Origin of the sequence: Bacillus sp. AFS055030, assembly GCF_002574545.1 — a bacterium.
Classification (GTDB): domain Bacteria; phylum Bacillota; class Bacilli; order Bacillales; family Bacillaceae_G; genus Gottfriedia.
Map to the genome: position 1 here is coordinate 1 of NZ_NUGT01000033.1, position 41,258 is coordinate 41,258.

The 41,258-nt window shown below is 30.9% G+C and carries 42 protein-coding genes and 1 pseudogene; 35 read left to right on the forward strand and 8 right to left on the reverse strand.

The window, feature by feature from the left end:
- Positions 1-217: 217 nt before the first annotated feature.
- Entirely contained in the window at positions 218-466 is a 249-nt protein-coding gene (locus CN925_RS13720; RefSeq protein ID WP_098846787.1) for a DUF2564 family protein, read from the reverse strand.
- 131 nt (positions 467-597) lie between these two features.
- Positions 598-795 (reverse strand): cold-shock protein CspD, encoded by a 198-nt coding sequence (gene cspD, locus CN925_RS13725; RefSeq protein WP_098846788.1) that lies wholly within the window; start codon positions 793-795, stop codon positions 598-600.
- Positions 796-1,091: 296 nt separating this feature from the next.
- On the opposite strand from cspD, the gene CN925_RS13730 reads away from it, so the two are divergent.
- The 4 genes from CN925_RS13730 (at position 1,092) to CN925_RS13745 (ending at position 4,631) form a co-directional block, all read left to right on the forward strand.
- Entirely contained in the window at positions 1,092-1,322 is a 231-nt protein-coding gene (locus tag CN925_RS13730) for a hypothetical protein (protein ID WP_286138349.1), read from the forward strand.
- A 163-nt stretch (positions 1,323-1,485) separates the two neighbouring features.
- Positions 1,486-3,651, forward strand: a complete 2,166-nt coding sequence (locus tag CN925_RS13735; RefSeq protein ID WP_098846790.1) for a DNA topoisomerase III — start codon at positions 1,486-1,488, stop codon at positions 3,649-3,651.
- Positions 3,652-3,730: 79 nt separating this feature from the next.
- Complete coding sequence (locus tag CN925_RS13740) at positions 3,731-4,108, forward strand: hypothetical protein (protein ID WP_098846791.1); 378 nt, start codon at positions 3,731-3,733, stop codon at positions 4,106-4,108.
- Positions 4,109-4,262: 154 nt separating this feature from the next.
- Positions 4,263-4,631 (forward strand): DUF3979 family protein, encoded by a 369-nt coding sequence (locus CN925_RS13745; protein ID WP_098846792.1) that lies wholly within the window; start codon positions 4,263-4,265, stop codon positions 4,629-4,631.
- Here CN925_RS13745 and CN925_RS13750 read toward each other — a convergent pair.
- A complete protein-coding gene (locus tag CN925_RS13750; RefSeq protein WP_098846793.1) occupies positions 4,628-5,677 on the reverse strand; it encodes a YkvI family membrane protein in 1,050 nt (349 codons plus the stop codon). The genes CN925_RS13745 and CN925_RS13750 overlap by 4 nt on opposite strands.
- 206 nt (positions 5,678-5,883) lie before the next feature.
- On the opposite strand from CN925_RS13750, the gene CN925_RS13755 reads away from it, so the two are divergent.
- Positions 5,884-7,167 carry an MDR family MFS transporter gene (locus CN925_RS13755; RefSeq protein ID WP_098846794.1) on the forward strand — a complete coding sequence of 428 codons (1,284 nt, stop codon included), beginning with the start codon at positions 5,884-5,886 and terminating at the stop codon, positions 7,165-7,167.
- A 42-nt stretch (positions 7,168-7,209) separates the two neighbouring features.
- Here CN925_RS13755 and CN925_RS13760 read toward each other — a convergent pair whose 3' ends face one another.
- Entirely contained in the window at positions 7,210-8,148 is a 939-nt protein-coding gene (locus CN925_RS13760) for a metal ABC transporter substrate-binding protein (RefSeq protein ID WP_098846795.1), read from the reverse strand.
- A gap of 298 nt (positions 8,149-8,446) precedes the next feature.
- Positions 8,447-9,181: a CDP-diacylglycerol--serine O-phosphatidyltransferase gene (gene pssA, locus CN925_RS13765; RefSeq protein ID WP_098846796.1), complete on the reverse strand. Its 735-nt coding sequence runs from the start codon at positions 9,179-9,181 to the stop codon at positions 8,447-8,449.
- A gap of 370 nt (positions 9,182-9,551) precedes the next feature.
- Between pssA and CN925_RS13770 the strand changes: the two genes are divergently transcribed.
- The 11 genes from CN925_RS13770 to CN925_RS13820 all read left to right on the forward strand — a co-directional run bounded on the left by CN925_RS13770 (position 9,552) and on the right by CN925_RS13820 (position 21,059).
- Positions 9,552-11,183 carry a peptide ABC transporter substrate-binding protein gene (locus CN925_RS13770; RefSeq protein ID WP_098846797.1) on the forward strand — a complete coding sequence of 544 codons (1,632 nt, stop codon included), beginning with the start codon at positions 9,552-9,554 and terminating at the stop codon, positions 11,181-11,183.
- Positions 11,184-11,952: 769 nt separating this feature from the next.
- Positions 11,953-13,587 carry a peptide ABC transporter substrate-binding protein gene (locus CN925_RS13775; protein WP_098846798.1) on the forward strand — a complete coding sequence of 545 codons (1,635 nt, stop codon included), beginning with the start codon at positions 11,953-11,955 and terminating at the stop codon, positions 13,585-13,587.
- Positions 13,588-13,703: 116 nt separating this feature from the next.
- Positions 13,704-14,348: an undecaprenyl phosphate transporter UptA gene (gene uptA, locus CN925_RS13780; protein WP_098846799.1), complete on the forward strand. Its 645-nt coding sequence runs from the start codon at positions 13,704-13,706 to the stop codon at positions 14,346-14,348.
- 69 nt (positions 14,349-14,417) lie between these two features.
- Positions 14,418-14,603 (forward strand): hypothetical protein, encoded by a 186-nt coding sequence (locus CN925_RS13785; protein WP_098846800.1) that lies wholly within the window; start codon positions 14,418-14,420, stop codon positions 14,601-14,603.
- A gap of 176 nt (positions 14,604-14,779) precedes the next feature.
- Positions 14,780-15,721, forward strand: coding sequence for a magnesium transporter CorA family protein (locus CN925_RS13790; RefSeq protein ID WP_098846801.1), 942 nt, complete (start codon positions 14,780-14,782; stop codon positions 15,719-15,721).
- Between the two features lie 69 nt (positions 15,722-15,790).
- On the forward strand, positions 15,791-16,672 hold the full coding sequence (locus tag CN925_RS13795; protein ID WP_098846802.1) for a permease: 882 nt from the start codon (positions 15,791-15,793) through the stop codon (positions 16,670-16,672).
- A gap of 12 nt (positions 16,673-16,684) precedes the next feature.
- The gene (locus tag CN925_RS13800; protein ID WP_098846803.1) at positions 16,685-17,557 is read left to right on the forward strand and encodes a TIGR03943 family putative permease subunit; all 873 of its coding nucleotides are present in this window, start codon (positions 16,685-16,687) and stop codon (positions 17,555-17,557) included.
- A gap of 401 nt (positions 17,558-17,958) precedes the next feature.
- Positions 17,959-18,264, forward strand: coding sequence for a hypothetical protein (locus CN925_RS13805; RefSeq protein ID WP_098846804.1), 306 nt, complete (start codon positions 17,959-17,961; stop codon positions 18,262-18,264).
- 199 nt (positions 18,265-18,463) lie between these two features.
- Positions 18,464-19,591: a stage II sporulation protein P gene (gene spoIIP, locus CN925_RS13810; RefSeq protein ID WP_286138350.1), complete on the forward strand. Its 1,128-nt coding sequence runs from the start codon at positions 18,464-18,466 to the stop codon at positions 19,589-19,591.
- A gap of 170 nt (positions 19,592-19,761) precedes the next feature.
- On the forward strand, positions 19,762-20,145 hold the full coding sequence (locus tag CN925_RS13815) for a DUF3888 domain-containing protein (protein WP_098846805.1): 384 nt from the start codon (positions 19,762-19,764) through the stop codon (positions 20,143-20,145).
- Positions 20,146-20,288: 143 nt separating this feature from the next.
- Positions 20,289-21,059 (forward strand): oxalate:formate antiporter, encoded by a 771-nt coding sequence (locus CN925_RS13820; RefSeq protein ID WP_098846806.1) that lies wholly within the window; start codon positions 20,289-20,291, stop codon positions 21,057-21,059.
- A 151-nt stretch (positions 21,060-21,210) separates the two neighbouring features.
- Here the strand turns inward: CN925_RS13820 and CN925_RS13825 are convergent, their stop codons facing one another.
- On the reverse strand, positions 21,211-21,561 hold the full coding sequence (locus CN925_RS13825; RefSeq protein WP_098846807.1) for a permease: 351 nt from the start codon (positions 21,559-21,561) through the stop codon (positions 21,211-21,213).
- A 183-nt stretch (positions 21,562-21,744) separates the two neighbouring features.
- Here CN925_RS13825 and CN925_RS13830 point away from each other — a divergent pair, with 183 nt between their 5' ends.
- The 3 genes from CN925_RS13830 (at position 21,745) to CN925_RS13840 (ending at position 25,518) form a co-directional block, all read left to right on the forward strand.
- On the forward strand, positions 21,745-23,424 hold the full coding sequence (locus CN925_RS13830; RefSeq protein ID WP_098846808.1) for a formate--tetrahydrofolate ligase: 1,680 nt from the start codon (positions 21,745-21,747) through the stop codon (positions 23,422-23,424).
- 333 nt (positions 23,425-23,757) lie between these two features.
- The gene (locus CN925_RS13835) at positions 23,758-24,285 is read left to right on the forward strand and encodes a hypothetical protein (protein WP_098846809.1); all 528 of its coding nucleotides are present in this window, start codon (positions 23,758-23,760) and stop codon (positions 24,283-24,285) included.
- Complete coding sequence (locus CN925_RS13840) at positions 24,286-25,518, forward strand: DEAD/DEAH box helicase (protein WP_098846810.1); 1,233 nt, start codon at positions 24,286-24,288, stop codon at positions 25,516-25,518.
- 37 nt (positions 25,519-25,555) lie between these two features.
- Here CN925_RS13840 and CN925_RS13845 read toward each other — a convergent pair whose 3' ends face one another.
- Positions 25,556-26,500, reverse strand: a complete 945-nt coding sequence (locus tag CN925_RS13845) for an MBL fold metallo-hydrolase (protein WP_098846811.1) — start codon at positions 26,498-26,500, stop codon at positions 25,556-25,558.
- A 167-nt stretch (positions 26,501-26,667) separates the two neighbouring features.
- Between CN925_RS13845 and CN925_RS13850 the strand changes: the two genes are divergently transcribed.
- From CN925_RS13850 to CN925_RS13905, 12 genes and pseudogenes are all read left to right on the forward strand, one after another.
- Complete coding sequence (locus CN925_RS13850) at positions 26,668-27,150, forward strand: glutathione peroxidase (protein WP_098846812.1); 483 nt, start codon at positions 26,668-26,670, stop codon at positions 27,148-27,150.
- Between the two features lie 490 nt (positions 27,151-27,640).
- Positions 27,641-28,288 (forward strand): HD domain-containing protein, encoded by a 648-nt coding sequence (locus CN925_RS13855; RefSeq protein WP_098846813.1) that lies wholly within the window; start codon positions 27,641-27,643, stop codon positions 28,286-28,288.
- The gene (locus tag CN925_RS13860) at positions 28,285-30,174 is read left to right on the forward strand and encodes an ABC-F family ATP-binding cassette domain-containing protein (protein ID WP_098846814.1); all 1,890 of its coding nucleotides are present in this window, start codon (positions 28,285-28,287) and stop codon (positions 30,172-30,174) included. Before CN925_RS13855 ends, CN925_RS13860 begins: the two co-directional genes overlap by 4 nt.
- Positions 30,175-30,338: 164 nt before the next feature.
- Positions 30,339-30,728 (forward strand): single-stranded DNA-binding protein, encoded by a 390-nt coding sequence (locus tag CN925_RS13865; protein WP_180232960.1) that lies wholly within the window; start codon positions 30,339-30,341, stop codon positions 30,726-30,728.
- Between the two features lie 55 nt (positions 30,729-30,783).
- A complete protein-coding gene (locus tag CN925_RS13870) occupies positions 30,784-31,941 on the forward strand; it encodes a conserved virulence factor C family protein (RefSeq protein WP_098846816.1) in 1,158 nt (385 codons plus the stop codon).
- Entirely contained in the window at positions 31,938-32,366 is a 429-nt protein-coding gene (locus CN925_RS13875; RefSeq protein ID WP_098846817.1) for a BrxA/BrxB family bacilliredoxin, read from the forward strand. Before CN925_RS13870 ends, CN925_RS13875 begins: the two co-directional genes overlap by 4 nt.
- Positions 32,367-32,408: 42 nt before the next feature.
- Positions 32,409-33,194 carry a class I SAM-dependent methyltransferase gene (locus CN925_RS13880; RefSeq protein WP_098846818.1) on the forward strand — a complete coding sequence of 262 codons (786 nt, stop codon included), beginning with the start codon at positions 32,409-32,411 and terminating at the stop codon, positions 33,192-33,194.
- A 35-nt stretch (positions 33,195-33,229) separates the two neighbouring features.
- A pseudogene (thyA, locus tag CN925_RS13885) lies at positions 33,230-33,727 on the forward strand (thymidylate synthase); the annotation flags it as partial.
- A gap of 273 nt (positions 33,728-34,000) precedes the next feature.
- A complete protein-coding gene (gene thyA / locus CN925_RS13890; protein ID WP_483295198.1) occupies positions 34,001-34,300 on the forward strand; it encodes a thymidylate synthase in 300 nt (99 codons plus the stop codon).
- Complete coding sequence (locus CN925_RS13895) at positions 34,297-34,779, forward strand: dihydrofolate reductase (RefSeq protein WP_098846819.1); 483 nt, start codon at positions 34,297-34,299, stop codon at positions 34,777-34,779. The genes thyA (CN925_RS13890) and CN925_RS13895 overlap by 4 nt, the downstream gene beginning before the upstream one ends.
- A gap of 110 nt (positions 34,780-34,889) precedes the next feature.
- A complete protein-coding gene (locus tag CN925_RS13900) occupies positions 34,890-35,546 on the forward strand; it encodes an FMN-dependent NADH-azoreductase (RefSeq protein WP_098846820.1) in 657 nt (218 codons plus the stop codon).
- 145 nt (positions 35,547-35,691) lie between these two features.
- The gene (locus CN925_RS13905; RefSeq protein ID WP_098846821.1) at positions 35,692-36,399 is read left to right on the forward strand and encodes a lysophospholipid acyltransferase family protein; all 708 of its coding nucleotides are present in this window, start codon (positions 35,692-35,694) and stop codon (positions 36,397-36,399) included.
- Positions 36,400-36,585: 186 nt separating this feature from the next.
- Here CN925_RS13905 and trhA read toward each other — a convergent pair whose 3' ends face one another.
- Complete coding sequence (gene trhA, locus CN925_RS13910; RefSeq protein ID WP_098846822.1) at positions 36,586-37,212, reverse strand: PAQR family membrane homeostasis protein TrhA; 627 nt, start codon at positions 37,210-37,212, stop codon at positions 36,586-36,588.
- A gap of 210 nt (positions 37,213-37,422) precedes the next feature.
- Here trhA and iadA point away from each other — a divergent pair, with 210 nt between their 5' ends.
- The 4 genes from iadA to CN925_RS13930 all read left to right on the forward strand — a co-directional run bounded on the left by iadA (position 37,423) and on the right by CN925_RS13930 (position 41,206).
- Complete coding sequence (gene iadA / locus CN925_RS13915; protein ID WP_098846823.1) at positions 37,423-38,589, forward strand: beta-aspartyl-peptidase; 1,167 nt, start codon at positions 37,423-37,425, stop codon at positions 38,587-38,589.
- 149 nt (positions 38,590-38,738) lie between these two features.
- The gene (locus CN925_RS13920) at positions 38,739-39,785 is read left to right on the forward strand and encodes a BMP family lipoprotein (RefSeq protein WP_098846824.1); all 1,047 of its coding nucleotides are present in this window, start codon (positions 38,739-38,741) and stop codon (positions 39,783-39,785) included.
- Positions 39,786-39,944: 159 nt separating this feature from the next.
- Entirely contained in the window at positions 39,945-40,130 is a 186-nt protein-coding gene (locus CN925_RS13925) for a twin-arginine translocase TatA/TatE family subunit (RefSeq protein WP_098846827.1), read from the forward strand.
- Positions 40,131-40,363: 233 nt separating this feature from the next.
- Positions 40,364-41,206, forward strand: coding sequence for a DegV family protein (locus CN925_RS13930; protein ID WP_098846825.1), 843 nt, complete (start codon positions 40,364-40,366; stop codon positions 41,204-41,206).
- The last annotated feature ends 52 nt before the right edge of the window (positions 41,207-41,258 follow it).

Consider the following 41,258-nt stretch of genomic DNA (forward strand, 5'->3'; position numbering starts at 1 on the left):
TAAACTAGCGAAAAATAGAAAGATACTTCCTCATAACACGTTCATGAGGAAGTAAACTAGCAAAAATTAGAAAGTTCTTTACTCATGAAAGGTTTTAGTGGAAATCAACCAAAAATTAGCGTAGTTGAAAAGCTCATATGTCAACACACTGAAAAGAAGGTACTATTTTAAGTACCTTCTTTTAGTGTGTTGACAATTGTGCTAAAAACTTGATTTTTTAGAATATCTTTGCTTCTCTTATTTGTTGCTCGATATGCATTAAGTCTTCTTCTTGTTTCTTTAAAAACTCGTCATCTAGATCAGTTGCAAGGCCTTTCATTTTTTCCAGTTGTTCTCTTGCTTGATTTACAGCAGTAGTTGCATCTGTTAATTGTTGCTCGTCCATACTCATTGTTGCATAGCCTACAAGCCTCTCTGCAGCTTTAACTTTCATTTCTACATCTTCAAAATTATTAAAGTTTGACATAAACACCCTCCTTATTTCACTTCGTAGTATTCCCAAATAAAATAGGAATCATGAAAAGAGAGAGGATTTTTTTCTCTTTATAAAAATAAAAAAGGACTGATCAATCAGTCCTTTATGTAGTCAAGTTTATATTATAGCTTTACTACGTTAGCAGCTTGAGGTCCACGGTTACCTTCAACAATGTCAAAAGAAACTTCTGCACCTTCTTCTAAAGATTTGAATCCTTCAGTTTGGATTGCTGAGAAATGTACGAATACATCGTCTCCACCTTCAACTTCGATGAATCCGAAACCTTTTTCATTGTTGAACCATTTTACTTTTCCTTGCATTTTTCTTTTCCTCCTAAAACATTGCACATGAAGCGCGAAAAAATTTCCATTTATTAATCTTTTTATAATAAATGTTGAAATTAATATACAACTATTAAGAATATAAGTCAAGTAAGCGCTTAATATCAAAATAAACATTCAATTGACTTAAATATTTCACAAATAAAATAAAAAGTTAATATAAATTTGTGAAATTATTCACAAATATAAAAGTACATGATATACTACAACCATAGTAAGTCATTTAAATTACTATAAAGAATCAATCTTGATTTCACTTTAAAAGAGACGGAGAGATGAATATGATTCATTGCGAATGGATTGAATTTAAAATTGAAAATGATTTAATGACAGAGGAAAAATTTGAAGAAATGATGAATGATACATTTCAAGCAATGATGGTTGACGAAAATAACTTTCCTCAATATATATGGACGGCTAACTATGTTGTCATTGTAACAAAACGAATAAAAATATTAGAAGAAGTAGAGTTTATTCAAATACCACGTAATCCAGTATGTAGTTAAGAGCAAATCATCAATAGCAGCAAAGGCAGGATCAAGAGAAGGAATTCTTTTGGCACTGCCTTTTTTTCGTTCCTTCGTGCTTTCCCTACCATTACATAAGTTATATAATAACTATATCTAGCAAATAAAGTTACAAAAATTAGTTTAAATTGTGAGGAAGAAAATGAAATTAATTATTGCCGAAAAGCCTGATCAAGGTTTAAAGCTCGCAGCTCCTTTTAAGTTCCAAAAGAAAAAAGGGTTCTTAGTCATTCAACCGAATGAGTTTTTTCCAAAAGGTGCTTATTTAACTTGGGCTATTGGGCATTTATGTGAGCTATTATCACCTGAAGAATATGATGAAAAATGGAAAAAGTGGTCATTGAATACTTTGCCAATTATACCTAATCGCTTTGGGCATAAAGTTTCAAAAGGGAAGTGGGATCAATTTTCAATCATTAAGAATTTAGTTCACCTAGATGAAGTTACTGAAATAATACTTGCTGGTGACTGTGAGCGTGAAGGAGAACATATTGTTCGCCTTATTTTAAATTTAGCCGGAAATAAAAAGCCAATGAAAAGGCTTTGGATTTCCTCATTAACAGAAAATGCCGTTAAAAAAGGATTTAGTCAACTATTGGACGAAAGTGAAACAAAAAGCTTGTTCTTTGAGGCATATAGTCGAGCATGTGCTGATTGGTTAGTTGGAATGAATGCATCAAGAGTCTATTCATTACATTTACAAAAAAAAGGAATTCAGGATGTATTTTCGTTAGGAAGAGTTCAAACTCCAACACTCGCGCTCATCGTCAAAAGAGAACTTGAGATTGAAAGGTTTAATTCCGAACCTTATTGGGAAGTTTTTGCTACATTCTTGTTTGATAAGCAAAAATTTTTTGGAAAATGGCATAAAGAATCAGAGTCTAAAATTATGTCAAAGGAATTAGCTGAAAAAATTGCTGCTTTTTGTGAAAACAAAAACGTTAAAATTACTGATATTGAGCAAGAAAGAAAAGAGTTTCAACCACCTTTTCTTTATAATTTATCGGCACTACAAGCAGATGCAAACAGTAAATATAAATTTTCACCACAAAAAACACTCGAAATTGCACAAAAACTTTATGTAAAAGGGAATATTTCATACCCACGTTCTGACTCAAGTTTTATTACGAAAGAAGAAGCCATGATGCTCCCAGATATATTGAAGAAACTTGAAAATATTGAGCAATTTTCAAAATTCTTCCCTCTGCCAAATCAGTCTATATTAAATAATAGTCGCTTCGTTAATGAGAAAAAAGTCACTGATCACTATGCGATCATTCCTACTGAGCAAGTCCCAAATATCCATAAAATGAATGATGAGGAAATGAAAATATATGAACTAATTGTAAATCGTTTAATTAGTGCACATTATCCTAATTCAATTTTTGACTATACAACAATTCATACGCTAGTAGACGGTCGAGCAACTTTTATTTCAAAAGGGAAAGTAATGGTTCAAGAGGGTTGGCGTAAAGTCATATTTGAGAAAACAAAAGAAAAAAATGCAGAAGAACAAAATTTACCTGTTGTTGAAATTGGCCAAGAAGGAATTGTTAAAAAAGTAGAGGTAAAAGAAAAGAAAACTCAAGCACCTAAAAGATATACTGAAGGACAATTAATAACATTAATGAAGTCTGCGGGAAAACATATTGATAATCCAGAATTAACGAAAATACTAAATAAAACTGAAGGATTAGGTACAGAGGCAACTAGGGCTGGTATTATAGGTACTTTAAAAAATAGAAAATATATTGATGTTAAAAAAAATCAAGTTTTCGCGACGGATAAAGGGAAACTTATTATCTATGCTTTAGGAGAAAATATTTTAACTTCACCTGAAATGACTGCAAAATGGGAGCAGAGATTAAGTGAAATTGGAGAAGGCAAAGCGAGTAGCCTTGAGTTTATGGAACAAACTAAAAAGTTAACTGAAAAAATAATTCTTGATGCATATGAAAATGAGAAGTTATGGAATTTTTCAGAGTTTAAAATTGAAGAGATGCAAAATTCGAAGTTTGGTCCAAAGAAAAGATCAACTAGTGTAGGAAAATGTATTAAATGCGATGGTAAAATGGTCGATAAAGGATCGTTTTATGGGTGTGATCAATTCCAAAAAACAAAATGTGATGTTACAATTTCAAAAAAAATATTAGGAAAAACAATAACAAAAGCGATAATGAAACAGTTATTAAACGGTGAGACTACAGAGGTTATAAAAGGATTTTCAAAAGATGGCAAAGAATTTGAAGCTTCTTTAAAATTTAATGAGGACGGAAAGATACTGTTTATCCAAAATTCCATAAAATAAATGAGCATAATGTAAATTAATTAGTCAATTCTATTTTTTATTGCATATAATTATATACAATGATAATAGGAGGATTAAAGTGAAGGAATTCTATAGCAATGAACAAGTTTTTCTAACTGGTGGAATTGTTCCTTCCGTTTATTCATTATGTATAGATTGTAATCGGAAAATTGTACATGTTCTTGACTTGGATCGGGTAGGTACAAGGCCAGTATATGTATCATTTTCTAACAGCTTTGCAGAAAATATTTTTGAGCAAATAAGCTTAACAACGTTAGGAAGTTACTTAGAATACCAATATTTGATTTATACTACAGAAGGTGTAGTAACAAAATGGAAAAATAATGAACTAGTAGCGTTAACTAATTTAGATGAATGTAAGCCGGAATTCATTAGTTTAATGAAAGAAAGAAGAAATACTTGGTCTAAATATAAAGCTTTATCTAATCGAAAATAAAAAGAAGGATTACTCTTTTAAATAAGGAGTAATCCTTTTCAATTTGAAAACTAAAATTTTCAACCTAACAAAATCTCTAGAAGTGGCATATTCCTGTCATTTCCTGTCTTAATTTGTTAAACTATCAACATATTCTAAATTAGAAGGTGATAATATGATTTGTTTTTTAGAAAATACCTTTCAAATAAAATTAGAAAAAAATGATAAAGGTGATTACCCGATTATCGTGACTGACGAAGGAATCTTTAGCGAAATGAGTCAAAAAGATAAACCGAATAGTTATGTTAAGTTTATTATTAATGAATATGATGAGTTAACGATTGATTGGTATGTTGAAAATGAAAATCGCTTTTCCGTAAAAAGTCTACAAGTACATCAAATGATCTTAATAAATGATCATGATGAACATTCCATTCAGTTTGTATTAGAACGTTGGCAAAGTAGGATGTTTAAGATTCAATGGAAGCCAAAGTTACACATTGAATTTGGTCTTTATTATGAAGTTTGCGATGATTGCGATTAAGGTGATTTTTTAGGTTTTAATAAAGTTAAGATGACAAGAAAACTAATCCAGCCGATAAGTGGATAAAGGAATGTTAATAATGGTCCATAGCCAATGATGCTAATAAACAGGCAGCATAATAATAATAAGATAACGACTATATTAGTATTCAATCGGATATATGAATTAATTTGTCTAGACATCCCATATATGTTTCCAACTAATGTGGTAAAAATTTCAGCTAAAATAACCATTAGGAAAAAGTAATAGAAAATTGGATGGATTTTTTTAATTACTTCAACCATTGGAATTTCATATTGTTGAAAATTGGTTACACCTGATACGTTCAGATGAATTAGTAATAAAATAGTGCCTAATATTAAACCGCCTAATACCCCACCTTGAACAATTGAAGATTTTTCTTTGCACTCAAAACCAATAGGTACTAAAACGGCCTGGGCTAGCGCCATATTTAAACAAACATAGGTTATTGGTTTTGTAAACACTGTAAAGTTAAGCATATTAATAGAAGGTAGAATATGTTCAAGTTTTATTTCATGCATTTTAAATGGTAAATGTGAATTGATGAAAACTGCGACGATAAAAGCACACATAATTGGGACTACTGTATTATTTAGGCTGAATAAACCACTTGTCCCTTTTCTTAAAACAATAAAAGTCAAAACGATAAAAAATAATGATCCAATAAAGGAATCAAAGTGTAAGTAATTTTTAAATACAGCTCCAGCACCTGACAACATGACACTTGTAACGCCAATTAAAACAAAAAATAATAGCCCATTAATAATATTTCCCCCGAGTTCTCCAAACAATAGTACATTAAATTGCTGAGCAGAATTTAATTTATATGTATGAGCTATTGTCATAATTTTAGTTCCAAACCAACAAAATAATACAGTCGCAAAAAGAATCCCCATTGCACCATATACTCCGTTAATTGAAAAGAACTCTACAATTTCCTTACCCGTAGCAAAACCTGCTCCAATCACTGTTCCGACATATGTAAAGGCTATATTTCGGGCTTCTTTACTAAAGTTGAATTTCATAGGAAGTCCTCCTAAATGTAGTACTAAATTGTATGATACATCTTAGGAAAATAGACATGCTCCCTAAGTAAAAGTTTATAAATGGACCAATTAAATGAATTTATTGTTTTTGATTTCCTAGAAGAGAGAAGACCCCATTTAAAAAAATTCATTTTACGCATTTTTTTTATTATGTTAAAGTGAGTAGGTTAGGGGGGCGGGGCATCATGAATATACTTAAATGGAATTTTAATATGAAGATTAGGCTGGTTGCTGAGTTTTTCTTTGGATTATTCTTTTGGATGTATTTACCTTTTTTAGCAATTTATTTTGCTGAAGAATTAGGTAAAGTGACAGCAGGGATCTTACTAATGTGCTCTCAAGCAGTTGGGGTATTTGCAAATTTAATCGGTGGTTATTTGGCTGATACATATGGCCGAAAAAAAATGATGGTGATTTCAGCTTTTATTCAAGCGGGAGGAATGATCTTGCTAACAATTGCAAATTCACCTATTTTAAATTCTCCATGGTTAACTTTTTTTGGTTTTGCAATTATTAGTGTCACAGGGATGTTATACAATCCTGCAAGTTCGGCTATGGTAGCTGATACAGTTGAAGATAAAGACGAAAGAAACTTAGTCTTTGCTGTGTTTTATACGATGATAAACATTAATGTTGTAATCGGACCTATTATCGGTGGGATTTTATTTTTTAAAGCAAGGTTTTTATTATTTAGTATATCTTCATTCATCTTTTTAAGTGTCGCATTTATGATTCTACTATTAATAAAGGAGTCACTACCAGACTCCATAAGACAGGTAAAAGAAGCTTCTGTTTCAAAAGTTTTAATTAATCAAGTAAAGAATTATCGTATTATTTTTACCGATAAGGTATTTTTCTTATTTGTTGCTGCTGGTATATTAATCTCTCAAACTTTTACTCAATTAGATTTATTACTAGCGGTTTATATAAAAGAAAGTATTCCTATCCAAACACTATTTAGTTTTGGTGATTTTACATTAAAGACAAATAGTGAAACGTTATTTAGCTGGGTCATAGCCGAAAATGGTTTAATCGTGGCTTTGTTTACAGTTTTAATAACGAAATTTGCCAATAAGTTTAATGAAAGATTTTTATTTTTTGCATCGTCTGTTTGTTATGCTTTATCTATGTTGTTATTTGGGTTCACACTAAGTGCATATGTTATTTTTATAGCAATGGCACTCTTTACTTTGGGTGAAATTTTAGTCGTAGGTAATCAGAATTCATTTATTGCAAAAATTGCTCCTGAAAATCAACGTGGACAGTATTTCGCAGCAGCAGGCTTAAGATGGTCACTTGGACGAACTATTGCACCACTAACAATACCATTAGCTGGGCTGATTGGATATAAATGGACATTTAGTATCATTACGATCCTAGCCTTGTGTGGCGCGTATTTATTTGAATTGATGTTTAAAGAAATCAAAAGAAAATCCGAACCAACTTCTGCTAAAACAAAGGTTGGATAAATAATGTAAAAGAGGACTCAAAAAAATTTTGAGTCCTCTTTTTTAACGGTTATTTAATGTCTTATCTAATGTGTTTATATTTTCTTGCATTAAGTCAAAATAATCTTTATGCTTCTTTAAATCATCTTCTGAAATAGTTGCTAAGTGGCTAAGTCTTAAGATTTTAGCATGTGTTTCATTTTTTACAACAGATGCTACTTTTGGAGTAGCAAACGATTCGAATAAAATATATTTGACATGATGTTGTTTAACGAAATCAACGACTTTCTTTAAATCCTTTTGTGAAGGCTCTTGAGAGGGGGAAAGTCCTGTAATTGGGATTTGTTCAATTCCATAATGTTCTTCCAAATATCCATAAGCTGCATGTGAAACAACAATATCCTTACGTTCAGAATGTAAAACTAAATTTCTTAATTCACGATCAAGTTCATCAAATTGACTTTCAATTTGTTGATAATTTGCTTCAAAGTACTGTTTGTTTTTTGGCATTAATTTAATTAATTCATCCTTAATATTTTGTGCTTCAATCTTTGCGCGAGATGGATCTAACCAAACGTGGGGATCAACGTCATTATGGTCTTCATCCGCCTCAATTTCTTCTTCGTTTGACTTTATTAATTCAATATTTTTTGTAGCCTCTAAGATCGAAACATTATTATTTTTAAGTGTATCACTGATTTTATCTGCAAAAGGTTCCATACCTGCACCATTGTAAACAAATAAATCAGAGTTTGCGATTTTCACAATTTGTTTAGAAGTTGGTTCAAAATCATGAGTATCAACACCAGTAGGGTATATGGAATGAACGTCAACGTATTTACCACCAATTTTTTCAGTAAAATCTTGTAAAGGGTAAATGGTTGTATAAATCGTCAGTTTATTTTTATTTTTAGTACTTTGCATTTGCGTTTCTTTATTGCAAGCTGATAGAACCGCACTTGTTAATAGCAATGTCGTAATTGCTAATTTCTTAAATTTCATTTTTTTCTCTCCCTAAAAAATTAATCATTTTTAGTATTTAATAATGAGGTTGTTTATAAACGAAAAAAGTTAAAATTGTTTAACTAATTCGTAATCATTCCTTTTTATGTAATAAAAAAAATAGAACATCTTTATCCAACTACATTAATTAACTTCTCAAAATCGTAATAAATACGATTTAATCCTTTGTCATTATAGAACAGTAATTATGAATGTGCAAGAAAAATGCGATTCGAAAGGATTAATAGATAAAAAAAATATGCATTGATGAAAAGTATTCATCAATACATACTAGTTATTATGATTTTCTTTTTAAACGGAATTTACGTGGTTTTTTATTTTCATTACCTGCTTGCTTCTTTTTACTTTTGAAAAACTGAAAGAAAATAAAGAAGATGTATAGCGGAATGGCTATATAAATAAAGAATGGCCATTGTTCTTTTTTAGCATGCCATACAAGATATAATGCGTATCCTAAAAAAACCGTAATAATGGTCGCATATTTAGGGATTGGGATATCTTTAAAACTTGGAATTTTAATTCGACTAACCATTAAGAATGCCAATGCTACAAAAACTGTAATAATGACAATTTGCGGTATTCGACTTCCAAATAATGTTAAAAAGGCAACAAGACCACCAGCTGCTGTAATCGGTACACCAGTAAAATACTTCAATGATGTCGAAATAGGTGTTACGTTAAATCGTGCTAATCTATACGCACCAAACAGTGGGAATAAACCAGCAATTGCTAAACCAAAGATTCCTTCGGTTGAAAATTGGGTACAAAATACCAAATAGGAAGGTGCAACTCCAAAAGTAACAATATCAGCTAATGAGTCTAATTCTTTTCCTAATTGTGATTGGACTCCTAAAACTCTAGCAACTCGACCGTCCATACTATCAAGCATCATTCCTATTAAAATAAGAATTGCTGCATTTCTAAATTCTCCTTTAGCTGCAAAACCGATCGATAGAAATCCACAATATAAATTCCCTAGAGTAAAAAGGTTTGGGATACTTTTTCTTATCATACATTCACTTCCTATAATTGATGGTAAAAAATATATATGTATAAATTCAATAAGATATATTATAACCCAAAATTTAGTAAGAATGGGAACTAATAATAAAGTTCATAAAATGTTTGCGAAAATCGACAATAAATTACAATAAAAAATATGTGAATAGTAATACAATCATTTTGAACTACACTAAAAATAATAAAAAGTGTGTAAATTGAACTAAGATTTAAAGGGATTTTTAATAGAAAATAAATTAAATATTAAAAAAATACTTTTTTTTCCGAAAAGTTTGTAGTATATTGAAAAAGTAATAGGTGATTTTTCAGAAAAATAAGTAAATTATAAACATGAATAATCACTAATATTTGGAGGTGCTCTAATGAAGCGTAGATTAGCAACAACTGTTTCAAGTTTATTAGTACTAAGTACAGTACTAGCGGCTTGTGGCAAAGACACAGAAAAAACAGCAACTAATTCTCAGAAAGAGACGAAGCAAACGTTAAAATTAACTACAACGACTGAGATTCCTTCTATGGATTCAGCAAAAACTACTGATTCAATGTCATTCGAAGTTTTAAACAATGTAAATGAAGGTTTACTACGTTTAGGTGAAGGTGACGATGTAGTAGATGGGGTTGCTAAAAAAGATGCGATTGAAATTAGTAAAGATGGACTTACTTATACTTTCCATTTACGTGACACACAATGGTCAAATGGTGAGCCAGTAACTGCTAATGATTTTGTTTATGGTTGGCAACGAGCTGTAGATCCAAAAACGGCATCTGAATATTCATTCATTTTATACTATGTGAAAAATGCTGAAGCCATTTTCAATGGTAAAATGCCAAAAGATCAATTAGGTGTGAAAGCACTAGATGATAAAACATTACAAGTAACGCTAGAACAACCAACTCCTTATTTCTTACAGTTAACTACTTTTGGTACATACTTACCTGAAAATCAAAAGTGGGTTGAGTCTAAAGGGGATCAATATGGTTTAGAAGCAAATACTCAATTATACAATGGTCCATTTACTTTATCTGAATGGAAGCATGAGCAAAGCTTTACATTAAAGAAGAATCCTAAATATTGGGACAAGGATACAGTTAAGTTAGATGAAATTAAATACAATGTAGTTAAAGATACTTCTGCTGCAGTTAACTTATATGAAAACGGCGATATTGATAAAGTAATGCTTGATTCTGAATATGTTGATAAATATAAAAATGACCCTGAATACAAAACACAATTAGATGCTCGTTTAGTATTCTTCCGTTTCAATGAAAAACTACCACTCTTTAAAAATGCTAAAGTTCGTAAAGCATTTGACTTAGCATACGATAAAGAAGCTATTACATCTACGATTTTAAATGATGGGTCTAAACCTGCTTATTGGTTAGTACCTTCTGAATGGGTAAAAGGGCCAGATTCAAAAGACTTCCGTGATCATAATGGTGACTTTAACAAATATAATGTCGAAGAAGCTAAAAAATTATGGTCAGAAGCTAAAAAAGAACTTGGTAAAGATAAATTTGAGTTAAAAATGCTTTCTTATGATGATACAACTCGTAAAAAAGCTGCTGAATATGTGGCTGGTGAGCTTGAGAAGAACTTACCTGGTTTGAAAATTACTGTAGCTCCACAACCGTTTGAAATTAAACTTGATAACGAGAAAAAATTAGATTACGACTTCTCATTCTCTGGTTGGGGTCCAGACTATCCAGATCCAATGACATTTATTGATATGTTCTTATCTAACAGCGCATTCAATGAAATGGCATACAACAATCCAAAATATGATGAGCTTGTAAATGCTGCTAAAAAAGAAGCAGATCCACAAAAACGTTGGGAAAATATGGTACAAGCTGAAAAAGTAATTATGGATGAAGCTGGTATTTCTCCTATTTACCAACGCGGTCGTGCATATTTACAAAAAGATTCAGTTAAAGGTATTATTGCGCACAAATTTGGTGGAGATTTCTCTTACAAGTGGGCTTCTAACAAAAAATAATAAGATCTAAAAAAAGAGAAAGGTTCGCCCTTCTCTTTTTTTAGAGTGTCGAAATAGATTGTGGTCAATATCGAAAACTAGAACACTATATGAATTTAAAGGAAAAATAGTATTTTTATTATTTTTTTGTCATCTTATTGTTAAAACAGAGGTATTGGTTGGAATTTAAAAGTTTTAACTAACTGTCAAAAATCAAATATCATCTTTTTTACAATTCGTTCTATTGAGTATTCGAATGTTTTTAAAATTATTATTTTTTATAATCGCCCCATAGAAAGCAAGCAACCTGTAGTGGAAATCTGAGACATAACTTTCGTATCAAGGATTAGAGATTCCAATAAAAAAAGGAACACCTTTCTATTTTTTAGGACGTATTATGTTAAAACAAAATGGGTGAATGTTAAAAGGTACCTAGATCATTACTTTTTAACTGGATAATATTTTTTTAACAACATGAAAAGAAAAATTCTAAAAAAGTATACATATTTGTCCAACATGAATCATTTATTGAAATTGGGGCATTTATTAGTAGTTTTGATTTAATATGCAAAAAAAAGAGTGCAAAATGTATCTTTAGATTACAAGAAAGTAAAGATTTATTTAAATTTATTAATTTTTTTGAAAAAAATGTCGATTTTTTGTTGATATTTTCTAAAAAGTATGTAAAATTAAAAGTAGTTAAAGGTTATTAACTATTCGGACAATGGAAATTGTTTGAATATTTTAATAGTTTTTAAGTCTAATTGTTTAATTTTGGGGAGGCAATCTAATGAAAAAGAAGGTATCGTATTTTCTATCTTTATCTGTTGCTGTGAGCATGCTTTTAACTGCATGTAACTCAGACAAATCAAATGAAGGTAAAAAAGAAACAGCAAAAGCAAAACCACAAGTATTGAACTTACTAGGCGGAGCTGAACTACCAGGTTTAGATTCTAGTACTACTACAGATGCTGAATCTTTCAACGTTTTAGGTAACATCATGGAAGGCTTAAACGTGTTAGGGAAAGATGATGCAGTACAACCTGGTATCGCAGAATCTTTTGATAAATCAGAAGATGGTTTAACTTATACATTCCACTTACGTGATGCTAAATGGTCAAATGGTGACCCTGTAACTGCTGGAGACTTCGTTTACGCTTGGAAACGTGCAGCAGATCCTAAAAATGCTTCTGAGTATGCGTTCATGATGAATGTATTACAAAATGGTGAAGAAGTAACTACTGGTAAAAAACCAGTTGATCAATTAGGTGTTAAAGCAGTTGATGATAAAACTTTAGAAGTTAAATTAGCAAAAGCTATTCCATATTTTGATTCTTTAGTTACATTCCCAACATTCTTACCTTTAAATCAAAAGTATGTTGAATCTCAAGGTAAAGAATACGCTTTAGAAGCTGACAAGTTAATCTTCAATGGTCCATTTGAATTATCAGAGTGGAAACATGATGAGAGCTACAAGTTAGTTAAAAACCCTGATTACTATGATGCTAAAAACGTAGGCCTAAAAGAAATCAACTTTAAAATTGTAAAAGATCCACAAACAGGTGTTAACTTATATGAAGCAGGTGAAGTTGACCGTGCAGGTTTAACTGCAGAGTTTGTTGACAAATATAAATCTAGCCCTGACTACGGAACAACTAAAGAGCCAACAGTATTCTTCTTACGTGTAAACGAGTCGAAAAATCCAGCTCTTAAAAATGTTAACATCCGTAAAGCTTTAAATGCAGCATTTGACCGTGAAGCAATCACAGGCGTAATCTTAAATAACGGTTCAGTACCATTATACGGTTTAGCTCCAAGTAACTTCTTAGATGCTAACGGTAAAGACTTCCGTGATGCTTCTGGACAACTTGTAAAATACGATCCAGCTAATGCTAAAACATTATGGGAACAAGGATTAAAAGAAATCGGTAAGAAAGATGTTTCAATCGAATTATTAGGTTCTGATACTGAAACGAACAAAAAAATCAGTGAGTACTTACAAGGTGAATTCACTAAAAACTTACCAGGTTTAAAAATTAACATTAAATCAGTTCCATTTGCACAACAATTAGACTTAAACTCTAAGAAAGATTATGACATCTCATTCGGCGGATGGGGTCCAGACTACAAAGACCCAATGACATTCTTCGATATGTGGACTACTCAAAGCCCATTCAACCAAATGGGATTCTCTAACAAAGAGTATGATAAGTTAATTGCACAAGCTGGTGGAGAGTTCTTATTAGACCCAGCTAAGCGTTCTGATGCATTCTTACAAGCTGAGAAAATCTTAGTAGAAGACAATGCAGCAATTCTTCCAATTTACCAACGTGCGATTGCATACGTTATGAAGCCAAAAGTAACTGGATTAATTGAGCATTCATTTGGATCAGATTACACTTACAAAAACGTTGTAATTAAATAATTAAGAAATGATAAAAGGCTGTTCTAATGTCAGGTCACTGACTTGGACAGCCTTTTTTTATATGAAATAATACGAACACTTAAGTATTTCTTTATTTTGACATATTTTATCTTCCTATGTATTATCATTGTAGTACAAGTTGTTTTCGAAAAGGGGGGATCCTATTGACAAATATTATACATAATATATTAGAATTTTTTGCATCATTAGGATATTTAGGAGTAGCATTAGGATTAATGATCGAAGTTATTCCGAGTGAGATTGTGTTAGCATATGCTGGTTATCTTGTAGCCGGTGGGCATATAAATTTTGTAGGTGCTGTAGTGGCAGGAGTGATCGGTGGAACGATTGCACAATTATTTTTATATTGGTTAGGTTATTATGGTGGACGTCCAATCATTGAAAAGTATGGAAAATATATTCTAATCAATAAGCATCACCTTGATTTAGCAGAAAAATGGTTCTCAAAATATGGTGTAGGCGTAGTGTTTACAGCTCGCTTTATTCCAGTTGTTAGACATGCCATTTCCATTCCGGCGGGATTAGCAAAGATGCCAATTGGTAAATTTACACTTTATACAATTCTTGCAATTATTCCTTGGTCGATCCTATTTATTAAAATAGGTGAGAAGTTAGGCAAAAACTGGGAAACTGCAAAAGAAGTTTTAGCTCCATACACCCCAATGCTAATCATTATAGCCATCGCTTTATTTGTTGTATATTTTTTAATAAAAAAATTAGTTGCAAAAGGTAGAAAATAAAATTAATATGATTTTTTTTGCGTTATATTACATATAATATGATAAATTTCAATTGGAAGGATGAATTTTATGTATTCTATGTCGTATGATGCATTAAAATCTAATCTATCAAATACGCTTTCAAATGTTCAAAATCAATTGAATACCGAAGATTATTCATTACATACAAAAGAACAATTACAAAGTCAGTTAGAAGTTTATCAGTACATTGATGAATTAAGCGATATGCATTATTTCTATAAAAGCGGGTATTAAAAAATAGGTCACTATAAGTGGCCTTTTTCTTTATTTATGAATAGTATAAATGCTTACTAAAATAGCGTTTTATTATTAGAAATTGCACATTCTTTTTAATAAAGGTTGAAACATATATGAATGTTTCGTATGCTATTATAGTGTAGTTTTTGTTTTAGAATTAGAGGTGAATTAAGATGCTAAATTTTTATCTTTCAGATGCACAAGGGAAACTAAATCAAGTCGATGCTATTGAGAAAGGTTGTTGGATTAATGCGATTAATCCTACAGAACAAGAAATTCAATATTTAGTTCAAAAATTAGACTTGGATTTAGATTTTATTAAAGACCCACTTGATGATGAAGAACGATCAAGGATAGAGGTTGAAGGGGAACACACTCTAATTATTGTTGATATTCCAATTGTTGCTCATGATGATAATGGGCATACAATTTTTGATACAATACCAATCGGGATGATTATTTCATCCAGTACTTTTGTTACGATCTGTTTAAGTGAAAATCCAATCTTTGAACGATTTATTTATCAAAAAGTAAAAGGATTTTTTACGTTTAAAAAGACTAGATTTGCACTTCAACTATTGCATACGACATCATCATATTATTTACGATATCTTAAACAAATTAATCGAAAAACAAATGAAATTGAAGTTGAATTACATCAATCTACAAGAAATCAAGAGTTATTTACAATGCTGAATCTTGAAAAAAGTCTTGTTTATTTTACAACTTCACTTAAATCGAATAAAATCGTCATGCAAAAAATTCTCAAAGGGAATATTTTAAAAATGTATGAAGATGATGAAGATTTATTAGAAGATGTCATTATCGAAAATAAACAAGCAATTGAGATGGCAGAAGTTTATAGCAATATCTTAAGTGGAATGATGAATACATTTGCTTCAGTTATCTCAAATAACTTAAATATTGTCATGAAATTTTTAACTTCTATTACAATTATTTTATCAATCCCAACAATGGTTTCAAGTTTTTATGGGATGAACGTTGATAAAATACCATTAGCAAATATACCACATGCCTTTCCAATCGTAATTGGTATATCTGCAATTTTATCAACAACAATTGCTCTAATATTTTGGAAAAAAAGGTACTTTTAACTCACAAAGCCGCCGGTCATTCGGAGGTTTTGTGAGTTTTCATTTTTAAAAGTACATGGGAGAGAAATTATGGGAACAAATTTTTATCATTCGTTTTTACAAATGAATACGATTTTTATTTCAATTGTAGTAGAGGCATTGCCATTTATTTTAATTGGTGTTTTCATTTCGGGGATTATTCAAATATTTATTACTGAAGAAATGTTATATAAATTAATACCAAAGAATAGATTTAAAGCAGTATTGGTTGCTATTTTATTGGGATTCATTTTCCCAGGATGTGAGTGCGGAATTGTACCAATTGTAAGTAGGTTGATAAAAAAAGGTGTACCACACTATGTAGCGGTCGCGTTCATGCTAACAGGGCCAATCATTAACCCAATTGTACTGTTTGCAACATTTATTGCATTCGGTAATAATATTGAAATGGTTATTTATCGTGCTGGAGCTGCTATGATAATTGCTTATATTATTGGTATCGTATTATCCTATTTAAAAATTGAGAATCCATTAAAACACGATTTAGTTACAATTCCAGTTGATCATTCAATACCTACTAGGAAAAAATTATGGAGTGTTTGTGTACATGCTATAGAAGAATTTTTCTCTATGGGTAAATTTTTAATTTTAGGTGCATTCATTGCAGCATTCGTACAAACATTTATTCCAACTTCGATGTTAATGCATATTGGTAATGGACAAGTTACTAGTATTCTAGTAATGATGGCATTAGCCTTTATTTTATCTCTTTGTTCTGAGGCTGATGCATTCGTAGCATCTTCATTTCAAAGTACGTTTTCTTTAAACTCTATTGTTGCGTTTATGGTTATTGGTCCAATGATCGATATAAAAAATACATTAATGTTATTCCAACATTTCAAAAGTAGATATGTGTTCATTATTATTGGTTTAGTAATTGTATTAACGTTTTTCACAACATTATTCATTTAAGGGAGAATCAATATGGCAAGAGCGTATGTACTATTAGGATTTACCTTTTTTTTAATGCAATTGCATATTCAAGGTACGATTTCAAAATATATTAATATGAAATACTCTTATTTATCTCTGACAGCTGGGATATTATTTGCATTTTTAACTTTAATTCAAGTCATTCATACTTTAAGAACGAGTCACGATGAAGATGAACAACATAGACATGAACATGGCCATAGTTGTGATCATACTTGTGCACATGGACATGTTCATAAAGAAGCAAAAGGTTTTAAAAAGTTTTTAAATGGTCTAGTTTTTATTTTTCCATTGTTTACAGGAATATTTTTACCTGTTGCAACATTGGACTCAACGATTGTACAAGCAAAAGGGTTTCATTTCCCCGTTTCAGAACCGGGTAATAATGATCCTTTTATGCAAAGGCAATATTTAAAACCTGATTTAAGTGTATATTATGGGCAAGAAGGATATCAAAAATTAATAAAACAAGAATCTAAAGACTATATAAATAAAAAAAGCATTGTCCTAAATGATTATGACTTTCTAAAAGGAATGGAAGTTTTATACGATGAGCCTGGAAAATATTTAGGAAAGGAATTGACTTATAAAGGCTTTATTTATCATGAAAAAGGGTTGAAAAAAAATCAAGTTTTCTTATTTAGATTTGGAATCATTCACTGTGTTGCCGATTCTGGTGTATATGGTGTACTAATTGAATTGCCTGATGGTCAAACATATAAAAATGATCAATGGATTGAAGTTACTGGTAATATACAACAAATGTACTATCAACCATTTAAAGTAAATATTCCTTATTTAGACGTCACTAAAATGAAGGAAATTCAACCACCAAAAGATGAATATGTTTACCGTAATAAGTAAAATGAGCCTAATTGGCTCATTTCAGACTGTTGACAAACGCTCGCTTTCTTCGTTGCTTCGCCTGTCTGCGGTGCTCATTACCGTCTAGGGTAACTCCGCTCCTCACCAGGCTTCGCGCCTCGAAAGACAAGCGCTTGCAATCAGTCTGAAAATCAGATTTTTTGTACTTTGTCACACACTGAAATGAGCCTAATTGGCTCATTTTTTTTTTTACTTATAGGATAAACAACTAAGAAATACGTATAAAAAAGACTGCTTTTAAAATTTCATTTACCGAAATTAAATAATAATAGAAAAATAATCTAAAAAAACTTGTTCATATCTAGACATGTACACATTCAATATCTAAATTTCTACGTATGTTATAAATGTACAATAAATAATTATAGAGGTGTTCTTAAATGTGGGGATTTTGTGGTTGCAATCGTAGAAGAGTAGAAAGAGAAGAGGTATCTCCAGCTAGAGATACGAGAGAGTGGGTTGAAGTTCGTAAACCTTGTAATGAATGTAAGGGTGAAAGAGTAATGGCTGAAGTTGAACCAGCTATGACTGAGCGCAAAAGTTGTGGATGTGGAAGAAACAGAAGATCAAATAATAATACAATGGTATCACCTGCAGAAAGCAACTTCTGTGAAAGACAATTAGAAGCAGTAAGAAATGGTTGCGTGGTAAATCCGTTTACTAACTTTAGTCGTTGCAATAGATAAATTAAGATTGAAGAATCTTAATTTGATCTTTACAATATACGAACAATTTTGTTAAGAGGTGTCTATAGGGACATCTCTTTTTTAATTTTTTATTTCATCAATCTCTTATATTAAGACGCTGTAGTTAATTTTCTTGAAATGAATATTTTTTCATTCTATTTTAAAGGGCTTGTACATACGTTTTATTAGAGGTGATTTAATGAGACAATCAATCTATATAAAATCTATTAATCTTAAACGTGTAACGGCAAGTGTCTTTGTAGGCATTGTCTTATTATTTTTGTTAGCGAGTTTATTTGTGACATCAATGAAAAATACGAAATCATATTATGTACATCAATGGTTCGAAAAAATGAGCTATGAAGGGTTTATTAAAGCGTTTGAATATGAAAACGGTCATTTTCGGTCAGGTGACGATTCGAATAAAAATGGACAACCTATCGCTAATATTCTTTTTTCATTTATTACCAATATTAGACTGTACGATCCAAAAAGTTTATTAGTACATGAAATATCAAGCATGACAAAATTTGAAAATAATATTTTAGTTGCTGGAGAAGGAATTGATTTTACGAATCTTCCTATAGAATCAAGCTTAACACTCGATGAGATTAACCAAGATCCAACTGTTAAAGACCCAGTTAATGAACCAATTAAAAATCCAACGAATCCACCATCAAAGACTACAAATGGAAAAGATGTCTTTTTTATTTACCACACACATAGCTGGGAATCATTTTTACCATTAATCCCTGGTGCAAAATCGCCAAATCAAGCTTCTTCTCCAAAAGTAAATGTAAGTTTATTAGGAGAACGATTGAAAAAGAATTTAGAAGCAAATGGAATCGGTGCGATTGACGATAAAACAAATATTGGAGCTGAATTAACGAAAAGAAATTGGAATTGGGGAAGTTCATATAAAATGTCTAGATTGGTAGTACAAGATGCGCTTAATCAAGATCGGAATTTAAATTATCTTATTGACATACATCGTGATGATCAAAGAAAAAATGTGACGACTACTGAAATTAATGGACAAAAATACGCAAAGCTATACTTTATTGTTGGAGTAGAAAACAAAAATTATAGAAAAAACTTAGCGTTAGCTAAAGAATTAAATAGCGAAATTATGAAATTTAACAAAGGTTTAACAAGAGGAATATTTAGTAAAAACTATAAACAAGGAAACGGCGTTTATAACCAAGATTTATCACCACACTCAATATTAATCGAAGTAGGTGGAGTCGATAATACATTACCTGAACTTTATCGAACAATTGACTTACTCTCTGATATATTGACTAAATATTATTGGGATCATCAATAGTGTAGCTAATAAAGGAGACCGAGAAAAGGAAAAACTTTTCATGGTCTTTTTTTTTCTTATTCCTTAAAATCCCAATTCCTAGTTCATTTAAACTCTATTTCATAACCCTCAGTAAATTGTAAAGAATAGATACTAATAATTAGTAAAAACATCAAGATGGAGGATTAGTAATGAAACGAGGAGTTATTATTATACTATTAATGTGCTTAATTGCGACGGCGAAACCGGTAAATACTTTTGCAGTACAAAATGAAGTTCTAGAAGATGCAGTATTATCGATCTTATTTCCTACAATAAATAAACGATTATATAAAATGTTCGGGCCAGGAGAACAATATAATTGTGCGGCACTAACAAATCTAAAAAAGAAATATAAAGGTACATATGTATTTGAAGCAACAATTCAATTAGTAGCATACAAACAAGAGCAACAACCACCTTACACTCTTGTTAAATTTAATTTTACTAATGATGACGGAGAATGGAGTATTCGCTCTGTGACAAAAGAACCGATCCAAACTAAAACGACTTCTTTATGCAGACCGCCTGTATAACAAAACTTGTCAGATTGAACATGCAGATATTGGAAAAAAGTGTAAAAAACATTGGGTAAAAAGAACTGAATTTAGCATTTTTGATGATAAATTTTGTATAAAGTATGATATGATAAAGAAAAAAATTAAAGGTGGCAATATCGTTGGCGGGAATTGATTCAATAAAGGAGATTATCTATATTTATGGTGATAACCATAATCATTGCTTTATAACATCTGGTATTAATTATAAAGAGTTTGTTCAAGGACTTCCTTTTCCTCTTCAAAACATTCTTTTGCTAAAACACGATATTCAATGGTCCGAATTTAATTTAAATTCATCTTTTTATTATGTTGAAAGAGAAGATATTAATCAATTTATATTAGAACATAGCGAACATGACGACCTTTGTTGGATCGACTTTGAAGAATTAGCAGATTTAGATGAGTTAGAACCGAAAGAAATTGCAGAATTATTGTATCTTGCTCATAAAAAAGAACCATTACAAAAACCTTTTATACCAAGATTAAACAATTCATTTGCATACATGAACATAAGTGATGGAATGTATCAAAAAGTATATTATAAACGAACTAATGACTTTATTTTTATGCTTTGTAATGTCATATCATATAAAATTACACAACTTCAAAGAAGAAGTTTAAATATATTTAATCGTTCAAAACAAATTAATCCAATCAATATTAAATTAATGTTGACATTATACCCTTTAATGGAGGATGGATTAATCATTGATCTAAGTGAAAGAGTTGAAAATAGAAAGGTAATTGAAATCCCTATTTTCCGAGTTGATTTTTATTCTGGCGTAGATGAAATTTTAGAAAATGTTGAAGAATATCGTGAGCTCACAAATCAAATTGCTAATTTAACTTATTCAAAGAAAGATGATGAATGGTCTGTCGTTCACATTTAAAGATAAAAACTAATTATCTTTCGATTAAAGATGATGAATGAAGAAGTATAAAAATGGACCTTTAAAGGTGTTTTCAGGTACAGATGAATTATAAAAATTCTCTATTCTGAAAGGGCCCTTAAAGGTCTTTTTTGTTTTATTCATTTTATTGTTAAAGAATTGCACTTAAGACAATTAATAAATTATAGAAAATAGTTACGATAACAGAAAATAATCCAAATCCAATTGCGGTATATCCTAAAGTGGAATGACCTTTCGTTACAGAATATATTCCAAGTGCAATACCAACGATCCCAAATAAAACAGGCATTAAAAATAACGAAAATAGTGAAAAAAATAGAGCTACGTATCCAATAATAATTCCTGCATGAGATTTATCTGAAGTTGTTTCCGAATAAAACACATTCCTTGTGGGATAAAACTCTGCACTATATTCTTCATTTTGATCCTTTGGTAAATTGTGATTACGATTATGTTCTTTCTGCTTTTTATGGCGATACATATCATTACACTCCTTTCTTTTAATGCCTTATCTTTAGTATGTTACTTTGCATTCCGTTGATAAGTAGAAAGTATTAGTAATTTTAAATGATATGATTGAAGAATTTCGAATTTTTGAAAATGAATTATTATTAAAATTGTGCTATAATTTTGATTATAATGAAGTGCAATTGGAGATGAGTAAATGGGTCAAGTTAAGTCTGATTTAGAAATTGCTTTTGAATCAAAAATGAAAAAAATAAACGAAATCGCAGATCATTTAAATCTTTTTGAAGAAGAAGTTGAAAACTATGGGCATTATAAAGCTAAATTATCTTTATCAATTTTAGACCGTTTAAATGAAAATGAAGATGGTAAATTAATCTTAGTAACTTCAATCAATCCAACGCCTGCTGGTGAAGGTAAATCAACGGTCACAGTTGGGCTTGCACAAGCTTTCCATAAAATTGGCAAAAATGCAATCGTTGCATTGCGTGAACCTTCATTAGGACCAACAATGGGTGTAAAAGGCGGTGCAACTGGAGGAGGCTATTCTCAAGTTTTACCTATGGATGACATTAATTTACATTTTAACGGTGATATCCATGCTATTACGACAACAAATAATGCATTAGCAGCATTTATTGATAATCATATCCATCAAGGAAATGAACTTGAAATTGATGTACGTAGAATTACTTGGAAAAGAGTAGTCGATTTAAATGATCGTGCTTTAAGAAATGTCGTGGTTGGTTTAGGTGGTCCATCTGGAGGGGTTCCAAGAGAAGATGGGTTTGATATTACAGTTGCTTCTGAGATCATGGCAGTGCTTTGTTTAGCGACATCAATCCAAGACTTAAAAGAAAGACTTAAACGAATTGTTGTTGCCTATACTATACATAAAACACCAGTAACTGTTGGTGATTTAAAAGTTGAAGGTGCTTTAGCGTTATTACTTAAAGACGCAATTAAACCTAATCTTGTTCAAACGATTGAACACACACCAGCAATTATTCATGGTGGTCCTTTTGCTAATATTGCTCATGGTTGTAACAGTGTGATTGCAACTAAAATGGCGATGAAATTAGGGGAATATGTTATAACGGAAGCTGGTTTTGGGGCAGATTTAGGAGCGGAAAAATTCTTAAATATTAAAACACGAGCTTTAGGTGTTACACCTGATGCAGTTGTGATTGTTGCGACAATTAGAGCATTAAAAATGCATGGTGGAGTAAATAAAAATGAATTGTCTAATGAAAACGTTTTAGCAGTTAAAGATGGCATTCAAAACCTTGAAAAGCATGTAGAAACAGTTCGCAAATTTAAGGTGCCTGTTGTTGTCGCAATTAATAAATTTATTTCTGACACAGAAGAAGAAATAAGCGTATTAAAACAATGGGGACAAGACAATGGAATTGAAATAGTCTTAACAGAAGTTTGGGAACATGGTGGTAAAGGTGGCGTACAACTAGCTGAATCACTTGTTAATATGCTAAAAAATCCTAAAGAAAAATTTAATTATTTATATGAACTATCTGATTCAATTGAAAATAAAATCGAAAAAATCGCAAAAGAAGTATATGGTGCAGACGGAGTAAATATTTCTCCAAAAGCAAAAAAACAAATTTTGGAATTTAATGAAAATGGTTGGGGTAACTTACCTATTTGTATGGCAAAATCTCAATATTCTTTATCAGACCAACCAAGTTTAGTTGGAAGACCATCTGGATTTAAAGTAGAAATAAGAGAACTTAAAGCTTCCGTTGGTGCAGGTTTCATTGTTGCTCTTACTGGTAACGTAATGACAATGCCAGGTTTACCGAAAAAACCAGCTGCATTAAATATGGATGTAGATGAGTTAGGTCAACCAAAAGGATTATTTTAAATATACTTACTAACTCATACTGAAAAATTTATACTCGCATTTAATGCGAGTTTTTTCAGTGTGAGTTAGTGTTTTTTAGGAGAAATTAATAAATGCTTTTATGACAAGTGCAATTTTAGCTATAATATTCTTATTTGGTCTTTATTTTCATGGAAATACTTCTTTTTGAATTTTAGAAGTAGTGGATTAAAATCAAAATTAAATAAAAATTGATCCGATAAAATTTAATCAAATGCTTTTTTATCGGATTTTTTGTGTGTAGTTCGTTTATTATGATACATTAGTGAAAATAAGCGAACTTTAAGAAAACCATCGATTAAAGGAGTTTATAAAATGTTTGATCCAACCGCTTTTGATAATATGAAGGTAATAATAGAAGGACTTATATATGACAAAGATTTAGACGGAGAATATGAAATCGTCGATCGAAATGACTTTGTTAATCTTTCCAAAATGGACCGATTATTTTCAATACAATTTAAAAAATTAAACAAGTCGAACAGGACAACAACTTGCACATTTTCAATGCGTACAACAGCTAGTGAATTATATAATGAATTAATTAATGGAAATACTGAAGTAGGAAGTTATATAGAAATTGAATTTACATTTCCTAAACTAGTAGAAATCGAGATCATTCAAAGAAGTTTAGTTTTATTTCAAAATAAGACAAATGAACAATTCACTCCATTTTATAACATTAAACAATCTATTTTAGATAAAAATACAATAGAATCGTCAATAAATATAAAATTTCAAAATAAAATGACTGAAGATGACTTCGATCTAATAGAAGAATTGGTACATATTACAGAAATAATGTTACAATGGTACGATGAGCAAATATTAAAGGAGATTTAAATGGAACATTTTCAATTACAAGAACAAACAATCTTAAAAATAAAGGCAAATAATATTACGAAATGGACAGCGGTTCAAGAGGAAGCAATCCCTGCAATTTTAGATGGGAACGATGTCATAGCACAATCTCCGACAGGTACTGGTAAGACTCTTGCATATGTTTTACCTTTAATTAATAAGATTGATGAAAAGGAAGAAAATCCACAAATTATCATTATGGCTCCTACTCGGGAACTTGTAATGCAAATTTTTCAAGTAGTTTTAGATTATACACAAAATACAAATATAAAGGCTGCTTCAATTGTTGGTGGAGCTGATATAAAACGTCAAATTGAAAAATTAAAACAGAAGCCTAAAATTATTGTTGGATCACCCGGGCGAATCTCACAATTAATTAAACAGAAAAAATTAAAAATGCATTGTGTTAAGACAATCGTTTTTGATGAAGTAGATGAATTAATTAAAACGGACGATCAAAAAGATTTACCACAAATTGTCAAAGCAACAATGAAAGACCGCCAACTATTATTCTTTTCTGCAACCATCACAAAAGAGGCAATGCAATTTGCAAAGGAAACAAGTTCAAATCTAAAAGAAATTTCGATTGAACAAAGCTTAGAAGGAAATATAATCCATGGGTTTATTCCTTGTGAAGAAAGGGAGAAGCTGGAAATACTTAGAAGAATTGGTTCTGTTCAAAATATGAAAGCAATCGTATTTAGTAATGAACCATTTAAACTTGAAGGATATGCTTCTAAATTAAATTTTAGAGGAATTAAAACGGCGGTTCTGCATTCAAAACTAGGTAAAATGGAAAGAAGTAAAGTTTTAAAGGATCTTCAAATTGGAAAAACAACGTTACTATTTTCAACAGATGTAGCAGCAAGAGGAATTGACCTACAAGAGTTACCTTATGTCATCACACTTGACGTACCAGAAAAAGTTGAACAATATACTCACAGAAGTGGTCGTGTTGGAAGAATGGGTAAACAAGGTACGGTCATAAACTTAGTCACACCTCGAGAGAAAAAGAATTTATTTAGCTTAAGAGGGACGCAAAAATTGTTTTTTGAACAGTTAATGGTTTCACATGGTGAAATACAAAAAGTCGAAATAAAAGAAAAACAACCAAACGAAAATAAATCAAAAGAAAAAAGTACAAAACAAGTTTCAAATCAAAATAAAAAACCTGTTTCAAGTAAAAATAAACCAGTAAAAAAATATAAAAAATAATAAAAACTTCAGCCAATTGGCTGAAGTTTTTATTTTGTTAATTTTTATCCATTGCCAGTACTAACCCCATCGCTGAAACTTCCAGATCTAACTTAATAATCTGGAAAACTGGATGATTTTCATCAATATTCTTATTTTGAAGATCTTTTTTTACATCATTATATAATGATTCTGACAGAATCCTGCTTTTTTCATAAAAAGATTTTTCTTTGTTTTTTTCTATCGTTGAAGAAGTTAATTTTATAAAACGATCTAAATATAGTTTTAAAGACTCATATACAAATTTTGTATCGCTAGTTAATCCATAATGACCGAAGCAAATAGCATCCGGATGAAAATCTTGGATTTTTCTTGATGAACTTAACGTTGCTTCGTATGAAAATTGATTAGGTGATGTTGATGGTAAAATAAACGTACCGATTTCCTTTTGAAGCTGTGGATAATATATACCTAATGTATCTCCTGTAAACATAAATTTACTAGAAGAATCGAAAATTGAAATATGATGATTAGCATGACCTGGAGTATGTAAAAATGTTAGTTTACGATTTTTACCTATAACAAGCTCCTCACCATCGGCTACTTGATAAATTTTAGTAGCGTCTATTGGCAGAATTGGATTAAATAAACGATCAAAATCATCACCATAAACTTGCTTTGCACTTGCAATTAATTTTGTCGGATCTTCTAGATGTCGAGCTCCCTTTGGATGGACAAAAAGAGTGGCATTTTGACATTTTTCCATAAGTAGGCCTGCTCCACCTGAATGATCTAAATGAATATGCGTTACGATAACATTTTTAATTCTGTCTAATGAAATTTGTAGCTCTTTTAAACCTTGTAATAAATAATCGTGGGAAGGGGTAGCACTTGTTTCAATGATTGTAATATCTTCATCTAATATAATATAGCTACCCGTTCGTTCTTGAAGCGATAAATCATATAAATCAATCAAATATGTATTAAATCCTAAATCTTGCACAGTCTTACCTCCATTCTTTTGTTAAAAGGTGAAGAAGTTTGTTTAATTTAACTATAATTTAAATATTAATAGGTTTGAAGGTTTTTTTCAAAATATAGTTATTAGAATAGACTTTTTGATGGAAAATAATTACTATTAACAGTATAAGGAAGTAGGAGGAATGTGAAATGAGTATTTATGATTTTAAAGTCAAAGATAGCAAGGGCGAAGATGTATCTCTCTCAAAATATAAAGATAAAGTGATAATTGTTGTAAATACTGCAAGTGCATGTGGATATACTCCTCAATATAAAGATTTACAAGCTTTATATGAAGAATATAAAGAAGATGGATTAGAAATTCTTGGGTTTCCATGTAATCAATTTATGAATCAAGAACCAGGTTCAAATGAAGAAATTCAAAGCTTTTGTGAGTTGAACTTTGGTGTAACCTTTCCTATATTCGGAAAAATTGATGTAAATGGTGAGAAAGCAGATCCATTATTTAAATATTTAAGCTCAGAAGCTCCTGGTATTATGGGCTTAAAATCAATAAAATGGAATTTTACTAAATTTATTATTGATAAAAATGGTGAAGTCATTGAACGATTTGCTCCTCAAACAAATCCTCAAGAGATGAGAGCAACAATTGAGAAATTATTAAAAGCTTAAGAATCTTTTTTTCATAAATACCTAAATAGAATTTATCAATTAAATCTTGATAAGTAAGTTGTGTCTCAGTGATTTCCACTACAGGTTGCTCGCTTTCCATGGGGCGAGATTCTTTAGCCTCCTTAGCGTTGCCCTTGCGGGGTCTCAGCCTTCCCGCATCTCCTGTAGGAGTCGAGCAACCTTTCGTTCCAATCAAGTTCTTGATGGAAAATAATAATCTTAAAAACATTAGAATACTCAATTGAACGAATGAATTAAACATATTCTTCAACATCAAATTGAATTTAATGGTGACAAATTATACAACTTTGTAAATATAGATTGTAAAATAGAATATATTTTTAATTGTGACTACAATAAATATCAACAATCTGAAACCTTCACAAAAAGTGAAGGTTTTTTTGTAAATTAATCACTACTTTACCTATAAATGTTTTACGGTGATAGAAAAATGATATAATATCACTAGTCGATTTATGGAGGTACGAGTATGAATCAACAGGAAATCATATTACAATTAGAAAATTATGTTCGAAATCTTCATCAAGGTGATAGTTCTGGCCATGACTGGTATCATATTGATCGAGTTAGAAACTTAGCTGTACATATTGCTCAAAAAGAAAATGCAAATCAATTTATCGTAGAATGTGCTGCATTAGTACACGATGTCATAGATGATAAATTACATGATGATCTTGAAGCTCAAAAAATTCAATTAGAATCTGTTCTAAATGAATTATTAAATAGCAATGAAGACGTAAACGCAGTCATGTATATAATTGAAAATATCTCCTTTAAAGGAGGAAATGGGGTTATTCCAACCTCTTTAGAAGGTAAAATTGTACAAGATGCTGATCGCTTGGATGCAATCGGAGCAATTGGCGTTGCGAGAACATTTGCTTACGGGGGTAAAAAAGGTCGTAGTATGTTTAACCCAGAATTTAAAATAAGAGAAAACATGACGATCGAAGAATATAGAAGTGACAAAAGTTCCTCTTTACATCACTTCTATGAAAAAATATTGAAACTAAAAGACTTAATGAATACAAATACAGCATTAGAATTGGCAGAAGAAAGACATCTATTTGTAGAAAAATTCATCGATCAATTTATGAAAGAGTGGAATTTTAAAATATGAAGATTTTAAGTGTAGAGAATTTAATTAAAACTTACGGGGAAAAAACTTTATTCGATAAAATTTCATTTACCGTAAGCGAAGGACAGAAAATTGGATTACTAGGTATAAATGGGACTGGTAAATCAAGTTTATTAAAAATTATTGCTGGTGTCGAATCAGCTGATGAAGGAAAAATTACGACTCCAAAAGATTATGTAATAAGTTATTTGCCTCAACATGAAGATTTTGATAAAAAGCAAACGATTCTTGAAGCGGTATTTGAGAGTGACGATAAAGTAATGGTTTTAGTAAAATCATATGAAAAAACATTACAAGCACTTGGAGAAGATCCATCTAATCAAGGATTACAAAATGAATTACTAAAATTACAAGGTGAAATGGATTCATTAAATGGTTGGGATTTAGAAGCAAATGCTAAGACCATTTTATCGAAATTAGGTTTATCGAATTTAAATTTAGATGTTTCATTACTTTCAGGTGGTCAGAAAAAAAGAGTAGCCTTAGCAAAAGCATTAATCCATCCATGTGATTTATTAATTTTAGATGAGCCTACGAACCATTTAGACTATGAATGCATCGTATTTTTACAAGAATACATAAAAAGACTACAAAACGCAGTATTATTTGTAACGCATGATCGTTATTTCTTAGATGAAGTTACTACAGCCTTATTAGAGCTATCTAATAGTAATATTTATCGCTATGAAGGAAACTATCAGTATTATATTGAACAAAGAGCTGCTCGAGAAGAGCAAGAGGCAGCTACTAATGAAAAAAGAAACAATTTATTTAGAAGAGAATTAGCTTGGATGCGCAGAGGGGCAAAAGCTAGAACAACTAAACAAAAAGCTCGTATTCAACGATTTGATGAGCTTTCAGGAAAACTCAATAATCAAGAAAAAGTTGAATTAGAAATGAACTTTCAACAAACTCGTTTAGGTAAGAAAGTTGTTGAATTTATAAATGTAAATAAGTCCTTTAATGATAAAAAAATATTAGATAATTTTAACTTACTTTTACTCCAAACTGATCGTATCGGCATAATTGGTGAAAACGGTGCAGGTAAAACAACTTTATTGAAAATGCTTGTTGGAGAAGAAAAAGTTGATTCTGGTGAAATTGAAATAGGGCAAACAGTTAAAGTTGCGTACTATACACAAATTCAAGAAAATGTGAATCCAACTATGCGAATGATTGATTATATTAAGGAAGAAGCAGAAGTCATTCATACACCAGATGGAAAGACAATATCAGCTTCACAAATGCTTGAAACATTCTTATTCCCTTCTCAAATGCACGGAGTACAATTAGGAAAACTTTCAGGTGGCGAAAAAAGAAGACTTTATTTATTAAGACTCTTAATGACTGCTCCAAATTTATTATTACTTGATGAGCCAACAAACGATTTAGATATTGATACGTTAACGGTTTTAGAAGACTATATTGAGAATTTTAGTGGAGTAGTAGTTACCGTATCACATGATCGTTATTTCTTAGATAAAGTGACAAATAAATTATTAATTTTTGAAGGTGAAGGGAAAATTTCATCTACATTAGAAAGCTACACTGATTATTTAGAACGACAATCTATTGAAAAACGTGAAGTTGAAGTTGTAAAAGAGACAATTGAGAAACCAGTTTATCAAAAAGAGCAAAAGAAAAAGCGATTAACTTATCAAGAACAAAAAGAATGGGATTCTATTGAATCTGATATTGAAAAACTGGAAAATGAAATTGAGCAACTAAATGAAAAATTACAAGGTGTAGGTTCTAATTTTGATGAAGCTTATAAACTTTCAAAAGAGATTGAGGAAAAAGAAGCTCAACTAGAACAGAAAATGGAGCGTTGGTCTGTTTTAAGTGATTTAGTTGAAAGTTTAAAGTAGTTTATTAATTTTGAGTTTTGGCATACGATGTCATCTTACTACTTGAGTTTTTTTCTCTCATAATGAACTTTTATAAATAAATGTTTACATAAATTACTATTTTCCTCTTTTTACGAACTTACAATAATTTTGTATTGTAGAAAAAAATAAAGGAGATGGTAAGAATGATAAATAATGTTGTATTAGTAGGAAGATTAACGAAAGAGCCAATTTTACAAACTACACCGAATGGTAGGAAAACAACTTTTATTAATATTGCTACGAATGTTTATTCAGATTACTTGAAAAAAACTAGAACGAATTATGTATCTGTTAGATTATGGGGCCCTATCGCTGAATACGCTTCAAAAAAAGCAAAAAAAGGGATGGAAGTATCTATTGAAGGTATTATAAAAACTTCAAGTTATGTAAAGGAATCAGAAAAGCCTATTTATGTGACGGAAATAAAAGTGGAGAAATTTCACCTATTTACTCGTCGATCTGAAGAGTTAACTCACAACGCATTCGAATCTAGTACAAATGACTTTGAAGAATTCGTTAAAGCATTACAATAGTGAGTTTTTCCTCTTTTTGATAGAATGGACTAAATAACAAGAAGAGGAGATTAATATGAAAATTAAGTCTATCGAACCTACACCTAGCCCTAATACAATGAAAGTGTTATTAGACGAGGAATTGCCATCAGGAAGTAGAAATCATTATTCTATTGATAATATTGAGAAGGCACCATTAATAATTCAAGAAATATTAGGAATAGAAGGAATCAAAAATGTCTATCACGTAGCAGATTTCATTGCTATTGATCGTAAGTCAAATGCAAATTGGCAAACCATTTTGCTTCAAGTCAGAAATGTATTTGGTGAAGAAATAAATGATGAAGCTACTAATGAAACGATCATTGATAACCATTTTGGAGAGGTACAAGTATTTGTTCAAATGTATCATAATATACCAATGCAATTGAAATTAATTGTAAATGGTGAAGAACAAAGAGCAGCTCTACCTCCATTCTATAAAGAAGCAATTATGAAACTAACAACATCGGCATCAAATGTTGTATTTGAAAGACAGTGGATTGATTATGGAATTCGTTATGGTGAATTAGCAACAATTGAGAAAGAAATTATTGATGAATTAACGGCTACTCACACTGAAAACGATATTAAGAATATCGTGAACGAAGTAATGACGAATGATGTATCTAATGATGAGAAAAAAGAAGTACCTAAATTTGAACCTTTTACGGCAGATATTTTTGAAGAAAAAGATTGGAAAAAAAGATATGCAAGATTTGTTAAAATTGATCCTACGATTGAAGATTTACCTTTACTAGCAATCGCCTTAAAAGATGAACATGTTTCAATAAGAAGATTGGCTACAGCTTATTTAGGTATGTTAAAATCAAAATTAGTGTTACCTTATTTATATGAGGCTTTAAAAGATAAGGCAGTCGGTGTAAGACGAATTGCTGGAGATTGTTTATCAGACTTAGGATTTGAAGAAGCAATGCCTGCCATGATTGAAGCTTTAAAAGATCCTAGTAAATTAGTTAGATGGCGTGCAGCAATGTTTCTTTTTGAACTAGGTGATGAAAGTGCAATTCCAGCATTAAAAGCTGCATTAGAAGATCCAGAATTCGAAGTGAAATTACAAGTTCAGCTTGCTTTACATCGAATTGAAAATGGAGAGGAAGCACTAGGTTCAGTTTGGAAACAAATGACTGAACGTAATAAAATAGAAAATGATAAAGGAGAAACAAACGAATGAATGCATATGATGAGTACATGAAAGGGATCGTAAAGCCAATGAGAGAGGAATTAACCTCAAATGGTTTTACAGAATTAACTACTGCAGAAGAGGTTGAGTCATTTATGAATGAATTAAATGATACAGCTTTTTTTGTAATCAATTCAGTATGTGGTTGTGCTGCTGGACTTGCTAGACCTTCTGCAGTTCAAGCTGTTAATGAATCAGAGAAAAAACCTGCAAATGTTATGACAGTATTTGCCGGACAAGATAAAGACGCTACTGCAAAGTTAAGAGAATATTTAGCTGACTTCCCACCTTCTTCACCATCAATGGCAGTATTTAAAGGTAAAGAAGTAGTAGGATTTATTCCTCGTGAGCAAATCGAAGGGTCAACTCCTGAAGATATTAAAGCAAGAATTCTATCGATATTTGCACAAATGTAAAAAAGAGGATACTTCCTCTTTTTTTCTTAATTAAGGAGACATATGATTATTACAACTTGCTTAAGGCCAGATGTTTATTTAGAAAAGGAAGCAGAGAGCATTGCTTCAGACTTAAATGGACAGCTAATCCTCCGGAAAGAATGTAGCATTGAAGAAATCTATGATAAATTTAAAAGTCCTATACTTGTTTTAGGTAAAAATAGATTAGAATGGTATGAGGATGATCGAGCAATTCCATATTTTTTTCACCCAAACTCCTCAGTTTTTAGAATTAGACGATTGATGAAGGGGGAACATGACCCATTTTGTGACGCTTGTTTACTAACAAAAGGCGATTCTCTACTAGACTGTACTCTTGGAATGGCTTCAGATAGTATTGTTGCAAGTTACGTTGTAGGCGATAAAGGTAAAGTTGTAGGCTTGGAGAAAAATGAAATTATTGCTTACTTAACTAAAAGAGGATTAAAAACAAATAAACAAAACATTTTAGATTGGTCGAATATCATTAACAAAATTGAAGTGAAAAATATAGATTATAAAACTTATTTGAAGTCACTTCCTAATCAATCTTTTGATATTGTTTATTTTGATCCGATGTTTGAAAGAAATATCGAAGCTTCTTCGGGTATTGCAGCATTGAAAAATTTAGCATCATATGATGACCTAACACATGAAGTAATCACCCAAGCTAAGCGTATTGCTAAAAAAAGAGTAGTGTTGAAAGATCATTTTAGAAGTGAAAGATTTAAAAAATATGGATTTAATCAATTAATTCGAAAATCATCAGAATTTCATTTTGGCTATATTGAAATAAATAAAGAGGATTAATTAAGAATTTAAAATACATAATTAGGAGGTCAGGTATGAAACAATACTTAGATTTATGTAAACACGTATTAGACAATGGCATGACAAAAACAGACCGGACTGGAACAGGAACAATTAGTACATTCGGTTATCAAATGCGATTTAATCTTCAAGATGGCTTCCCTTTAGTAACAACTAAGAAAGTTCATTTAAAATCAATCATCCATGAATTATTATGGTTTTTAAAAGGCGACACGAATATTCAATATTTAAAGGAAAATGGTGTTCGTATTTGGAATGAGTGGGCAGATGAAAATGGTAATTTGGGACCTGTATATGGTGAACAATGGAGATCATGGAAGACTTGTGACGGCTCAACAATTGATCAAATTACAGAAGTTATTAATCAAATAAAAACGAATCCAGATTCTCGAAGATTGATTGTTTCTGCGTGGAATGTTGGAGAACTTGATAAGATGGCTTTAGCGCCATGTCATTGTTTTTTCCAGTTCTATGTAAATGATGGGAAACTTTCTTGTCAGCTTTATCAGCGTTAATTCTGAGCGCCTTTACAGAGTAATCTGTACCGAAAACCTTGCTAAACGGGGAAACTCTTAAATAAAGACAATCCCGTGCTAAATTTATTCTTATGTGACGAAAAGAATAATAAATGCCTAACGACTATCCATTTATGGAGTAGGGTGCAAGTGATTGGCACCCGAAATGCAAGGGACCTTTATGAGGTCGTGATATAGTCTCATCTGCATGGTGACATGTAGCAGTTCTTTTTAAGAACGGGCCAAGTGTAACGAACTTGGTTGAAGATCTTGTCAGCTGACATTTTTTTAGGAGTACCGTTTAATATCGCATCTTATGCACTATTAACAATGATGATTGCTCAAGTATGTGATTTAGAATTAGGTGATTTTGTACATACATTTGGTGATGCACATATCTATACAAATCATCTTGAACAAATTAAATTACAACTTACTAGAGAACCACATAAATTACCAAAAATGAAGTTAAATACTGACATTAAAAACATTTTTGATTTTAAATTTGAGGATTTTACATTAGAAGATTATGAATGTCATCCTGCGATCAAAGGGGTAGTAAGTGTATGATTGCTGCACTAGTTGCGATGTCAGAAAACAATGTAATCGGCTTAAATAACCAAATGCCTTGGCATCTTCCACAAGAGCTTGCTTACTTTAAAAAAGTAACAACTGGGTATACAATTATTATGGGAAGAAAAACGTTTGATTCGATTGGCAGACCGCTTCCAAACCGTGAAAACATCGTTGTGACAAGACAAAAGGATTTTCATGCAGAAGGTGTTACAGTCATAAATGATGTAGTAAGTTATATAGAAGAAAATAAACATAAAGATTTATTTATAATAGGTGGAGCTGAAATTTTTAAGTTAACATTCCCATATTTAGATACACTTTATATAACTGAAATTGAACATAACTTTGAAGGCGACACTTTCTTTCCGAATTTTTCAAAAGAAGATTGGACTATTAAATCTGTTTCGGATGTACAAGTCGATGAAAAATCAAAAATTAAATATAGATATTTTGTTTATGAAAAAAAGTGTTGACATCTTGAATTAGAGATATTATTATGAGATTAAGGGATTTGGTTATCCCTTAATTTTAAAATATAAATCTCGAATTAAAGATAATTAAAACTGAGGGGAAGATGTTTAAGATGAAAAAATTACTTTATATTACTGCAAATCCAAATGCAATTGAAAATTCATTTGGTCTATCTGTTGGGGAAGCATTTATTAATGAATACAAAAAAGAAAATCCTGAAAATGAAGTTATTCATTTTGATTTATTTAAAGAAAATGTTCCTATGTTAGATGGAAATGTATTTGATGCATGGGGCAAATTAGCAAATGGTACAGCTTTTGAAGAATTAAGTGCTGATCAACAAGCTACTTTAGCTGCTATGAATCGTAACTTAGAAATTTTCACTGAAGCTGATGAGTATGTATTTGTTACTCCATTCTGGAACTTTAGTTTTCCATCAGTTGTAAAAAACTTTATTGATAATATTTCAGTAGCTGGCAAAACATTTAAATATACTGAAAATGGTCCAGTTGGTTTACTTGAAAATAAAAAAGCTTTACACATCCAAGCAAGTGGTGGCGTTTATTCAGAAGGTCCTGCAGCTGGAGTTAACTTCTCTAGCCCATACTTAACAACAATTTTAAACTTTGTAGGTGTGACTGATGTAACGACATTATACGTTGAAGGTATGGCTGCAATGCAAGATAAAGCACAAGAAATTAAAGCAAATGCAATTGAAAAAGCGAAAGTTCTTGCTGCAGAATTCAGTAGTGCAAAAGTTTCGAACTAAAGATTCACTAAATAAAGGGATTGGCAAATAAAAGCCGATTCTTTTTTTATTCTAGTTTTTATTAAATAATCAGGATGGATAATACTTTTCAAGTGGTTGGGCATTTTGTATAATAATTAACATACTCAATTATCGGAGGATTATTATGTTTCGCACAATATTTGCTGCAACACGAATTGTCATTGGTGTAATTGAAGCAAAGCTAAAATTATCATCAGTAAAAAAAATACCAAAGGAATTACCTGTACATGAAAAAGATCGTATAATGCATCAATTTCCTGATTATTTTGGGAAAATGATGATTGGTTGTACTGGTAGTAAAGTAAAGGTTGAAGGGATCGAAAATATTCCTAGAGACGAGGGAGTCCTATTTGTAAGTAATCATCAAAGTAATTTTGATATTCCATTATTATTAGGATATTTAAATAAGCCTATAGGATTCATTGCAAAAATCGAATTAAAAAAACTGCCGATTGTACCAGACTGGATGGAACAAATGCATAGTGTATTTATGGACAGAAAAGATCGAAGACAATCACTTAATGCGATTAAAGAAGGCATAGATAAACTGAAAAATGGCCATTCATTAGTTATTTTTCCAGAAGGTACTAGAAGTAAGGGTAGTCAAATGGGTGAATTTAAATCAGGTAGTCTCCATTTAGCCACAAAATCAGGGGTTCCAGTTATTCCTGTAAGAATTGAAGGGACTTATAATATTTTAGAAGCTAACGGTAATCGAATTAAACCAGCAAATGTCACACTTAAAGTATTCCCACCAATTTATCCTGAAAAAATCGGAATAACAGATCCAAAAGAATTGACTAACTATATTAAAGAGATTATTGAAAACTAAAAGCGCTCATTTAGAATGAGCGCTTCAGTATGTAGACAAAGAACAAAAAATCTGATTTTCAGACTGATTGAAAATGCTTGTCTTTCGAGGTGAGGAGCTTAAGTTACCTTAGACGGTAATGAGCACCGCTCAACAGGAGAAGCAACGAAGAAAGCGAGCGTTTGTCAACAGTCTGAAGCGCTTTTTTTACACAACGAATTTAATAATACAAAAATACATAGATGCACTACCTAATAATACAAATAAATGCCATATTGCATGACTATATGGCCAGCGTTTGATTAGAAAAAAAATTGTACCGATCGAATAAAATATCCCTCCTAATAATAAGTAGAAAAATCCTATTCCAGATAATCCTACATAAATAGGCTTAATTGCAAACATCATTAACCAACCCATTATTAAATAAACAATAGTTGAAAAAAATTCAAACTTATTAACATAAATAAATTTAAAGATTACACCTGAAACTGCTAAACTCCAAATAATTGCAAATAAGGACCAGCCAATCTTCCCTCTTAATGTTACGAGTAAAAATGGTGTATAAGTTCCTGCGATTAATAAATAGATTGCAGAGTGATCTAAAATTGTAAATAGCCTAATTAGCTTTGGGTCCCTTACACTATGAAGTAATGTTGAACAAATATAAAGTAAAAACATAGACAACCCAAAGACTGTAAAAGAAATTAAATGCCAAGGAGTCCCTTTATCCATAGCTTTACAAATTAAATAATATAATGCTGGAATACTCAGTACTGCTCCAATCCCATGAGTAATAGCATTTGCTAATTCTTCTTTCATTGCTCTACTCATAAAAATGCCTCCTATTTTAATTGAATCATTTTTAACTATGAGAGTATTATGAACAAATCTAGAGATTTAATGTTTTCAATATTTTATAGCTGTATGTATATTTTGAACGCTTTTTTTAACAGTTACTAAAAAACAAGAATGATTCATAAAACAGACAGATGTGGTAATCTGAAAATAAAGGAAAAGAAAATTATTAAATCGGAGGTATGTATGTTACTCATAAAAAATGGAGAACTTTTTACACCTAAATCAATCGGCAAAAACGATATTTTAATATCAAACGAAAAAATTGAGTATATTCATGAAGAAATAGATATTACCTCATCTTCGTTACCTATACAAATAGTTGATGCATCTGCCTACTATATTGTGCCTGGCTTCATTGATGCACATGTTCATCTTATTGGTGGCGGTGGTGAAGGTGGCTTTAAAACAAGAACGCCAGAATTATTGTTGTCTGATTGTATTAAAGGAGGAATTACTACTGTAGTAGGAGTAATTGGAACAGATGGGACAACAAGAACAATGGCTAGTCTGCTCGCAAAATGTAGAGCATTGGAAGAAGAGGGGATTACTTCATTTGTCTATACGGGCTCATACCAAACACCTGTCAAAACATTATTTTCCAAAATTGAAGAAGATATCATCCTAATTGATAAGATTATCGGTGTAGGGGAAATAGCCATTTCAGACCATCGATCATCTCAACCGACAAAGGAAGAATTTGCAAGAATAGCCGCACAAGCTCGAAATGGAGGCTTGCTTTCAGGAAAGTCAGGAGTTGTGAATGTACATATAGGCGATAGTAAAAAAATGTTATCAATGATCGAGGAGATTGTCGAAGAAACAGAATTACCAATTACTCAATTCTACCCAACACATATTAATCGCAATAGCTATTTATTTGAAGCAGGAATTCACTTTGCTAAAAAAGGAGGGTTTGTTGACTTTACAACTAGCTCAATCCCACACTTTTTGAATAATGGTGAAGTGAAATGTAGCGTAGGTTTAAAAAGAATGCTAAATTCAGGTGTTAGCATTGATCAAATCACTTTTACCTCTGATGGACAAGGTAGTCTACCTGATTTTGATGAAAATGGTATACTCCGAGGCATGAAGGTTGGAAGAGTAAGTAGTTTATATAACGAAGTAAGAGACGCAATAGTAAGTGAGGGCATCAAGATTGAAGATGCAATAAGTGTAATCACTAAAAACCCAGCCAATATATTAAAATTACAAAAAGGACAAATTAAAAATGGATACGATGCAGATTTAGTTTTCCTAAACAAAACCTCACTAGAAATTGAAACAGTCATTTCAAGAGGAAAAATAATGATGCAAAATAAAGAAGTATTAGTTAAAGGAACATTTGAATAAATAGTAAAACAGGAAGTATCTATTATTTCCTGTTTTTTTATTCAGATCAAAAAAAGCCTCAATTTTCCTACTCAATCTACTTTTCAACGAATAAAACAATAATCGTAAATTCATACTAGAAATAATTGTATTCGAATGAGGTGAATGATTTGTATAAAAAAAAGGCTGCATTAATCCTAATTTCGATCATTGCAGTCGTCATTTCGGCTTGCAGCAATAATCAAGAATATAGTAATACTTTCAAAATCGGAATCGTTTCAAATTCAAATGGAAAATACAACAGTTATTTAGACTCAATTGCAATGAAAGGCATTTCTAGATTTGCAGAAGAGGAAAATTTAATAAAAGATAAGAATTATAAACTCATTTCAACAAATAGTACAAAAGGGTTTGAAAAGAAAATTACAAAAATGGCTGATTCTAATTATGATTTGATAATTGGAATAGGTAATAATTTATCTACTGTATTGAATAAGGTTGCTGAAAACAATAAAAGTACTAAATTCGGTGTGATCGATTCAAGGGTTGAAAAGCCAAATGTAATTAGTATTAATTTTACTGAACAAGATGGAAGTTTTTTAGCCGGAGTAATTGCAGCAATGAAAACAAAAACAAAAAAAATTGGATTTATCGGTGGAGACGACAACCAAATAATAAACAGATATAAATATGGATTTATATCTGGAGTAAAATCAGTAAATAAAGAAATAGAAGTTTTAACAGCCTATTCAAATACTTTTAATGAGCCTAAAACCGGTTCAAGAATTGCAAACGACTTTTTTATGAAAGACGTTGATATTATTTTTCCTGTAGCGGGTTTAACAAGTAAAGGCGTATTTACTTCTGCAAAAAAGATTAGAAGATCAAACCAAAAGGAAGTATGGGTCATAGGAGCTGACCGTAATGAGAATAAAAACGGTTTACCCGAAAACGTTACTCTTTTCTCACTGGTGAAAAGAATTGATCAGGCAGTATATGATCTAGCTAAACAAACAAAATCAAATGAATTTCATGGTGGTAAAACATTAATTTATGGTTTAAATGAAGATGGTATAAAATTAAAAATGGCGGATAATAATGTTGAGGAGCCAATATTAGTAAAGGTTAAAGAATATAAGGAAAAAATTCAAAAAGGTGCTTTAGTGGTACCTAGTAATAAAGAAGAGTATTTACAGTTTAAAGAAAAATTAATTTAACTAGAAAAAATATAAAATAATTTTATTATGTAAACTAAAGTTAAATTATTTATTAAAATTCCTTGAAATTATTTGACGAATGAACAAATTTTTGACAATATTACTATATAAGGAAAGTTTGGTACTTACTTATTAATAGTGAATGGAAGTTGGGGGAAAATAATGGCTAACATAGGTTTTCCAGGTTTAATTTTAATTTTAATTTTAGCATTAATTATATTTGGACCAAAAAAATTACCTGAAATCGGAAGAGCATTTGGAGATACACTTAGAGAATTTAAGCGTTCTACACAAGGTTTAACAAATGATCTTTTAGAAGACAAAGACGAAAAGAAAACCAAATAATTCAGTAAAAAGACTCGGTAAAGTACCGAGTCTTTTCTTTTGGAATAGTTAGTTTCATCTCACCTATCTAGTCTCTTTAATATCTTAAAACTCTCATCATGTCAATATGATTTTTTAAAGAAATAGTGAAATTTTAATGGAACTTTAATATTTACTGTTAACTGATAATAAAAATGATATAATGAATTTGCTTTGCAAAATTTGTAGAATTTTAGAAGAAAGATGTGAATTGATTGGCAAATATAAAGATTGTAACTGACTCAACGGCCGACTTATTAAAAGAAGAAATAGAAAATTTAAATATAACAGTCATTCCTTTAACTATACAGATAAATGGTGGTACTTATTTAGATGGAGTTAATATCTCTCCAAAACAATTTATTGATGAAATGCAACAATCAGCTGAATTGCCTAAGACATCTCAACCAGCCGTAGGAAAATTTGTTGAAACATTTGAAAAATTGACAGCCGATGGAAGTAAAGTCATTTCAATTCACTTATCAAGTGGTTTAAGTGGTACTTATTCAACTGCTTGTGTTGCTGCGGGGATGGTTGAAGGGGATGTAACCGTTATCGATTCTGCTTTTATTACAAGAGCAATGGCTTTTCAAGTGATCGAGGCAGCACAAATGGCTGAAAACGGATCCACAGTTGAAGAAATTGTGAACCGACTTAAGGAAATTAAAAATAGTACGTATTTATATATTATGGTAGATACACTTGAAAATTTAGTTAAAGGCGGTAGAATTGGTAAAGGTAAAGCATTTATTGGTTCTTTATTAAATATTAAACCGATTGCATCACTTGAGGGTGGCGTTTATTCTCCAGTTGGTAAAGTGCGTAGCCATCAACAAGTCGTAAAAACTTTAACGAAATATTTTGAACAAGACACACTCGGAAAAACGATTAAAGGTGTAGCTATTGCACATGCAGATGCTATAGAGCTTGCAGAGAATCTTAGAAATTCAATTCAACTACTAACGAACATTGAATTAGATGAATCTAATTATACAACGCCAGTAATTAGTACCCATACAGGAAAAGGAGCTATTGGGTTCGTCTTTTATGCCGAATAGATTATTTACCATATGAAAAAAGAAGAAGCATAAATAAAATGTACCCTATAGA

What these genes read in the sequence shown, in the direction of transcription:
- CN925_RS13870 (WP_098846816.1), top strand. Translation starts at nt 30,784, where the DNA reads ATGAAAATTAAGTCTATCGAACCTACACCTAGCCCTAATACAATGAAA.
- spoIIP (WP_286138350.1), top strand. Translation starts at nt 18,464, where the DNA reads ATGAGACAATCAATCTATATAAAATCTATTAATCTTAAACGTGTAACG.
- CN925_RS13750 (WP_098846793.1), bottom strand. Translation starts at nt 5,677, where the DNA reads ATGAAATTCAACTTTAGTAAAGAAGCCCGAAATATAGCCTTTACATAT.
- CN925_RS13860 (WP_098846814.1), top strand. Translation starts at nt 28,285, where the DNA reads ATGAAGATTTTAAGTGTAGAGAATTTAATTAAAACTTACGGGGAAAAA.
- CN925_RS13800 (WP_098846803.1), top strand. Translation starts at nt 16,685, where the DNA reads ATGGCAAGAGCGTATGTACTATTAGGATTTACCTTTTTTTTAATGCAA.
- CN925_RS13850 (WP_098846812.1), top strand. Translation starts at nt 26,668, where the DNA reads ATGAGTATTTATGATTTTAAAGTCAAAGATAGCAAGGGCGAAGATGTA.
- cspD (WP_098846788.1), bottom strand. Translation starts at nt 795, where the DNA reads ATGCAAGGAAAAGTAAAATGGTTCAACAATGAAAAAGGTTTCGGATTC.
- CN925_RS13775 (WP_098846798.1), top strand. Translation starts at nt 11,953, where the DNA reads ATGAAAAAGAAGGTATCGTATTTTCTATCTTTATCTGTTGCTGTGAGC.
- trhA (WP_098846822.1), bottom strand. Translation starts at nt 37,212, where the DNA reads ATGAGTAGAGCAATGAAAGAAGAATTAGCAAATGCTATTACTCATGGG.
- CN925_RS13805 (WP_098846804.1), top strand. Translation starts at nt 17,959, where the DNA reads ATGTGGGGATTTTGTGGTTGCAATCGTAGAAGAGTAGAAAGAGAAGAG.
- CN925_RS13730 (WP_286138349.1), top strand. Translation starts at nt 1,092, where the DNA reads ATGAATATGATTCATTGCGAATGGATTGAATTTAAAATTGAAAATGAT.
- uptA (WP_098846799.1), top strand. Translation starts at nt 13,704, where the DNA reads ATGTATTATCATTGTAGTACAAGTTGTTTTCGAAAAGGGGGGATCCTA.
- CN925_RS13720 (WP_098846787.1), bottom strand. Translation starts at nt 466, where the DNA reads ATGTCAAACTTTAATAATTTTGAAGATGTAGAAATGAAAGTTAAAGCT.
- CN925_RS13770 (WP_098846797.1), top strand. Translation starts at nt 9,552, where the DNA reads ATGAAGCGTAGATTAGCAACAACTGTTTCAAGTTTATTAGTACTAAGT.
- iadA (WP_098846823.1), top strand. Translation starts at nt 37,423, where the DNA reads ATGTTACTCATAAAAAATGGAGAACTTTTTACACCTAAATCAATCGGC.
- CN925_RS13905 (WP_098846821.1), top strand. Translation starts at nt 35,692, where the DNA reads ATGTTTCGCACAATATTTGCTGCAACACGAATTGTCATTGGTGTAATT.
- CN925_RS13760 (WP_098846795.1), bottom strand. Translation starts at nt 8,148, where the DNA reads ATGAAATTTAAGAAATTAGCAATTACGACATTGCTATTAACAAGTGCG.
- CN925_RS13825 (WP_098846807.1), bottom strand. Translation starts at nt 21,561, where the DNA reads ATGTATCGCCATAAAAAGCAGAAAGAACATAATCGTAATCACAATTTA.
- CN925_RS13830 (WP_098846808.1), top strand. Translation starts at nt 21,745, where the DNA reads ATGGGTCAAGTTAAGTCTGATTTAGAAATTGCTTTTGAATCAAAAATG.
- CN925_RS13735 (WP_098846790.1), top strand. Translation starts at nt 1,486, where the DNA reads ATGAAATTAATTATTGCCGAAAAGCCTGATCAAGGTTTAAAGCTCGCA.
- CN925_RS13745 (WP_098846792.1), top strand. Translation starts at nt 4,263, where the DNA reads ATGATTTGTTTTTTAGAAAATACCTTTCAAATAAAATTAGAAAAAAAT.
- CN925_RS13840 (WP_098846810.1), top strand. Translation starts at nt 24,286, where the DNA reads ATGGAACATTTTCAATTACAAGAACAAACAATCTTAAAAATAAAGGCA.
- CN925_RS13785 (WP_098846800.1), top strand. Translation starts at nt 14,418, where the DNA reads ATGTATTCTATGTCGTATGATGCATTAAAATCTAATCTATCAAATACG.
- CN925_RS13880 (WP_098846818.1), top strand. Translation starts at nt 32,409, where the DNA reads ATGATTATTACAACTTGCTTAAGGCCAGATGTTTATTTAGAAAAGGAA.
- CN925_RS13895 (WP_098846819.1), top strand. Translation starts at nt 34,297, where the DNA reads ATGATTGCTGCACTAGTTGCGATGTCAGAAAACAATGTAATCGGCTTA.
- CN925_RS13855 (WP_098846813.1), top strand. Translation starts at nt 27,641, where the DNA reads ATGAATCAACAGGAAATCATATTACAATTAGAAAATTATGTTCGAAAT.
- CN925_RS13795 (WP_098846802.1), top strand. Translation starts at nt 15,791, where the DNA reads ATGGGAACAAATTTTTATCATTCGTTTTTACAAATGAATACGATTTTT.
- pssA (WP_098846796.1), bottom strand. Translation starts at nt 9,181, where the DNA reads ATGATAAGAAAAAGTATCCCAAACCTTTTTACTCTAGGGAATTTATAT.
- CN925_RS13865 (WP_180232960.1), top strand. Translation starts at nt 30,339, where the DNA reads ATGATAAATAATGTTGTATTAGTAGGAAGATTAACGAAAGAGCCAATT.
- CN925_RS13875 (WP_098846817.1), top strand. Translation starts at nt 31,938, where the DNA reads ATGAATGCATATGATGAGTACATGAAAGGGATCGTAAAGCCAATGAGA.
- CN925_RS13755 (WP_098846794.1), top strand. Translation starts at nt 5,884, where the DNA reads ATGAATATACTTAAATGGAATTTTAATATGAAGATTAGGCTGGTTGCT.
- CN925_RS13835 (WP_098846809.1), top strand. Translation starts at nt 23,758, where the DNA reads ATGTTTGATCCAACCGCTTTTGATAATATGAAGGTAATAATAGAAGGA.
- CN925_RS13790 (WP_098846801.1), top strand. Translation starts at nt 14,780, where the DNA reads ATGCTAAATTTTTATCTTTCAGATGCACAAGGGAAACTAAATCAAGTC.
- CN925_RS13900 (WP_098846820.1), top strand. Translation starts at nt 34,890, where the DNA reads ATGAAAAAATTACTTTATATTACTGCAAATCCAAATGCAATTGAAAAT.
- CN925_RS13815 (WP_098846805.1), top strand. Translation starts at nt 19,762, where the DNA reads ATGAAACGAGGAGTTATTATTATACTATTAATGTGCTTAATTGCGACG.